Here is a 56,346-nt window from a genome sequence, read left to right on the forward strand (position 1 = left end):
GATGGCTTGGACGATGGCGTCGTCGTCGTCGAACACCCGGTTGGAGAGGAAGCGCTGTCGCAGGTGCTGCCAGACGTTCTCGGCGGGATTGAGCTCGGGCGAGCGTGGCGGTAGGGGCAGCAGGGTGAGGTTGCCGGGCGGTCTGAGCTTTTGGGTGGTGTGCCATCCGGCCTGGTCGAGGACGACCACGGCATGGGCGCCTGGGGCGACCTGCAGGGCGATCTCGTCGAGCTGGAGTTGCATGGCGGCGGTGTTGGCCTTCTCGCAGGCCCAGGCCGCGCCCACCCCACGCGCGGGGCAGATGGCCCCCAACAGATAGGCGCAACCGGTCCGCAGGTCGGCGATCTGGCGGGGCCGCGTTCCGGTCTTGCCCCAGACCCGCGTGCGGTGGGTCTTTTGACCGACCCGCATCTCGTCCTGGAACCAGACCTCGACAGGCGTGCCGGGCGTCAGGCCAGACTGAATGCCCGCCAGCGCCCCTGCGAAGTTTTTTTAAAATCCACCTGGGCCTGGACGTCCTGGCGATAATGCCGGGGCCGGGTGGTGATGTGCGAAAAGCCCAGCCGCTTGAGCAGCTTGCCAACCGTGCGCTCGTGCAGCTGCACCTCGAAGCGCTCGGCGATCATCGCCTGTAGGTCGCAACACCGCCAGCGCGCCACGCCCTTCAGTCCCGCCGCCGCGGGACCGGCCTCCACCAGGGCGGCCAAGGCCTGCTCCTGCTGCGCCGACAGACAGCGCCGCGCCCCTGGCGGCGGACGGTTGATCAGGCCCTCCGGACCCAGGGCGTTGAACCGCAGCGCCCAGTCCCGCAGCGTCTGCCGATCCATGCCGGCCAGCGCCGCCGCCTCGGTCCGGCTACGACCTTCATAGATTGCCGCCAGCGCCAGCAGTCGCCGCGCCTGATCGGCATTCTTGGCGCGGGCCGCCAGACGACGGGTCTGGGCGGCGTCATAATCGTCTCGAAGCTTGATCGCCGACATCCACAACCTCCTTCGCAATCAGGAGAGTGAATCACTGTTCGCCCAATCGGGGAATCCCCGCCTGAGTCAGACCTACGGGCGGTTGGTATCAGCCGTTGACGGCGTCTTTAAGTTGCTTTGCCGGCGTGAACGCCACCTTCTTGGAGGCGGCGATCTCGATGGCTGCGCCCGTCGAGGGGTTGCGGCCGGTGCGGGCCGGCTTGGCCTGGACCTTGAACTTGCCAAAGCCAGGGATCGAGATTTCCTCGCCCTTGACGGCGGCCTCGGTCAGCGCCTTGAAGACGCCGTCGATCAGGGCCTTGGCCTGAGTCTTGGTCAGTTTGGGTTCGGCGGCCACGGCGGCATCGATCAGGTCAGAAACGTTCATCAGCACTGTCCTTGTTGAGAATCGAGCCCGAACCCTGCTTCGGGCAGAGCAGATTGTCACGCTCCGCCGGTCGTTCGCACCTGATGGTTCGGAGTGGACCCCCGTATTTCTCCGGTATTGCGCGGTCACGGGTCCTGCGCCAGATTTGCGTCCGTCGCCGGTTGCGTGAGAACGGCCGGTGACAGGCCCGGCGGCGTGAGAAACGTCGGGCCACCCGTAGGGCCCGCGATCCGGCGGGGGCGGCCTCGCTTGAAGAGGGTCCGCTCGCCCGCTTGCGCGGTCGGCTTCCCCAATATCGAGAGCAGCCGGCGGTCACGCTCGGTCCCGCGGCTTTCGCCGCTCCCTCGGGCGCGACGCCTGGCGGGCAGGCTTTGGCCTGCCGCCGGCCGCTCGACGCCGCTTCCCGCCACGCGCATGCGCGGGCTCCTCGCAGTCTTCATCTTGCGAAGAGACGGCCGCCGGCGCGGCCTGGGGCATTTGTCTGGCCGCTCCGCGGGCTTGTCCTTTTGGCCGCTCCCGCGGCCGGTGGCTTAGGGCTCCGCCCCCAGCGCGCTACGGACCGGCTTCCGCCCAGCTTCGGTCGTCTCGACAATTTGGCGACAGCGGCAGTCGACGCCCTGCAGCCGGGTCCCCGCGAAGCCGGCCACTCCGCTTCACCCCCGGTCTCGCCGACGGGCGTCGGGGTCAGGCGCGCTTTTTGCGCCTGAACCCCGAGCCCCCAAAGGAGGCCATCATGTCCCTGCAAACCCAAACCCCGACGAACCCCGGCCGTGCGCCGGTGCAGTCCGGCGACGTGCATGAGATCGCCCTCAACAAGCTGAAAGCCTCGCCGCGCAATGCGCGGCGCGTCGGCCATACGGCCGACGATGTCGAGGCCCGCGCCGCGTCCATCCGCGTCAAGGGCCTACTCCAACCCCTGGTGGTTGAACCGGAGGTGAAGGAGGGCGGCCAGGAGAGCGGCTATTACCTCGTCACCATCGGCGAAGGCCGTCGTCAGGCCCTCAAGCTGCTGGCCAAGCGCAAGCTGATCGGCAAGGCCGAGCTTGTGCGATGCGTGGTGGATACGCGCAACGACCCCGCCGAGATTTCTCTCGATGAAAACGTTTCGCGCCGCGACATGCACCCCGCCGACCAGTTCGAGGCCTTCAAGGACCTTGCCGACCGCAAGGGCTACGGGGCCGAGGAAATCGGCGCGCGGTTCGGGGTCTCGCCGCAAATCGTGCGTCAGCGCTTGCGCCTAGGCTCGGTCGCCCCGGCGCTGCTGGACCTGTATCGCGAGGACGCCCTGACGCTGGAACAGATGATGGCCTTCGCCGTCAATCCCGACCCCGAGCGCCAGATGCAGGTATTCGCCCAGTTGCCGCAGAACAACCGCCAAGCCTATGCGATCCGCCGCGCCATGACCGACACCAAGGTCGCGGCCGATGACCGGCGCGTCCAGTTTGTCGGCCTTGACGCCTATGCCGAGGCGGGCGGTCCGGTGTTGCGCGATCTCTTCACTGAGGATCGCGGCGGCTGGATCGAGGATGTGGTGCTGCTCGACCAGCTTGTGCTCGAAAAGCTCGCCGCCATCGCCGTCAATGTCCGTGACACCGAGGGCTGGAAGTGGTCGGCCGCCTATCTCGACTTCCCCGGCGCTCATGGCTGCTCGCGGGTCTGGGAGCGGGTGATGCAGCGTTTAGCGCAGGACGTCGAGGCCATCAACGCCTTGCAGACCGAGGACGCGGCCCTGACCGAGCAATGGGCCGATGTCGAGCCGCCGCCGCCCGAGGTCGCCGCGCGATTCGAAGCGATCCAGGACGCCCTGGAGGCCTTTGGCGAAACCTACGGATACGACCCGGGCGAGAAGGCGCGGGCCGGGGTGTTCGTGGTCCTCAGCCAATATGGCGAGGCCCGCATCGATCGCGGGTTCGTGCGGCCCGAGGACGAACCCGCGCCTGAGCCCCAGGAAGTCGAAGGTGACGAGACGGGCGAGGCCGACGGAGAGGGTGACGATGACGCGGACGGGTACGGCGGCGGGCAGGGCGAGGACGGCGAGGGTGACGACGCCCATACTCAAGCCCCGGACGAGCCGGTCGGCGATGCGACCGCGCCGCTTTCGGCCCGGCTGGTCGCCGACCTGACCGCCCACCGCAGCGCCGCCTTGCGCGACGCCTTGGCGGGCGATCCCGACCTTGCTCTGGTCGCCCTGGTCCATGCCTTGGTCCTTCGGGTGTTTGGGGTCGGGGGCTTTGCCTCCTGCCTGGATATCCGGATGGGCTCCCATGTCTTGTCCAATGACGGCGATGGCATCGAGGACAGCCTCGCGGGGCAGGCCAACGCCGAGCGTCATGCGGCCTGGGCTCGGCAGATGCCGCAGGACGCCGAGGCGATGTGGGACTTCGTCTTCGGTCTTGACGGCGACAGCCGCGCCAGCCTGCTGGCCCACTGCGTGAGCCTGTCGCTCAACGCCGTGCGCGGCTTCGAGCGCCGTCCGCTGGCCCTGGCCCATGCCGAGACCCTGGCCACGGCCCTGGACCTCGACATGACGGCCTATTGGAAGCCGACCGCCGGGCGCTATCTCGACCGGGTGACCAAGGCCCATGTCCTGGCCGCCGTGACCGAGGGCGTGTCGGCCGAGGCGGCGGGGCGCATCGCTGGCCTACGCAAGCCAGAGATGGTGGCCGCCGCCGAGCCGATGCTCGTCCAGACCCCCTGGCTCCCCGCCTTGCTACGCACGGTGAAGCTGGGCTTGGCCTCGGACACCACGGGCGATGACGCCGAACAGGCCGCCGACCGGGCGGTGTCGGATACGGCGCAGGGCGAGAGCCCGTCGCCCGAAGCCGAAGCCGAACCCGACGCCGAGACGTCGGCGGTGGATGGGCAAGCGGATGAACCGGCTTCCCAGGTCGAGGCGCTTCAAGCCGAGCCTGAGGTGGTTGCGGCCGAATAGCTGAAGGCGGGGCGGCCCTGGGCCGCCCCGCGCGTTCTTTCGATGGAAGACCGGGGCGGCCGATCCTTCGGGATCGGCCGCCTTTGCGCATAGGGCGTAGCTATTTTCTGAGCGTCGCTATTTCCAGGCGCCGCGACGGGCGCGCTTGGCCTCGGCTTCGGCGTCCGCGTAGGCCCCCTTGCTGTAGCGGCGATATTGGGTGGCCAGGCCCGAGCGGATCAGGGCCGCGTTGATGTCGGGCGAGGCGTCCGACCAACAGCGGGCGACATGGCGGCCATAGCGGTCGTGATCGACCACCCGGCAACCAACCCGCCCCCGCGTCAAGCTGGCCAGCAGGTCGCGCGCTTCGTAGGCGAGCGGTTCGGCGGGGGTCTGGCCGCGCCGGATCTCGGGGGCGTCCACCCCAAAGAGCCGGATGCGATCGGCCCCGCAGCGCAGGGTGTCGCCGTCATGGACCTTGGGCGTGGTGCAGGCGATCACGGCGGCGGCGAGCAAGACAAGAGCGGTCATGGCGCCGGTATAGCTTGCCCGGAGCGTCTGGCCAGCGGCGAGCCGCGCCCGCCCCGCCGGATCGACGAGGCGGGCTGGCCCGATCCGTCCGCCTTGGGGCCGTCGCCGCGCGACCAGACCAGGCTGTGGGCGCCGTCGATGACGACCAAGGCGCCATTGGCGACGGCGGCGAACACCGCGCCATCCCGCTTGACCGGCAGGTAGCCGTTGTTTTCGCGGCGGGTCTTCCTCAGGTTGAGGCCAGCACCACCTTCCCAGCGAGCCCCTCGGAAAGCAGGGCATGACGTCGGCCTCGTCGGTGACCGAGCGGAACGGGACGGGTTAAGCCCGCCGCCAGGATGCGGATGGCGCCCAAGACCTCGCGTCAGATGGGACGGCGAACGCGCCGAGGAAGCCATGGAAGCCTCTCCAGGGATTTGGTTCGGGCGCTCCGACCGCGTCCTCTTCTGGCCTGATCTGACCGGGAGCCGGTCCGCTCCCGCAACCTCACGGCCGCCTTTCTTCCCCTGGGGACTCACTGCGTTCTCTTGGCCCCCATTCCTCGCGAGACAAGAAACTTGGCCATTTCGGTCCTTCGCCAAGGCTTCGGGAGCGCGCCCCAGAACTCTCAAGGGCTGGGGCAGGGCGGGCTCTGCGGGGCGGACGTCGGCCCCGGTCCAACGATCGCCATCGAGGCCGCGATCGGCGCGGCCCGAAACAAATCGGAGAGACCACCATGGCTACCATCGGCACCTTCACCGCCCATGCTGACGGCTCGTTCTCGGGCGCCATCCGCACCCTGACGATCGACCTCAAGACCGTCCAATTCCGCCCGGTCACCGACAAGGTCGGCGAAAAGAGCCCCGATTTCCGGGTGTTCGCCGGTAAGGCGGAACTGGGCGCGGCCTGGAAAAAGACCAGCCGCGAAAACAATGACTACCTGTCGGTCAAGCTGGACGACCCGTCGTTCGCCGCCGCCATCAACGCCGCCCTGGTCGTCATCGACGGCGCCCACAGCCTGGTCTGGTCGCGCAGCAACGGCCCCAAGGAGGACTGATCGGGCCAGCCCGCCCCGCCGATCCGGCGGGGCGGGCGCGGCCCGCCGCCTTGGCTCGAACGCGGTCGCCGGCTGAAGCTCGTCGCCCTAGGCGACGGCCTGGTCGGCCGGATTGGCGGGCGTAAAGGCGTCGCCGTCCGGAGCGGCGGCCGCTTCGAACAGAGCGTAGCGCAGGGGCGGGAAGGTCGCGTCGGCATCCACCTCGCCCGGCGTCTGCTGGGAGCCGGCCAAGTGCACCAAGAGCTCATTCATGCCGTGCGAGACCGCGTGGCCCCAAGCGGCGTGGCCGCAGTCGGCTTGGCGGCTGATGTCCTGGGCCAGCTCCAAACAGAAGATCGTCCGGCCGCCGTCGGGGTCGCGCCGGGCGAAGGCGAATAAGCCGGCGCCCCGCACGAAGCGGCCGTCATGGTGGTAGAGACTCATGAACCGGACGCCGTCGATCACCACGCTGTCATCGCTCATCGCGCCGCTCCCAGGGTCCAGTTCGTCAAACATGAACAAACATAGAACATGATCCGCGCCCGAGTCGAATCCGTTCCCGCCCGAGGCTAGGGCCGGCCGCCGTTTCTTTGCCAGAGAGTCTCTCTCGTCGATCCGGCGGCCGGGTGGATTGAGGCCGCTGGGGCGGCGGCCCACAACCGTTTGGCGCGATCCGGACAGACGCCCCCAACCGCCCGCCAGGCGTCGTTGTTCAAGGTCCGCGCAGGCCAGACCGTGCCTCGCCGCTCCCCCCGGCGGACCCGGTCGCGGCGGCCCGGCAGACGGTTTTCCCCCACCGTCCGCCGGGTCGCCGTTCCTGGCCCCTCCCACCGTCCGGCGGGCCGGAGCTTCCCATCATGTCGATCATTGGTCACTTCCGCCGCGAGGGCGACGGGTTCACCGGGCGCATCGCGGCCCTGGGCCTGGACGCCACCCTGCGGCTTACCCCCGCCCATCGGGTCTCGGCCAAGGGCCCCGATTTCATTGCCTTGGTCGGCGACGCCACCGAGGTCGGGGCCGCCTGGAAGGCGGGCGACACCAGCGGCGCGCTGCTCAACATCAAGCTGGACGATCCGACCTGGGCCGAACCGGTCAACGCCCGGCTTATGGCCGCCGAAGACGGGGTCTTCCCGTTGACCTGGATCCGCAGAAGCGATCCGCTCGAAAAGGCGGCCGCGCCACCGCCCTCGGACTAGGGCTTGTCGTCGTCGTCGGGCTCATCGTCGTCCGGCGGCTCGGGCGGCGCCTCTAAGCTCTCATTGATGGCCCGCTCGATATAATTTTCACTGCTGGCGTCCTGCCGCGCGTAGAGTTTGAGCACCTCGTCGCGAATGAACCGGAAGCCAGACACCAACAGCGCCGAGGGCACGCGCGACAAGCGCGGCCCGACCTCGGTAAAAAGATCACGGATCAGGATGTAGCAGGCGCTCGCCAGCTTGTTGTCCATCAACAGGACGGCCAGTTCGGGCCAACCGTAGTGGATGGCCAGCAGGATGCCGACCGCGTCCGAACGGGTGGCCTTGGCGAACAGCCGGACCTTGTTGAAATCGAATTCGCGGCGTCCGGCCTCGAAATCTTGATAGGTCCGCAAGGACACGCCCATCCCGGCCGCGGTCTCCGCGCCGGTCATGTTGCGCTCCTTGCGGACCATCTTGACGATCTTGGAGAGCAGTCTCGCCTGACGCGACAACGGCGTCTTTGGGGAGGCGGCCATACTACGCTCCAGACCGAAATCAACTAGAAGTACAGTAGGCCAGCGGCTTCGCCGTCCTGCAACCGATTTGCATGTGTATGCCATCCGTCGGCGGAAGATTCCCCATACCAGCGCTCAGCGCGCGGGTTTCCCGGGCCGGTTGCGCCACTGTTGCGTATGGACCGGCAACGATCACGCACAGGACGCGCAACGATTTGGGACCGACTGGTCCAATCGTTGCACATCGAATCAATGATCCACAGACATCTGCGACTTGAGGCGGGGCGCGGCGTGGGTTTGATCGACCCGCGTTGACCGACGAGCAGACAGTTAGTCTTCCGAAAATCGGAGACTGACGTGGGCCGAGACCGTGATCCGTTCGACCGCGCCTTGACGGCGCTTCGCGCCCGATTGGTGCGATCGGGACCTCTGCAAGGCGCGCCACTGCTGGTCACGACCCTGGCCGGCGAATTGGGCGTTAGCCCCACGCCCGTCCGAGAAGCCTTGGCTTGGCTGGCGGGCGAGGGCGTGATCGCCCGGCGTGCCGGAGGCTACGCCGCGCACCTGCACGATCGCCAAAGCCTGGCGCGCCTCTATGCGCTTGCCGGTCTCCTGGCCGACGCCGCCCTGGCTGAGGCGCCATTGGAGGGCGCCGCGCGCGCGCACCTCGTCGTCCCAGGGGGCGACGCGCTGGCCGAACTCTTCGCCGAGCCGGCGAGCATCCTGGACGCCGTGCTGGCGCGCATCCAGGCCCAACTGGAGCCCTTCCGCGCCGCCGAAGACTCCGTGCTGGGCGTCACGGATCGAACGGGCATCGCCAAGACGGTCACCGAGGTCACTTGGAGCGACGAGGGGCGGCGCGCCCTGCGCGCCCAAGTGCGCCGCTACTATCGCAGGCGGGCGCGCCACGCGGGCGACATCCTCGGTCGAGCACTGGGTCTGACGGCTTTATAATATAGATTTGAATATACAACCTTGGGGGAGCGTGATGGTCGGGCCGCAATCAGCGGCTTTTCTTGCCTTAGAGGAGGCCATCATGACCAAGACCAAGACCCGGCTGATCCGTTTCGGCTCGGCCAAGCGCCTGACGCGCTCCGGCACCGGGGTTCTGCTTCCGGAGACCAACCAGATTAAGCGGTACGACCCCGCCTGATCATCGAGCCGCGGGCCGGCCGCGCACGTCGCCGGCCCGTTTCGTCGGACGCCTAGGCCGCCCACACGCGGCTCGCTGACGTCCTTTCGCCGCTGGCGGCGCTCAACGTCGTCCGGCGGCCTCTTCCCACAATGGAGGGCGCCATGACGTCTCCCAAATATCGGCTGATCCGCCTGGGCTCGGCCAAGCATCTGACCCGCTCCGGGATCGGGGATCTGTTCCCCGAGCCCAACATGGTTCGCCGTTGGGACTGACAGCGGCGAGCGGTCGGCGGCTGAAACCGCCGGCCGCACCCGCGCTTGCTACCTCGCGGTTCATGATCACGGAGGGTGAAATGACTCTAGCTTGGCGTCCGGGCGTACACGCCGTGATGATCGAGGACGACCTGGTCCTTTTGGACGAAGACGCCGACGCCTATGTCTGTCTGCTCGATGGTGGCAAGGTCCTGTCCGTTCGGGAGGATGGGGCGCTGTGCTTTGAGCCCCCGCACGCGGTTGATGACCTAATCGCGGGCGGCCTGGTCGAGGATCGCCAAGTCGGCGCCGCGCAGACCCAGCCGGTATTTGCGCCGCGGACGCGGCTCGCCCGGCCTCGCCACGTCGAGGTCAGGCTCTCCGAAGTGCTCCTCTTTATGCTCCAGGCTTGGCATGTGGCCGGGGCGGTTCGGCGGTGGCCGATGGCGCGGTTGCTGACCACCTTGCGCGCCGAGCGGGCGGCCGAGCCGGGGCGGGGCCGCCGGTCGCTCGCCGAAGCCTGCGCGGTGATCGACGCGTTGCTCGCCTGGAGCCCCTTTGATGGAGAATGCCTGTTTCGCAGCGTCCTGAGGCGACGGTTTCTGATGGCGCTGGGCCATCGTCCCGACTTCGTGATCGGCGTCCGGACCTGGCCCTTCCGCGCGCACTGTTGGCTGCAGTCGGGCACGCACGCGTTGGACGACTGGCCTGAACGCCTGTGCGCCTATCGGCCTATCCTCACAGCCCCGGCCGGCGGTCCGCGGTGAGCTACCTGCTGATGACCTGGCCGCCCGGCCAACCCGCCGTCGAGGCTGACGCTCTTCACGCGGCCTTCAACGGCCAAGACGGGTGGAGCCTGGTCCTGGAGCGCTTCTGTCTACGGGTCTATGTGCGTGGGGCCGCCGCGCCGTCCGTGTCGCTCTTGCCCAAGGGGGGCGTCCTGATCGGTCAGATGTTCGACCGTGCCGCGACCGAGGCCGGCGCCGTCGCCCCCTATGACCTGCATCGTTTGGGCGACGAGGATGGCGTGGCCGTGGCGCGGCGCGTCATCGACGAGGCCTGGGGACGCTATGTCCTGGTGCTGCCGGTCAGGGAGCGCCGCCCGGTCGTCTTGAGAGAGCCGCTCGGGGCGCTGGACGCTCTGATCTGGGGCAGGGGCGATGCCTGGTGCGTGAGCGACGACGTGCCGCCAGGCCTCGCGCCGGATGACCTTGCCATCGACGAGGCGCGCCTGGCTGACCTGATCGCCGAACCCGACCTGGCCAGCGCAAACCTCCCGCTTACCGGCGTGACGGCCGTGATGCCGGGCACGGTGGTCGACGAGGCCGGTGAGGTGCGGCGACTCTGGGCGCCGGCGCGTTTCGCCAGGACGCCAAAGGTCGACGCCTGGACTGCGGCTGAGCGCATACCCCTGGTCTCGCGCGCTTGTATCGCGGCGCTGGCGTCCGGCCGGGGTCCCATACTTTGCGAGATTTCTGGCGGGCTGGATTCGGCGATCGTCGCCACCAGCCTCCGGGCGGAGGGCGTCAAACTGGGCGCGGCCATCAATTTTCATTGGCCGCAGGCCGAGGCCGACGAGCGCCCCTACGCCCGCGCCGTCGCCAAGACCGTCCGCGCGCGGCTGGAGGTCATCGCCAGCCATGTTGCTCCGGTCGCGCCAGACGCCTTCGACGAGGCGATCGTCGCCAGACCCAGCTTCAACGCGATCGATCCTGTCTATGATGGCGTACTGGCTCAGCGCCTCGCCCAAGGCCGCGAGACCGCCTTGTTCACGGGACAGGGCGGGGATGCGGTCTTCTACCAGATGCCGGCGCCGCAATTGTCCCTCGACCTCCTGGCCCGTGGTCCCCGGCGGCGGGGCCTCATGGCCCTGTCGCGCCGCACCAACCGATCAGTCTGGTCGCTTCTGAGGATGGGCGCACGGGCCCCCGTGCGTGCGACCTTTCCCTATGGCGCACGGCATGCCGTGCGACCGCCGAGGCATCCCTGGCTCCAGGATCTCCAAGGCGTTGGTGCGGCCAAGCGGATCCAGATCGAGGCGCTGGTCGCGAACCAAGCGGTGTTCGGCGCCAGCCGGCGCGGCGCGGTGGCGCAGCTCATCCACCCCCTGCTGAGCCAGCCGCTGGTCGAGCTTTGCCTTTCGGTTCCGGCGGCGGTGCTGGGTGGCGGCGAACAGGATCGCGCCTTCGTTCGCGCCGCCTTCCGCGCGCAGTTGCCCCAGCTTGTGCTGGATCGGCAGTCCAAAGGTGATTTGTCGGTCTTCTTCGCCAAGGGTGTGGCCAGGAGCTTGCCGGGCCTTCGGCCGCGCCTGCTGGAAGGTCGGCTGGCGGCGCGGGGCCTGATCGATGTCGCGGCGCTGTCGGAGATCATGCACCCAGAGGCGATGATCTGGCGCGACGGATCGGCTGAAATCCTTTGCCTGGCGGTGTTGGAATCCTGGGTTCGGGCGTGGGAGGCGCGCGGCGCCTAGGGCGCCGAGCCTCCAGGCGCCGATGGCGTCGCGGCGAAACTGTCGGCCAAGAACCCGAACGCCCGGGCATAGAGGTCGCGTAGGTTGCCCGCGCTGATCACGACATGGCCTTCGCCGTGATAGGTCAGCCAGAGAGCATCCTTGTTCTGGCGCGCCAGGGCCTGAAACATCATCGCGGCCTGACTTGGATCAGCGTCGATGTCGCCCTGGATCAACAGCAGCGGCGCCTTGATGCGCTGGGCCGACCAGAGCGGGCTGTTGCGTCGCCAGCGCTCGGGATCTCGCCAAGGCGGACCCAGCATGCGTCCTTGGCCAGTCTCGGCCCAGCCCGCCAGGGCGGCGACCGGCAAGCCCTGTTCGGCGATCAGGGAAACCTGCGGCGGCACCGCCGCCCAAAAGCTGGCCAAGTCCGACACCGGCGCCGAAGCGATCACCGCGGAGAACCGGTCGCTCTGGGTGGCGGCCAGCAAGGCGGCATAGCCACCAAAGCTCTGTCCCCACACGGCGACGCGCAGCGGGTCCACACCGCCGGACTCGGCGGCCTTGTCGACGATCTTCAGCATCGACGCCGCCAATTCGGCGCCTGGCTCGGTTTCCGGCGACATGGGCAGGCTGGGCGTGATGACGGCGTAGCCCTGTCCGACCATGGCTTGGACGCTCGCCGAGAACTGCGGATACTGCGGCTGGGTCATGGTCGGCGGCGTGGGATAGCTGGAGCCGGGGTAGGGCACGACAATCACCGGGAGCCTGGCGCTGGCTGCCGCGTGCGCGGGCCGAAACAGCCAACTGGTCAGGGCTTCGCCCTGGGGACCGAGATGGCGGATCGGCTGGGCCGTGGGCCGATCGACCTGCGCCAGCTGCGGATTGAGCGTCAGGAGCGGACGGTCACCGCGTATCGTCCGCAGCGCCACGGTCGATACCCCGCTCGGCGCGCGGTGTTCGACCACCGCCTGGCCACGGCCCGGGGCGTAGGTCAGCACGGTCTCGTCGGCTTTCAGCCGCAAGGTGGCGTGGCCTAGCCGCAAAGCCGTCGCCGACAACAGGGCGCAACACAAAGGTCCGCCGACCGTGGGCGTTAGAAGAGGTCGCACGCCGATCGAAGCTTCGGTCGGACGTTGCAGCCGGAATCCGCGCCCGGCGAGCGCCCGGGGCGTTCCGCCCAATCCGAGTCGGACAACGCCATCACCCGTGGTGAAGATCGCGCCGGAGGAGTCGCTCACCTCAAGACGAGCGCTGTCCGATACACCCAGGGGGCGGCCATCGAGCCTGCGCCAGGCCGGGGTGCTCTCCGTAGCGCCGCTAGCCCGTCCGCCAAACATCACCACCTGGCCAAAGGCATAGCCCGCCCGGACCATCACCTGCCCATCGCGCGCCGTCGTCAGCTTGGGCGCGACGCCGTCGGCCGACAAGTCGCGTGCCGCGCCTTGGTGGTCGATCTCGCGCAACGATCCCGTCGCCCAGTCCCCGCCGTCGGGCCGGGCGAACGCTAAAAGCCGCTGGCCGTCGGGCGACCAGACCAGGCTCGTGGGCAGTAGGTCCGCCTGGGGGAGCGGCTCGCGGACTGCGCCGTTGGCCAGGTCTACCAGCTTGAGGCGTCGCCGCCGCCACGGGGTCGAGGGGGTGACTGTGTCGGTCGACAGGACGGGGATGGCCTCGCCCTCGACCACGACCGCCGCCCTCCCGCCGCCGGGGGCGATCTCCAGATCGACGATCTCGCCCTCTACCAAGGCGCGCACCGCGCCGGTCGAGACCGTGACCGCCACCAGCCGCTCGCTCCTCAGGCGTGGATTGATCGCCGCGTAGCGGCCAGCGCCAAGCGCGGTGACGGCCGCATCGCCGCGGGCGGCGCTGGCCCAGAGCTCTGGCAAGCGGGCCTGGACCTGCCACCCGTAGCCCAGGCCCCGCGAGGCCGCGCCGGGCGCGCGCGCGATCGCGATCAACTCGTCGTCGCTGCGCCACTGCACCGATCGGCCCCAGGGCGCGGATTCGACCTCGAGCTCGAGCCACCGGACCTCTCCCGTCGCCAAGGCGACCACACCCATCTCCCGGGCGTGACCCTTAAGCCGAAAGACGGCCATCTTGGCGCCCGAGGGCGAGAACGGGCCGGCGACATAGCCGACCCCAGGCTCTGAAGGCAGCAGAGGCCGTAGCGGACCGGGCGTGTCCAGATTGATGAAAGCCAACTGACCCAGGGCTTCAAAGGTCGCCCAGTCCAGGTCGTAGCGCGGCGCCTGCGACCAAGGCGCGGTCGTGGCGACAACCAGCCAGCGTTGGCTGGAATCCACCACGGCCGGGCCAAGGGTGCGCAACTGCAGCAGGTCGTCGATCGTATAGGGTCTCGTGGCGGCCAGCGCGCCGGGGGCGCTGGCGAGCAGGCATGCGGAGGCGATCGCCGCGACGCGGCGCTTGAGCACTAGGGTCATCGGATCCTCCCGGCTACCAGGCCTTGGTGAGCTGCAGGCTCACGCGCCGACCGCCTGGATCCGCATTGGCTGGGTCGTAACCCAAACCCAGCGGGGAATTGTAGAACGGCGGGTCGCGATCAAGGAGGTTGGTGACGCTCAGGGCGGCGGTCAGGCCCTCAAGGCGGCTGTTCGCCGACGCCGTCCATCGGACCTGGGCGTCCACCGTCGACCAGGATGAAACGCGCTCACCCGTTTCGGTGCGAAGGTCGCCAACCTGGTTAACCGTACCCGTGGTCGCCAGTTGGCCGTGCGTCCAGGTCGCCGTGAGGCGCAGCCGCAGGTCGGCCGGCGAGCCGGTCTGACCGGCCAAATCGACCGGCCGCGCCACAGCTGTGGTCTGACGCTTGAAATCCGTCAGCCAGGTCAGGCTGGCGTCCAGATCGAGCGGATCGCCCCGCAGGCTCAGGCCGTAGCGCGCTGAGAGATCCACGCCGCGGACGGTCAGGGCGGCGGTATTGACGTACCGCGCGTCGGCGATCGCGCCATAGGCGGCGGCCGGGAAGAGGCCCTTGGCGCGCGAGGCCGGGTCGTCGATCAGCCCCTGGACCAAGGCGCGATCACTGGCGCTGCCCGCCGGATCGACGAACTGGCGGAAGGCGGCGAACTCGTCGGCCGTCAGCACGATGCCCAGATTATCGTTGGCCGGTTGTCCGATGCGGTCCTTAAACCGGGTTTCGAAGGTCGAGGCCGAGACCTTGAGGCCTGGCAGGGCCCTGGGCGTCCAGTCGAGCCCTGCCGTCCACGTCTTGGCGGTTTCGGGCTTGAGGTCTGGATTGCCGCCAAACAGCAGCAGGCTGAGCACGGTGTCGGCGCCGCGCGTCAGGAACACCGGCGTGATCAGGAAGCGGTCGTTCAGCTCGCCCAGCGACGGCGCACGAAACGCCCGGCCATAGGTGCCCCGGATCGTGAGATCGCCCATCGGCTTCCACACCAAGCCGAACTTGGGAACCGTGCTGGTTCCGACGTCGTCGTAGGACTCGATGCGGCCGGCGGCCGAAAGCTCCAGGCGCTCGATACCGGGCACCCGGTTGGCTTCGCCGACCAGGGGAACCCGCAGTTCGACGAATGCGGCGCTGACGGTGCGTTCACCCTTACGGGCAAACCCCGCGCGCGGCGCGGTCCCGCCGACGAAGCTCGTTCCGCGGGTGTCGAGCCGCTCGCGGCGAAACTGCACGCCGACAGCCGCCTGAAGCGGTCCGCCGGGCAGGGTGGCCAGGGGACCATCCGCCTGTAGGCTGAAGCTGTCGGTCTTACCCAGCGTGCGCCGGCTCTCATAGCCTGAGCCGATGAAGTCGAGCACGGCCCTGCTGTTGGCGCCCTGGCCGATGAAGGGGTTGAAATATCCATCCCGCGCGGCACTGAACGCGGTCGCCGGATCATCCGGCGTAGCGCCCAAAGCCTCGTCGAGGAGGGTTGGGTTGACCACGTTGTCGCCCCGGGTGTTCGCCAGGTCTCCGGCGTGGGCGACATAGGTCGTCAGGCGCCAATCACGCGGAAGCCGCGCCTCCAGGCCGGCGGATACGGCCAGACTGCGGACCGAACCTCGGCTGCGCACGCCGCCCAATTCGTCGAGAAAGGAATAGGCGACGATTTCGGAGGGGGCGTTGGTCGGCGAGGCGTACCAGGGATTGTCGGGCGTGACGAAGATGAGGCTGTCGGACGCTAGGCCGATTGCATGGAAGCGGCGGTCCGAATAGCGCAGGTCTGCGGAGACCGTGACATGCGCGCCAAGGTCCTGACCCGCGGCGAGGAACAAACTGTCGCGGCGCTGGGAGGGCAAGATGTCGTAGCCAGCTCGCCAGTTCTCCAGATTTTGCCCGGCGGTGAAGTCGCCGGCCCGAAGCACCGTTCCTGGCGCGCTGTTTGGAACCGCGTAGGTGGGGGCCAGGGCGCCGCTGGCGGGCTCGAAGGACACGATGGTCCCCGGCTTGGCGTAGTAGCGCCGCTGATCGGTTCCGCCCCAGGGGCGCAGGTCGGTCTGGCCGGCATACCAGCGCCGACGCCCGGCCAAGGCCTGGCGGTCCTGGTGCTCGTAGGAAATCAACGCGTGGCCGCCGGTCCAGCGGGCGCCAAAGGTCTGGGCGATAGACACCTGCCCAAGGTCGCCGCGGGTGGACCCGCCGACGTTCAGCCGCGTCTCGGCGCCTTCATAGTCCTTGCGCATGACGATGTTGACCACACCGCCGACGGCGTCCGAACCGTAGAGCGCCGAAGCCCCGTCGAGCAGGACCTCAACGCGTTCCACCGCGACCAGTGGCAAGCTGGAGACGTCGGCGAAATCGCCTTTGAGCCCCGCGCCGGCCATGCGCCGCCCGTCAACCAGCACCAGCGTCGAGTCCGCGCCCAGACCGCGCAGGTTGACTGCGGTCGAGCGCGCGGTGTTTACACCCGTGGTGTCGGCGCCCGTCGCGCCGGTGTCGTCCGACACGCTGCCGCCAAAGGCCTGGGGCAGGGCGGTTAGCGCATCGGCGAGGGTCGCATAGCCGGCTTGGTCGATGGCGGCGCGGTCGAAGGTAACGATCGGCGAGGCGCCCTGGCCGCCGCGGATATGGCTGCCGACCACGATTTCCGAAAGCATGTTGTCGTCGTCTTGCGGTCCCTCCGCGCCGAGAACGCTCGCCGGATGCGTCACGGCTTCGGCGCTGGCCCCGGGGCGTAGGGACCGCAGGACCAGCACGCCGGGTCGCACCTGATCGACAGCGATATGGCTGCCGACGAGCAGCCGTTCGGCGGCTTGACGCGCGGTGAATTGCCCCTGCAGCGCGGGCGCTCTTAGACCGGCGACCAAGTCCATCTCGAACAAAATCTTGACGCCGGCCTGGGTCGCGAGCGCCACGAGCGACTTCTGCATCGGGCCGGCGGGCAGGTTGAGCGTGACCGTCGGCTCGGCCGCCACCGCATTCGACGGCGCGGCGACCGCCGCCAAAACAACGACGCTGGCGCCGAACAACAGGTCCCCAAGAACAGGCTTCATGGCTCAATTTCCCCCGCCGACGACGGAGGCGCTCAAGATGATGCGCTGTGGCCCCGTCGAAGGCTCGGGGGTGAGACGACCGGGATGACGTCGCAGGACAGCGTCCTCATGAAATAATTATGACGTCAACTTGCATTGTCCACCACGGGTTGCAATTCCACATCGCCGTTTGGCTGGCGCACGGTCTTTAGGTGGTAGAGCGCCGACACGGCGACGATGAAATCGTCGTTGTCGCCCGCCGAGAACACGCCTCCGATCAGACGGCTGGCGGGAATGCTCGGGGCGAGGATGATCTTGTCACGTCGATACCGATTGAGTTCGGTGATAGCTTCGGACAGCGGGACCCCTTCGAAGGTCACGTTGCCGGTCGTCCAACTGGTGGCCGACGGCACGTCAACAGGTTCGGGGTGTGGCGTCATGGCGGATTTGGGTTCAAGCGCCAAGGCTTGGCCGGCCGTCAGACGCCAGGGCGTCTCGCGCACCGACTTGTCGGTGACCTCGACGCTGCCCTGGGCGAGAACCACGCGCATCGTCTGCCCAAGTCGGCGCACGTCAAAGCGCGTTCCGAGCGCGCGCACTTCGGCGTCGCCGGAGACCACGATGAAGGGGCGCTGCGCATTGTGAGCGACTTGGAACATGGCCTGGCCGCGCAAGAGTTCGATGCGGCGCTGCCCCGCTGAATATTGAACCCTGACGGCGCTGTCGGTGTTCAACTGGATCCGAGACCCGTCCTGAAGCGTCGCGCTGAACGTCTCGCCGATACGGGTCGAGTAGGTCGGCAGGCGCAGCACCGCCGCCGCGCCGATCGCGGCGACCACGCAGGCCGCCGCGAGGATGCCGATCGCGCGCGGCGATGTGCGCCAGCTCGCGAACCGTTGACGGCGCCGCGCCGCGCCGCGCGCCAACGCATCTGCCTTGGCTTGGCGCATGTCGGGATCGTCGTTCAGCGTGAGCATCGCGCGGTTGATGTCCTCCAGCCGCTCGTAGGCCACGCGATTTTCGGGTTTGGCTTTCCAAGCCGAGAACGCTTCAAGCTCCTCGGTTTCTATGAGCGGCTCGTTGAGCCGGGTGAACCAGTCGGCGGCCTCGCGGACAGGGCGAGGCGCTTTCTTCGGGTCCTTGATCATCGCGATCGCGCCTTAGTCCTGCATGGATGCGGCGACCAAGATGGCGGCTCGTCGCACCCGATCCTTCACAGTGCGCTTGGTGAGTCCGAGCTGCAACGCGATCTCCCCATGCGTCAGGCCGTCGAGGCGGCTCATGATCAAACAATCGCGCAACTCTGGCGGTAGGGCTAGCATGATCTGCTTGACCGCGAGCGCCATCTCCTGGGTCGCCGCCGTCGATTGCGTGGGGAAGGCGCCGCGATAAGTCGCGTAGTCGTTCTCCCGCTTTTCTCGGCGCCGCTGATCCGTTGCGAGGTTGTTGGCCACGTTGAGCAGGAACGCCTTGGGATGCTGGACCTTGCCCTGGGCCTCGTGCGCGGCCGTGCGCAAATAAGCCTCATGCGCCAAGTCGTCGGCCTGGTCGCCATAGCGCCGGCGCAGCACGTCGCGGAACCATGTGTCATAGCGCCGGCACAGCGACTCAACGGCGAGCGCGAGGTCCGAGCGCGGGGGCACGGGAGGGAAGAAGCCATCCATCGGACGATCCACCAGAGATTGCCCCACAGAGTCGTACACTAAATCCACCTTGAAAAGGTGTAATCGTAGTAAAATACACCCTTTCAGGGCGTGTCGCGGAATTGAGTGACACTGATCATCTGCCTCCGTTGCGTAGTTGGGCTTCAGGGGCGATGTCGACACTGGAAGAGCAGTTTGGTGCGATGGTCCGCTACCATCGAAAGCGCGTTGGCTTAAGCCAAGCGCAGCTAGCCGAGCTATCTGACCGGCAACCGAACGCCATCCAGCGCCTTGAGAATGGTGAGACCGCGCCGACCTTCGATACTGTCGTTCGCGTGGCTGAGGCATTGAAAGTCGAAATCTGGGAGCTTTTCTACAGCGGAGGCTTCGAGGTGAAGCCACATCAGGCCGACCCGCTGGCAGCAATCTTCAGACAGATCGTTGGGTTGAAGGACGGCGAGCTCCAAAAGATCCACGACCTGATCTCGGTCGCCCTGACACTGCGCAAATAGCGCTGCACCTTAGTCGGCAACCGTTTCACTACGGCGAGTGAATAGTCGCGTTGCTGGAGCGAATTTGTTGCGTCTGAGTGCCGGGACGGCTGCGCACTAGCGTAGTGTGAAGGCTAGTACGCGACGTTTTCAGTGCATAGATTCAGACCATCTGTCGCCATTGTGGCATGGCCGCTGCGCACGCCACCTCGGGCACGGATCGGACGCCGGGCGGCAACGACGGCGGTGGCTGGCGCGCGTTCCTACGACTTACGATCCCCAGCCTTTGCTGGGAGTTTCTGCGCAGGAACCCAGCATACCGGCTCCACTTCGACGATCTGAAGCACGGGGGCGCTCTGGAGACGCGGTGGGGCCTGAGCGCGCCCGCCGATCCCGATCTGTCCGCTGAGGCCGCGCGTGTCGTGTGGCGTGCTGACGCCGCGCCGGGCCTGGTCGTGCCTTTGGAGCGGCGATCGTTCGGGGCGGCCAGGGCGCTTCCGGCCGTGAATGGCGCGCCGGTCTATGGCGCGGACGGACGACATTTGCGGCTCGCGAGCGGCCTGCAGCTGCAGTTCCGCGGTGATGCTGCGCCCGACGGACCACTGATGATCGTGCTGTCGTACGACGAGGACTTCAATCTACGTGTCCGGGCCCTCGACGCCTTGCGGCGCGCAACCCAGACCAACGCGCCGCCGAGGTCGCGCTTCAACACCGAGCAACGAGCGCGCTTGGCCCGCAGCCTTTTCGCGCTCGATGGGTCTCTCCGAGCGCAAAGCTACCGCGACATCGCCGCTGGTCTATTCGGCGGCGAGAACCTCGACAGCGACGCTTTCAAGACATCTTCCCTGCGCGACGTCACCATCCGGCTGGTGCGCCGAGGCCGAAGCTTGATGGCGGGCGGCTATCTCAAGCTGCTGAGGGCCGGCTTCTAGGTGGCGAAATCAGCCCTGGGCCATCTTCGCCATCCCTCGACCCGCCGACTGAACGTCAGGCTTTCCCCCAACCGCCGTCCGATGTCCGGAGATTTTCCGGCGGCCTAGGGACCAGAGCATGTCGCCAAACGACCTGCCGACCTCCGAGCGCCTGTTGCTGGCACCCGAGGCGGCCAAGCATTTGCGCATATCCGAACGCACCCTGGCCAAGCACCGGTGCTACGGCACCGGCCCGGTCTATCGCAAGAACGGCGGGCGCATCGTCTACACCTTGGCCGACCTGGAGGCCTGGTCGCGTCGCGGCGAGCGGCGCTCGACCAGCGACGAAGCGGCGGTGACGACGCCGCCGGCCAAGGCGCACGCGGCCCTGGCTCCGGCCTATGCACGGCGGTTCGGCGATGTTTGAGCGACCGCCGCCGAGCCTCACCCGCGTCGAGCTCCTGTTCCTGAAGGAGCGCATCGAACGTTGGATCCGTTTCGGCCGATCCGTCGGCGAGCAGGTTCATGACCGCCGCCGCCGCACGGTTCTGTTCGCGCCGGGCGCCGTTTTCGCTTTCGTGCGGTGGCGGGCGGGAGACTACGGGACGCTTGATTCCCGCATCGCCATCCTGCGGGCGGTGGGGCAGGGACAGCCGTTCACGACCTACCCGGAAGTCTCGCCCGGTGTGGAGATCCTGCTCGACCTGGCCAGCTGGTCAAAGGTCCAAGCCGTGCTCGAAGCCATTGACGGCGTGGAGCGGAGCGGCGTGCGGCCAGAGTTAGCCGCGCCCGACTATTGGCGCCATGTCGGCGCACGGATTGGCGCGGGCCTGCCGCCGCGCGTCTATTCCCGCCGCCGTCATCGCGCATGGCTGCTGCGCCAGCTACTGTCATGAGCGCCCGATCAAAACTTGGTCTCGCCGTTTGGGCGGGCGCGGGATGTGTCCTGATGCTTCTGGCCAGTCGCGAAACCATCGCGCCTCGCCTGCTGTTCAACACGACGGCGAGCGCGCCGATCGGCTTCTACACTTTGCACCCTGGCGCGCCGCGCGTTGGCGAGTGGGTTGCTATCAGGCCGCCCGCGCGTCTGGCATTTTGGATGGCGCGGCGTCACTACCTTCCCGCCAACGTGCCGCTGCTCAAGCAAGTTGCGGCGCGTCACGGGCAGGAGGTCTGCGGGCGCTCCGACAGGTTGTGGATCGACGGTCAGATGGTCGCCCGCATGCGCCAAACAGACCGGTGGGGCAGGGGGCTACCTGCCTACTCGGGGTGCCATCGTCTGACCGCCACTGAGATCCTGATCGTTAATCGGAACGCCGCCGACAGTCTGGACAGCCGCTACTTTGGCCCGTTGCCGGTACACGGGATCATCGGTCGCGCACGCCCCCTCTGGACGTGGGACGCGCGGCCATGAAGCTACTTTCCAGCCTTTCCTTGTTCGGTCGGTTTGCCGGTCCTTTCCTCGTCCCGGTCGAGATTTTGTCAGCGGTCGTGCGCGGCTGGGGTCAAGGGGGGCCGCGAGGCCGGCGCGTCTCGCGCCTCGCCCTTGACGCCGGCAAGCACGGCCGCACGATCGATGCGACCGCGAAGAATGCAAGACCTTTGCGCGGAACGTGCGCGGTGGTTGCTCTGGGTGCGCTCCTGGGCGGGTTTGCGTTGGAGGCTCCGGCCTTTGCGCAATCCGCAGAGGGGTTCCCCAATGGTCTAGCGGAGGCCCGCAGTGAGATCGCCCAGTCTGTATCGGAGTCGGCGCTTCGATTTGGTCTTCCGGAGACCTGGATCTATGCGGTGATGCGCCAGGAAAGCGGCGGCAGACCTGACGCGAGATCGCCAAAAGGCGCGATGGGCTTGCTGCAGGTGATGCCGGCCACCTGGCGCGAAATGTCCCTTGAGCTCGGGCTTGGCGACGATCCCTTTGACGTGCGCGCCAATGTTCTGGCCGGGTCAGCTTATCTTCGGCGCATGTATGATCGGTTCGGAGCGCCAGGTTTGCTTGGAGCTTACAACGCAGGACCGCAGCGTTACGCGAACTATCTGGCTGGCACGCAACCCCTGCCACGCGAGACCCAGATCTACATTCAGCGTGTGGCTCCCTTGCTCGAGCAACCGCTGCCTTTGACACGTCCCATCGCCAACGTGGACCCGCGAGCCGCCGGTCTGTTTGTGGCTCCGAGCGCTAAGGGTGACTCGTCGATCAAGGGTCAGGCAGATCGCGCGGGCACGGGTGGGTTATGGCCATGAGGGCGTTTCGGGTCGCGATCAAAGTCGGACGGGCTGGCGGGAACGAGGCGAGTAAGTGCTCAGGTCTAGGGCAAGATAAAAGGACAGGGACCTTTTGGTCCCATGTCATTGATGGTGTTGAAGAATTTCCAGAACCCACGAGAGGGGGCAGGTTCCTCGTCGAGCCATTTTCCCTGTGCGATCAAGGGCTTGGCCGGGACCTTTCCGCCAGGGCGGACTTATGAGGCGCGAGAATGACTTTCGGCCACGTGTCGGCCGCCCCCGCGACCAAGCCGCCGGCGCGGGCGCCAAGGCCCGCGGATTTGTCGGGGAGGTTCTGACCGCGGCCCGTCGATCGGGACTTGGTGCGCTCGACATGGGTGCCAGGGGACGGTCGGGACGGTTTGGACGCGGGGCCTCGACATCACGAGGGCGCCTGGCGTCCCGGGGGGTCGTCATCAAGGCGCGTATCATTCAGCACAAGGGGTCTCGCTATCGGGCAGCCCCGATGAAGATGCACCTCAGCTATCTTCGCCGGCAGGGCGCAACGCGCGATGGCGAACGGGCGGAAATGTTCGATCGCGACGGCGTGGCGGATCACGAGGCCTTCGTCCGGCGCTGCGACGACGATCGCCACCATTTCCGCTTCATCATCTCACCCGACGACGCGGCGCAACTCCCAGACCTGCGCACCACCACGCAGGGCATCATGGAGCGGGCCGAGCAGGCGCTGGGCACGCGGCTAGACTGGATCGCGGTCGATCACTGGAACACCGACAATCCCCACGTCCATGTCCTTGTTCGTGGCGTTGCCGATGATGGCCGCGACTTGGTCATCAACCCCCACTTCATCAAGCACGGCTTCCGGGAAATTGCGGAGGCCTTGGTGTCGCTTGAGCTTGGGCCCAGAACCGAGGCGGAGATCAAGGCAAGCCTCGATCGAGAGATGACCGCCGACCGCTGGACACAACTGGATCGCCGACTAGGAGAACTGACAGACGAGCGCGGTGGCGTTGATCTGCGCCCCGGTGGAGCAGGCGTGGGGCGTGTCGACCCGCGCCTGGTCGGGCGCGCTCAATATCTGGAGCGCCTGGGTTTAGCGCGCGCCGAGGAGCCTGGCCGCTGGGGTTTGGTCGAAGATCTGGAACCACAGCTTCGCGGCTTGGCCGAACGCGGCGACATCATCAAGACGCTTCACGCGACGCTAAGCGGGAAGGACCGCGATCTGAACGCTGTCGTCATTCAGGGGCGTGAACTCGCCTCGCCGATCTTTGGAAAGCTGGCGGATCGAGGCCTGCACGATGAGTTTACCGGCCAAGCCTACGTGGTCGTCGACGCGATCGACGGACGAAGCCACCATATCCGGTTCGGCGACCTATCGCACACCGGCGACACCCCGATCGGCGGCCTTGTCGAGGTGCGCTCGCGAGTCCTGGACGACGGCGCCAGTCGGCTTGAACTTCTGCACCGCTCCGACCTGGATCTAGCCGCCCAGGTTAAAGCGTCAGGGGCGACTTGGCTCGATCGACAGATGGTCTCTGGCGAGCCTCATGCGCTCGCTCAAGCCGGGTTTGGCCAGGAGGTGCGAACGGCGCTCGACGAGCGGCGGACTCACTTGGAGCGCATCGGTCTGGCGAGCCGATCAGCCAGCGCGTGGAGGCCCGTCGGCAATCTGATCGCCACGCTTCGGGGAAGAGAACTGGAACGGGTCGCCGCGAACCTGCGAGCGGAGACGGGGGCCGCCTACATCGAGACTGGCAAGGGCGACATGGTCGCGGGGCTCTATAGCCGGCGGCTGGATTTGGTTTCGGGCCGTTTCGCCATGATCGAGGACCGCCTTGGGTTCCAGCTGGTGCCGTGGACCCGATCGCTTGATGCCCATCTTGGCCAAGAGGTGAGGGGGACGGTTACGCCCAGCGGCGGGATGGATTGGTCGCTGGGGAAAAAGCGCGGGCTTGGACTTTGAAGGTGCGAGCAAATGAACGGTCAGAAAATACTCTGGGGCCAGATCCTGCTGATCGGCGCCTTGGCGCTCGCGGGCGTCTGGGGCGCCACGCAATGGACGGCGTGGCAGTTGGCCTATCAGCCCGGTTTGGGACCACCTTGGCTGCGGCTGGGCGCCTTGCCGATCTATCCGCCGCCAGCCTTCTTCGTGTGGTGGTTCATCTACGACGCCTACGCGCCCTCGGTGTTTCTGCGGGGAGGGTTCATCGCCGCCTCTGGCGCGCTGCTTGGCGTCGCGGTCGCCATTGCGATGTCGGTCTGGCGCGCTCGCGAAGCCAAGAAAGTGACGACATACGGCTCGGCGCGCTGGGCTGAACTCGCCGATATCAAGTCGGCTGGGCTGCTCGGCGACAACGGCGTGATGTTGGGCCGGCACGGCGACCATTACCTTCGCCACGATGGTCCAGAACACATTCTGTGCTTTGCTCCTACACGCAGCGGCAAGGGCGTGGGCTTGGTCGTGCCGAGTTTGTTGGTGTGGCCCGGTTCCACCGTCGTTCACGACATCAAGGGCGAGAATTGGCAACTCACGGCGGGCGCGCGGGCGAAGTTCGGGCACGTCCTGCGGTTCGATCCCACCGACGCCAGCAGCAACGCCTATAATCCGCTTTTGGAAGTGCGACGCGGCCCGACCGAAGTGAGGGACGTGCAAAATATCGCCGACATTCTGGTGGACCCAGAAGGCGCCCTCGAGCGCCGAAGCCATTGGGAAAAAACCTCTCACAGCCTTTTGGTCGGCGTCATCCTGCACGTGCTCTATGCAGAAGCCGACAAGACGCTGGCTGGCGTGGCCAACTTCCTGGCCGATCCCTCACGCCCAATCGAGACAACGCTACGCGCGATGATGACGACGCGCCATCTTGGCGAAAGAGTCCACCCCGTGGTGGCCAGCTCGGCGCGCGAACTCCTCAACAAGAGCGACAACGAGCGCAGCGGGGTGCTTTCCACGGCCATGAGCTTCTTGGGCTTGTACCGAGATCCTGTCGTCGCGGCGGTGACGTCCCGCTGTGATTGGCGCATCGGCGACCTCGTCGAGTCCGATAAACCAGTCAGCCTTTACCTCGTGGTGCCGCCCTCGGATATTAGCCGAACCAAGCCTTTGATCCGCCTCGTGCTCAATCAGATTGGCCGACGACTTACCGAAGGCCTCGAGGCTGCGCGGACCCGCCGGCCGCTGCTACTGATGCTTGACGAGTTCCCGGCCCTGGGGCGGCTGGATTTCTTTGAGGCGTCGCTGGCCTTCATGGCCGGATACCGCATCAAGGCCTTCCTGATAGCCCAAAGTTTGAACCAGATTGAGCGGGCATACGGGCCCAATCACTCGTTCCTCGACAACTGCCACGTGCGGGTGGCGTTCGCGACAAACGACGAACGAACCGCGCGCCGGATTAGCGACACGTTGGGCACCGCAACGGAGATGAGAGCGATGGCCAACTATGCAGGCCATCGCCTGTCGCCGTGGCTCGGCCACCTGATGGTCTCCCGCCAGGAGACGGCGCGACAATTGCTGACGCCGGGTGAAGTGATGCAGCTTCCGGCGCATGAAGCGGTCGTGTTGGTGGCTGGGTCTCCGCCAATCCGGGCCACCAAGATCCGCTATTATGCAGACGCACGTTTGGCGGATCGTGTGTGTGTGTTTGATGCCAAGGCCGGCGTGCCGCGGTCACCCATCGCCGAAGACTGGACAGCAGCCACTGAGGAAAAAGGCGTGCCGCCGGTTATTTCGCGCTCGGCCGAATTGGATGAAGGCGGTCTCAAACGGGAGCCCGAACTCGACGTCGTTGAGGCGGCGCCGGCGACGCTTGATGATGAACTCGAGATTGTCGGCGACGGTGAAGGCGATGAGGCGCAGCAGGGTAGGGAGCTGCAGCGTCGATTCATAGGCACGGCGCGCCAGGCGGCCATGGACCGCGATGACGGCATACCGCTCGGTGGCGACGCATGAAGATCCCCACGAAGGTCTTCCTGACCAGCGACACCATAAGAGTGCTGGATGAAAGAGCCCGGCGTACACACCGGCAGAAATCGGAGATCGTGCGGGCAGCGCTGGAAGCTTACCTCTCGCCCGATGGCGCGGAAGCTGGAGAAGCGGCGCTCTTTCGACGTCTTGATCGAATGTCGCGGCAATTGGATCGGCTGGAGCGGGACGTGACCATCGCCAACGAGGCAATCGGTCTGTTCGTGAAAACCTGGTTGAAGGTTACGCCAGCCATGTCTTCGATCGAGGATAGGGCCGCGAGCGCAAAGGGGCAGGAGCGTTATGCGGCGTTTATCGACCTGCTATCGCGCCGGATTGCCGAGGGGCGACTATTGCGAGGCGAGGTGTTGTCCGACGTGGGGGCAGAGCGGATGTGACCCCGCGCCGAAGTTGGGAAGGTTCGCTTCCTGGCGGTGACCGTTTTTCGCTAAGGCGCAGACCTGACTCTTAGCCGCCCTTGGGAAGGTCTGCTCGCCGGCGTCCCGGTCGGCGTCCGCCCCAACCGACGGACCTTTCTGGCGGTTCGCGTGGCCTATGAGGGAGCGGTTCGTTCCCGCCTGCTGGACCTATCGCTCGACGCCACAGGGTCTAACAACTTCGAATCTGGGTCTGATCCGCCCCCCGGCATGCGCAGCGCCATGAAAGCCACCACGTTCCGAGCGTCTTGACGGAGTTGCATCAAGCGTTGACGACAAAGCTCTTCGACCTTTTCTCGTCCGGAACCACTAGCCGACGGGGCCAAGTCCAGAAGGTCCGCGATCTGTCGGATCGACAGGCCCCCTTGTCGGCCCGAGGCGATGTACGCGAGCCTCTCAAGATTGAAGCAGTCGAAGCTGCGTCTGCCTTGCTTGTCCCTGCCTGATTCCAGCAGACCTTTCTCTTCGTAGAACCTGATGGCGCGAGCCGTCAGGCCGAGCCGCTTGGATGCTTCGCCAATCGGAAGGCTCGTTCTGGCCAGAGGAAAGGAAACAATCGACACGTTCAGGCACCCTCTTGCAGCGGCAACCAAGTGAGAAACTTGACAAATAATCTGACAAGATTATCGTCGGTGCAAGGCCTGTCGATCAGCGATGGAGCTGCAGAACAGATTTAGCTGGCCGCGCCGGCAGAACGATGCGGCAGAGCCGCCCATTTTTATCGACGTCTCGGATAGCCAATGCGCCGAACCCTTTACGAGAAGATCTGGGATGCGCATGTCGTGCGTGACGACGACGGCGAGGCTATCGTCTATATTGACCTCCATCTGCTGGGCGAGGTGACTACGCCACAGGCCTTCGCGGGCCTCCGCGCGGCGGGCCGTGAGGTGCGCCGTCCCGACCGCACCCCCGCGGTCGCCGACCACAACATCCCGACCGAGGGGCAGGCGCTGGGCGTCGACGCGGTGGCGGACGAAGAGGCGCGCCTGCAGCTCCAGACCCTGGCGCGCAACGTCAAGGACAACGGCATCCCGTTCTTCCCGATGGGCGATATCCGCAACGGCATCGTCCATGTGGTGGGCCCCGAGCAGGGCCGCACCCAGCCGGGCATGACCATCGTCTGCGGCGACAGCCACACCTCGACCCACGGCGCGTTCGGGGCCCTGGCCCATGGCATCGGCACATCCGAGGTCGAGCACGTCCTGGCCACCCAGACCCTGCGCCAGAAGAAGTCGCGCAACATGCTGGTCCGGGTGGACGGTCAGCTGGGCCCCGGCGTCACGGCCAAGGACGTGGCCCTGGCCGTGATCGGCGAGATCGGCACTGCGGGCGGCACCGGCTACGTCATCGAGTATGCCGGCGATGTGGTTCGCGCGCTTTCCATCGAGGGCCGCATGACCCTGTGCAATCTGACCATTGAGGGCGGCGCCAAGGCCGGGCTGATCGCGCCGGACGAGGCGACCTACGCCTATATCCAGGGCAAGCCCGCCGCCCCCAAGGGCGCGGCCTGGGAGATGGCCCTGGCCCACTGGAAGAGCTTCTTCACCGATCCCGACGCCGTCTATGATCGCACAGTGGTGATCGACGCATCGCGCCTGGTCCCGATGGTCACCTGGGGCACCTCGCCGGAGGACGTCATTCCGGTGACCGGCAACGTCCCTGATCCGGAAAGTTTCGCCACCCCTGACAAGCGCGCCGCCGCCCGTCGGGCCCTGGACTATATGGGCATGACCGCTGGCCAACCGATCAGCGAAGTCCGCATTGACCGCGTGTTTATCGGGTCCTGCACCAACAGCCGGATCGAGGATCTGCGCGCCGCCGCCAAGATCGCGGCAATAGCGATCGAGCGGGGCTGGCGTGTCGCGCCGCATGTCCGAGCTATGGTCGTACCGGGTTCTGGTCTGGTCAAAGCTGAGGCCGAGGCCGAAGGGCTGGACGCCCTCTTCAAGGCCGCGGGCTTCGATTGGCGCGAGCCGGGCTGCTCGATGTGTCTTGGCATGAACCCCGATCAACTGGCGCCCGGCGAGCGGTGCGCCTCGACCAGCAACCGCAACTTCGAGGGCCGTCAGGGACGCGGCGGCCGCACGCACCTGCTTTCCCCCATCATGGCGGCAGCGGCGGCGATCGAGGGGCGGATGGTCGATGTCCGGCGCTGGCTCTGATCGTCGACCGCCTCGGTGCGACGTCAAGGGTCTTGACAAAACACGTCCGCAGCAGGCAATCACGTCAAATAAATTGATACAACATCTCCTCCTGATTTGGAGACGATTTCGGGAAGTCTCGGATGCGGATCACTCAAGCGCTGGTGCGGGCCGTCACCGTAGCGCCTAATCGCACCGCGACGATCGACGGGATGCGCGTTCGCACATGGCGCGACGTATTCGAGTCCGTCGGACGCACCGCCGGCGGATTGGCCAATCGCGGTGTGTCCCCGGGTGATCGAGTCGCGGTTCTGGCGAATAATTGTGACGCCTTCTTCGACGCCTATTTCGCCGTTCCATGGGCGGGCGCCGTCTTGACTCCCCTGAACACTCGTCTGGCCCCACCCGAATTGGCGTTCCAACTCAAGGACGCGGGGGCTCGTCTCTTGCTGTTCGGCCGCGAGTTCGAAGACGTCGCCCTGCGGCTGCGCGCCGAGGGCGCGGTTGAAGACCTCGTCGCACTCGATGACGGCGGCTCCTCACAGATCGAGCGTCTAGCCGATCTGCGCGCGGATCGGCCCATGCCCGAGGTCGAGGCTGGCGACGCGACTCTCGCAGGGATCTTCTACACGGGCGGAACGACCGGGCTGCCCAAGGGGGTCATGCTCAGTCACGGCAACCTGCACACCATCGCGTCCAACCTTCTGATGTCGATCCCCTATGACGAAACCTGCGTGAACCTTCACGCCACGCCGATGTTTCATTTGGCGGACATCGGCATCCTGATGGCGACCATGGCGGGAGGCGCCCACGTCTTCGAGCGAAGTCTGCAAGCCGACGTCCTCTTGGAGGCGATCGCCCGTCACCGCGTGACCCACTGCTTTACGGTGCCGGCGGTGCTCGATCGGCTGGCGCGCGCCGAACGATCGATCGAACTGGACCTGTCCTCCCTGCGGGTGCTTGGCTATGGCGGCTCCTCTCTGCCGGCGGCAAGCTTCACCGTCGCGCGACAGCGGTTTCCTGACGTCGATTTCGTTCAAGGCTTTGGCCAGACCGAGATGGCGGCCGCGACCTTTCTGTCGCCGCGTGACCATCGCGTAGACGCCGATCTCAGCCGGCTGCGGTCGGCCGGCCAAGTGTGTTTGGGCTACGAGATCAGGATCGTCGACGAGAATGATCAGGGGGTTCCGCGCGGCGTGGTGGGTGAAATCGTCGGCCGCGGCGGTAACGTCATGATGGGCTACTGGCATCGGCCCGATGAGACCCTCCAGGCTCTGCGCGGCGGCTGGCTGCACACGGGCGACACGGGCTACATGGACGATGAAGGCTACATCTATATTGTCGACCGTCTGAAGGACATGATCGTATCCGGCGCGGAGAACGTCTATTCGATCGAGGTCGAGAACGCGATTTCCTGGCATCCGTCGATCGAAGAAAGCGCCGTGATCGGCGTGCCGGATCCGGTGTGGGGGGAGCGCGTCCACGCCATCATCGTACCCAAGAGGGGGGCTTCGCCGCCCGATCTCGTCAGCTTGGTCGCCTTCTGCCGCGAACACATCGCCGGCTACAAATGCCCCAAAAGCCTGGAAGTGCGCAGTGAGCCTCTTCCGCGCAGCGCGGTCGGCAAGATTCTCAAGACGTCGCTGCGAACGGCGCGCTGACCTTCCGAGGCTTCTTGGCGGCTGGGCGGCGTTGAAGCCGACAAACCACGGGTTCGCCCCAGTCGGCCAGGAAGGCTTCCCGAAGCGCCTTGATCTTCTTGGGTCCGACCCGCAGCGTCAGTATGTCCGTCAGCTGGTCGACGATAGTCTTGGCGTCCTGGCGCATCGCTTCGCCCATGGGCGTGAGCTTGACGATCTTGATGCGCCCATCGATCGGATCGTCGGCCATCTCGAAGACGCCCCGATCGACCAGGGTCTTGATCGTGACGTGAACCGCCTGCCGCGTGAGGCGAAGGCTGCGGGCGATATCGCTAGGCCGGACGATGTCCATCTGCACATGCATCATGACGATGGATTCGGGCCGGGTTAGAGGCGGCCAGCCGTTCTCGCGCAAGCTCAGTTGCAGGCTCTCGTCGAACCATTCGAACCCCTGAAGCAGTGGCACGATAAGGTATCTGGTCGCGTCCACGCCGCCGATCTCCCTGTTGGCTATGCTTGTTATGGCCAGAACGTGGTCGGCGCGCCAGCCCCGCGTGAACTCCCGGGCCCATTGCGGCTAGAGCGAGCGGGCGATCAGCACCTTCATGATTTCTGAGGTTCCGCCATGAATCGTGTCGATCCGCGCGTCCCGATAGATCTGGGCGATTGGATACTCGTTCATATAGCCGTAGCCGCCGAAGATCTGCAGGCATCGGCTGATCGCGGCGACCTCGATTTCGGTCACGAAGAGCTTGGCCATCGACGCCGTGGTCGCGTCCAATGCGCCTGCCAGCAACCGCGTTGCGCAGGCGTCGATGAAGAAGCGGCATGCGGTGGCCTGGGTCTTGATCTCGGCCAGTACGAATTGAGTGTTCTGAAAGTCGAGCAGCGCCTGGCCGAACGCGTTGCGATCTCGCGCATAGTCGATGGTCAGGGCCAGTGCGCGCTCCAGAAGCGCCAGCCCCATGGCCGCGATGCCCAGGCGCTCCTGCGGGAGCATGGTCATTAGTTGCGAAAATCCTCGGCCCGCTGTTCCGCCAAGAAGGTTGCCGGCCGGCGCCCGCGCGTCATCGAAGAACAGTTCCGAGGTGTCCTGAGCGGCGCGGCCCATCTTGTCGAGGTTGCGGCCCCGCGAGAAGCCAGCGGCGGAGCCTTCCACGGCGATGAGCGACAGGCCCTTGGACCCCGCGTCGCGATCGGTGCGGCAGGCCACCAGGATGAGATCGGCGGTCTGACCGTTGGAGATGAACGTCTTCTGGCCGTTGATCCGCCAATGATCACCGTCGCGCTCCGCGTGCGTGCGCATACCCTGCAGGTCGGACCCGGCTGCCGGCTCGGTCATCGCGATGGCCAGCACGATCTCGCCGCTGACAATGCCGGGGAGCCAGCGCCGCTTTTGGTCTTCGGTTCCAAAAGCGACGATGTAGGGGGCCACGATCATATTGTGCAGCGGCACGCCCCAGCCCTCCAGGCCGCGCTTGCCAAATTCCTCGATGATGATCCGTTCGTGCCGGAAGTCGCCGCCCCAGCCGCCGTAGGCCTCAGGGATCGTCACGCCGAGCAGCCCATAGTTTCCAGCCAAGCGCCACATTTCCCGCTCGACGACCTTGTCTTGGTTCCAGCGGGCTATGCGAGTGGGCGGCGCGTGCTTGTCCAGGAAGCGGGCCAAGCTGTCGCGAAAGGCGACGAGGTCGTCCTCGGTGATGGAGGCGTTGAGGGCGGGGGACATGCGAGGACTCCAGCAAAGGCGAAATGTTGGCATCGCATCGCTGCCAAATGACGTCAAATCATTTGACATGTAATCGGCTTGGGGTATGTCGAGGGAAAGGGTGGGAGGCCCAGGATGTCGTGCATACCGAACTTGCCACCCGCCTAACCGGTCTGGCTCCCGCCTTGGCGTCTGGGGGGCAGGGGATCGCAAATTTGAAACGCCTGACCGGCGGCGCCAGCCTGCAGACCTGGGCGTTTGACGTCATCGGGCTGAACGCAACTCGGCCGCTCATCCTGCGTCGTCGCCAGGCTGTCGCTGAAACTGTCTTCGAGACCTCGCTACCGCTGCGGATCGAAGCGCAGCTCTTGCGGGGGGCCGATGCGGCGGGCGTGCCCGTGGCGAAGGTCGTGCGCGATTGCCCTGTCGAGGATGGCCTGGGCGAGGCCTTGGTTCTCGAACGCATCGAAGGTGAAACCCTGGGACGGCGCATCGTCGCCAGCTCGAATTTTTCGGCCGCGCGCGAGGTGCTCGGTCGCCAGTGCGGGGAGGCGCTGGCGCGCGTCCACGCCATGCCAATGAATACTCTGCCGACGCTCGAACGTCTCGACGCGGCAGCGACCCTGGCCCGATATGAGGCTATTCATCGGCGCAGCGGCGCCGTGCGGCCGGCCATCGAGGCGGCGCTGCGTCACCTGGCCACCTCCTTGCCCGCACCCGTCACGCCGCGCCTGATCCACGGCGATTTTCGTAATGGCAACCTGATCGTCGTTGGTCAGGCGGGCTTGCGCGCAGTCTTGGACTGGGAGTTGACGCATCTGGGCGATCCGGCCGAGGATTTCGGCTGGCTCTGCGTCAACAGCTGGCGGTTTGGTGGAACGGACAAGCCGGTCGGTGGCTTCGCCACGCTCGAGGCGCTTGTCGCCGGCTACAGCGCCGCAGGTGGCGAACCTCCCGCTCAGGACCGTATCCGCTTCTGGATGATGATGGGGTCCCTGCGCTGGTCGGTGATCGCGGACATGATGTATCGGGCCTTCGCTGCCGGCGAGGACCGATCCCTGGAGCGCGCCGTCATTGGTCGACGGGTCAGCGAGTGCGAGGTGGATCTCCTGGCCTTGATGGAGACGGCCGGATGATCGCCAATCCCACCGCTGCGGAACTGTTGGCCGCCGTCGCCGACTGGTTGGGCGAGCCAGATGACGGGAACGACTTCGCACGGCGGGTGGCGCTGAACGCCGTCAACATTGTGCGCCGCGAACTGGACTGGGGCGCAGCCATGGCGTCAGCGGCGCAGGTGCGTCTATCGACACTGCTCGATCGCCAAGGCTCGGTCGATAACCTTACGGCCGCCTTGGCGGCCGCCATCCGCGACGGCGCGGTCGCCCATGACGATCCCGCCTTGATGGCGCATCTCAAGCAGACCGCCCTTGATCAACTGGCCATCGATCAGCCGCGCTATCGCCACGCGCTCACGATCAGGGTGCCCGAGACACGATCATGATCGAACTTGTTGAAGTCTCGCCACGTGACGGTCTGCAGAACGAGCGGGTCATCCTCTCCACCGCCGACAAGGTTTCGCTGATCGGCCGCGCTGTATCGGCCGGGGCCAGGCGGATCGAGGTCGCCAGTTTCGTCAATCCCAGGCGCGTGCCACAGATGGCCGACGCGGAGGCCGTCGTCGCCGGCCTCCGTAAATCGTCCGAGGTGATTCATATCGGCCTCATCCTCAACGTGCGGGGCGCGGAGCGGGCCTTGGCGACGGCGATCGATGAAATCGGCGTTGTCTGCGCGGCCAGCGACGCCTTTGGCCGCGCCAACCAGGCCCAGTCCAGTGATGACACGGTAGAGATGGCCCGGGACGTCGTAACGCTGGCCAGGAGCCAAGGGCGCCGGGCTCAAGTGACGATCGCCGTCGCTTTTGGTTGCCCGTTCGAGGGCGCGGTCGATCCGGCCCGGATCGTGGCCATGGCGCGTCGCCTCGCGGAAGCCGGGCCCTTGGAGATCGCCTTGGCCGACACGATCGGCGTGGCTCGACCCGAAGAGGTCACGCGTTTGGTCCGCGAGGTCGCCGCCGCGATACGGCCGCTGCCGGTGAGGGCGCACTTCCATGACACCCGCGGCATGGGCGTGGCCAATGTCCTGGCTGCGGTCGCCGCCGGGGCGGTCACCATCGACGCCTCTATCGGCGGGGTCGGCGGTTGTCCCTTCGCGCCGGGCGCGGCCGGTAACGTCGCCAGCGAAGACGTGACCTACGCCTTGGGCGAAACGATCGCGATCGATGGCGCGGCCCTTGTCGACGCTGCGCTTTGGTTGAACGGCAAGCTCGAACGCTCGACCACCAGCGCCTTGATGCGATCCGGGTGGAAGCGGCCTGGAAATCCGAACTTGAAGGAGACCGCATGACTCCCTCCCAAACCCACGCCGGACGCATAGCCTTGGTGACGGGCGCGTCCTCGGGTCTCGGCGCCGAGTTCGCCCGGATTCTGGCGGCGGGTGGCGCCAAGGTTGTCGCCGCCGCGCGCCGCGCCGATCGCCTAGCCGCCTTGGTTGCCGAGATCGAGGCCGCCGGCGGGGAGGCGTTCGCCGTGAGCCTGGATGTCGCCGACGAAGCCTCGGTGATCGCCGCCTATGACGCCGCCGAACAACGCTTTGGTCTGGTCGACACGATCGTCGCCAATGCGGGGGTCAATGCCGAAGGTCCGGCGGTGGATCTGTCGATCGAGGCGTTCGACGCGGTTCAGACGGTCAATTCGCGAGGCGTGTTTCTCACCGTGCGAGAGGGCGGCAAGCGGCTGCTCGCCGCGGGCGGCGCGGCTTCGCGCGGCCGCATTGTCGTCCTGGCCTCGATGGGGGGCGTGAAGGTCATTCCCGGCCTAGTCGCCTATTGTGCGTCGAAGGCGGCGGCGGTGATGCTCGGACGTGGCTTTGCATATGAGTGGGCGCGATCTGGCATTTGCGTCAACGTGATCTGTCCCGGCTACATCCTCACCGAGATCAACGAGAACAATTTCGCCGGCGAGTCTGGCGAGCGTTTCGCCGCCAAGCTGCGCCGGAAAAGGCTGATGCCGATCCAAGCTTTGTCGCCGACCCTGGCGCATCTCACCTCCGACGAGGCCGCGCACGTCACTGGCAGCGTCATCCAAATTGACGATGGTCAAATGATCTGAAGCGCTGCGTCGATTGGCGCTAGACATCGTTCATTATGTCAAATAATTTGACATAATGAACGAGCCGAGGACGGGCTCGGCCGCGATGTAATGCGTCGCCGACGGGGAGCATGATCTTGCGAGAGGCCTATATTTTCGATGCGGTGCGCACGCCGCGCGGGCGAGGCAACGCCAAGGGGGCGTTGCATGAGGTGACTGCGATCGCCCTCGCGACCCAGGTCCTCCAGGCGCTTCGAGACCGCAATGGTCTCGACACGCGACTGATCGATGACGTCGTGCTGGGCTGTGTCGCGCCGCTCGGCGAGCAAGGCGCCGATATCGCGCGGGTAGCGGTGCTCAACGCCGGTTACGACGACGCCGTGGCCGGCGCCCAGGTCCATCGCTTCTGCGCCTCTGGTCTGGAAGCCTGTAATATCGCTGCGGCCAAGGTGGTTTTCGGCGAGGCCGACGTCGCGATTGGCGGCGGCGTCGAAAGCATGAGCCGCGTGGCCATGGGCAGCGATGGCGGCGCCTGGTCGGTCGATCCTTACGTGGCCAACAACACCTATTTCGCGCCCCAGGGCGTCGGCGCCGATGCTCTGGCGACCTTGGCCGGCTTCAGCCGTGAGGATGTCGACGCCTTCGCCGTCGAGAGCCAGGCGCGCGCCAAGATTGCCTGGGACGAAGGTCGGTTCGCCAAGTCCATCGTGCCGGTCACCCATGCGGGGATCACGGTCCTGGCCCGCGACGAACACATGCGACCTGAAACGACCCTGCAGTCACTGGGCGCCTTGAAGCCTTCGTTCGGCAAGGTCGGGGCGCTGGGCTTCGACAACATTCTGCGCCAGCGTTATCCGGAGATCGAGGCGATCGATCACGTCCATCACGCAGGCAACAGTTCCGGCATCGTCGACGGCGCGGCCGGGGTGCTGATCGCCACCCGACAAGCCGGTGAAGCCATGGGCCTGCGTCCTCGCGCCCGCATTCGCGCCGCCGCCTCGATTGGCTCGGAGCCCTCGATCATGCTGACGGGTCCCGTGGCGGTCACGCAAAAGGCCTTGCGACGAGCCGGGATGAGCGTCGGGGACATCGATCTCTTCGAACTCAACGAGGCCTTCGCCAGTGTCGTGCTCTATTTTCAGCAGCAGTTGGGGATCAATTCCGCCAAGCTCAATGTCAACGGCGGGGCCATCGCCATGGGGCATCCGCTGGGCGCGACAGGCGCCATGATCCTGGGAACCATGGTCGACGAGCTCGAGCGCAGCGACAAGCAGACGGCCTTGGTCACGCTGTGCGTCGGCGCGGGCATGGGCACGGCCACCATCATCGAACGCGTCTGATCCAGCGACCGTCGCGCCTTTTCGCGCAGTGGCTTCAATCGCGCGGATCCGACTTCTCTCAAGGACTTTCCCATGGAAAATTTCAAGGTCGAGGTGGACCCCGACGGCATCGCCGTCTTCCTGTTCGACGTTCCCGGCCGCACGATGAACACCTTCACGGGCAGCGCCGTCGCGGATCTCGACGCACTGGTCGCTCGCATACGCGATGACCCGGCCATCAAGGGCGCGGTCCTGGCGTCCGGCAAGGCCAACGGGTTCTGCGCCGGCGCCGATCTGGGCGAGATGGGCGACACCGCGGGGCGGCCGGTCTCGGGAGCGGCCAGGGAGGCGGTCCTGATCGACAGTTCCAGAATGAGCCGCGCCCTTCGCGCCCTCGAGACTGTTGGTAAGCCCGTCGCGGCGGCCCTGGAAGGTGTCGCGCTTGGCGGCGGCTTTGAGTTCGCCCAGGCCGCGCACCGACGCTTCGCCGCGCGCGGCCTGGCCAGGGTAGGGCTGCCGGAGGTCACGATCGGCCTTCTGCCGGGCGCGGGGGGAACCCAACGCACGCCGAGACTGGCTGGCGTTCCAGCGGCCCTGAAGCTGATGTTGTCGGGTGCGCCGATCGACGCCGAAACGGCTCTGGCTCAGGGTCTGGTCGACGCCGTTGTCGAACCAGGACAAACTGTTGAGGCCGCCAAGCGATGGATACTGGACGGCGGCGAGGGCGTGCAGCCCTGGGATCGTCCCGGTTTCGCGATGCCGGACGGCCCCTATACGCCCAAGGGCGGCGAGACCTTCATGATCGCGGCGGCCGACCTGCAGGCGCGCCACTACGGAAACTACCCCGCTCGCCAGAACATCGTGCGGTGCGTCTATGAGGGCTTTGGACTGCCGATGGACGCCGCGCTCCGCGTGGAGGCGCGTCTGTTCCTGGCCACCCAGCGCACGCCACAGGCGCGGGCGATGATCCGATCGAACTTCCTCTCCAAGCAGGCCTTGGCCAAGGGCTCGGCCCGGCCACAGGAGGTCGCGCCCTTCAAGGTGAACAAGGCTGCGGTTCTTGGCGCGGGGATGATGGGCGCGGGTGTGGCCTACGCCCAGGCGCGGGCCGGCATCGAGACAGTGCTGATCGACGTCACCCAGGAAGCCGCCGACCGTGGGAGATCCTATTCGCAAAAGCTCGTCGACGCCGCCGTCGCGCGAGGCGAGATGAGCGCGGCGGCCGCCTCCAGTTTCATGGCGCGCATCGTGGCGACCCCGGACTATTCCGCGATCGCCGGTTGCGACCTAGTGGTCGAGGCGGTGTTCGAGGACACCGGCCTGAAGGCCGACGTTACAAGACGGGCTGAAGCCATGCTTGAGCCCGGCACCGTGATGGCCTCCAACACCTCGACTCTTCCCATCGGCGTTCTGGCTCAGGCCAGTCAGCGGCCCGAGAGCTTCATCGGCATCCACTTCTTCTCGCCGGTCGACCGCATGGAACTGGTGGAGATCATCGTCGGCGTCCAGACCTCGCGTGAAACCCTTGCCAAGGCGATGGACTATTGTCGGGCGCTGAAGAAGGTCCCGATCGTCGTCAACGATAGCCGAGGATTTTACACCTCGCGGGTCTTCGAGAGCTATTCCTTCGAAGGTCTGGAGATGCTGCTGGAAGGGATCGCTCCGGCCATCATCGACAATGTTGGCCGCATGACCGGAATGCCGCGTGGGCCGCTGGAGCTGCTCGACGACGTCGCCATCGATCTGGTCGATCGCATCGCCGGCCAGCGGCGTCGCGATCTTGGCGTCAACGGTCCTCTGGCGGGTCCTGAACTGGTCTTGCACCAAATGGTGTCGGCAGGGCGCCTGGGGCGCAAGAACGGTGTGGGCTTCTACGATTATCCCGAAGGCGGATCCAAGCGCCTCTGGTCTGGCCTGGCGGCGCTCTATCCGGTCAAGGTCGCCACATCGTCGCCCGAGTTGGTCGAGAGCCTCAAGCGCAGGCTGCTCTATCGTCAGGCCGTCGAGGCCGCGCGCTGCATGGACGAAAAGGTTGTTACCGCGGCGCGCGATGCAGATGTCGGCGCGATCCTGGGGTGGGGTTTCGCGCCCTGGACTGGCGGTCCGATGAGCCTGATCGACACCGCCGGCGTCGATGTCTTCACCGCCGATTGCGACGCGTTGGCGCTGGCGCATGGGGCTCGGTTCGCGCCGCCTCCGCTTCTGCGCCGGATGGCCCAGTCGCGCCAAGATTTCTATCCGTCCTCGCCTGAAGCCTAAGCGTGCATTCGAATTAGAGAACCGACAAATGGGCAACGTGATACGTAAAATTTATTGACAAATAATATGTTCCAGTTGAGCTTTGATTGCAGCGGCTTCTGCCTTCCTAGGCTGGAGTGAGCGATCCTTGGTGTGCGTCAGTAGAGCAGATCTGGGCGGCCCTGGCCGTCCTGGTGAGATGGGGATCAGACAAGGTATTTGACGAATATAACGCCAATCGGGGCGAGACGACGTCGCACCCGACAATGACAAATGGTCGAAAAATTCGACCACACACGAGGGAGGGAACCATGAATCGATTTCTATTCGCTTGCCTGATGAGCAGCGCCGCCCTGGCGCCTCTGGCTGCGCAGGCGCAGGCCCGGTCGACGACCGTCTCCGAGGTCCAGGAGGTGGTGGTCACCGCCCAAAAGCGCGAGACCAAGCTTGAGAACACCGCCATGACCATCAATGTGGTCACCGGCGCACAACTCGAAAAGCAAGGCGTCAAGGAGATCAAGGATCTCAAGGCCTCCGTGCCAGGCCTGACCCTCGATGAATCTCCCGGCGGCCTCAGCGCCGTCAGCCTGCGCGGGGTAGGGACCTCCGCCAGCAATCAGTTGTTCGAGCAATCGGTCGGCCTATTCATCGATGGCGTCTACCATCCTCGCGCGCGGCAGTTCCGCGACGGCTTGTTTGACATCGAGCGCCTGGAAGTGATCAAGGGCAGTCAGGGCGTGTTGTTTGGCAAGAACACCAGCGTCGGAGCCATTAGCGTCATTTCCCGCGCTCCCGGCGCGCAATCTGGCGGCTATCTGAAGGGCGAATACGAGACCGAATACGGAAGCCGCACGCTCGAAGGCGCTGTCGATCTGCCCGCCAGCGACACCTTCAAGATTCGCCTGTCGGGTCTCTATGACGACCAGCACGGCTATGTCCGCAACGTTAGCAAGAACCGCGATGAGGGCGGAAATCGTCGGTACGTCGCGCGCACCGTGATGAGCTGGGATATATCACCCCAAGTCAACGTCCTGCTCAAGCTGCAGTACAGCGACCTGAAGACCATCGGAAATACCTTTCAGCTCGTGATGCCCGGTCCAGCGGCGCCGATCATCGCGGCCGGCATTCTCGACGGCGGTCGCGTGCCCTATCAGAAGTATGAGGCCTCACCGGGTACGCCGGATACGATCGAAACGCAGAAAGCCTATGATCCGGCGCTCATCGTCACCTACGATCTGCCCAACGGCTTCAGCCTGACTTCGACCACCGGCCTGACCGGCTACAAGTTCCAGAACGGCTTCGACTCCGATTCCACGCCGGCTCCGTTGCTGCTCAGCCAGTTCAACGAGACGTTCAGGCAAGTCTCACAAGAGCTGCGACTAGCCTCCCCCACGGGCGGGACACTTGACTATATCGTCGGTGTTTTCGCGATGTCGTCCAAGGACAACTACGACTACAAAAGCTACTATAGCGGCTTCCCTGTCGCTGGCGGCCTCTATGGCTTGGTCTCGCAGAAGCTCGACCAGACCGAGAAGGACTACGCCGTCTTCGGCCAGGCGACTTGGCATATCTCCGACCGCGTCAAGCTGGACCTCGGGGGGCGGTTGAACACCGATAAGAAGAAGGGGGCTTATCGCAAGGCGTATTTGGACAACCTGGGTCGCCCGGGCAACATCCTGGCGACCTTGGTGCCGGGCAGCACGCTGAGCGGCGTGATCGACGACAGCACCGTCGATGCTTCGGCGACGTTGAGCTACGCCATGACGCCACGTTCGACCTTCTATGCATCGGTGGGCAAGGGCAACAAGGGTGGGTCGTTCTTGAACACCGCCGCGACCGCGGCGCTGTATCCCTCGCCGTTCATCCTGCCCAAGGAAGTCGCCACCACCTACGAGGTCGGAATCAAGGGCCGCTTCCTGGAGGGTCGGGCCTATGCCAGCCTCGCGGCCTATCACCTGGACATCACTAACTTCCAGGACAGCTTCTACAACCCGACCGTGCGCGCCTTCCAGGTGCGCTCCGTAGACGCCAAGACCACCGGTTTGGAGGGGGAGGGAACCTTTCAAGCGACCCGTTGGCTGAACCTCTATGGCAACTTCGCCTGGAACCCGACCGCCAAGCTGGCCAATGGCGAACGCATGCAGCGCGCGCCCAAGCTGACCAGCACGGCTGGCGTTCGCATAACGCATGATCTCACGCCCGACGTGGATTTCAGCGCCAATGCCGAGCTGTTGCATTCCGACAGCGTTTTGCACCAACCGGTCTCGGCGGCGGGGGATAACACCAGCGGCATCTATGATCTGGTCAATCTGCGCGCCCAATTCACCTACAAGCCGGCTCAGCTGGACGTCTACATCAACGCCTCCAATGTCACTAAGCAGCGCTACCGCGCCTTCGTGTTCGGCAGTCCGCTCGGTCTGGGTCAGATGGGTGCCTTTAATACGCCGCGCATGATCACCCTAGGCGTCCGCAAGGGCTTCTAACAACTTCGCCGACGAGGTCGCGACCTCGTCGGCGGTGTCTTCCTCCTAGCCTCCGACTGGAGAACCATGGTCGATATTCTGCATATCAGCGCCAGCCCCAAGGGTGAGCGCTCGACCTCCGAACGCATGGCCACGGCCTTCCTTGAGGCCTATGCCCAGACCCATCCGGATGACGTGATCCGTCGCCTTAATGTCTTTGAGGCCGAACTCCCGGATTTCGGCAAGCTTCACGCCGAGGCCAAGTTCGCGCCCTACTTCCAGGAAGACCTCACGCCGGAGCACCTGGCGGCCTGGGCGCCTGTGCTTGAGTTGATCGCAGCCTTCGACAAGGCCGACAAGATCGTCATTTCCTGCCCGATGTGGAACTACAGTGTGCCGTGGCGCCTGAAGCTCTATCTCGATTGCCTGGTCCAACCGGGACGAACCTTCGGCTACGACCCGGCCAAGATGCTGCATATCGGCTTGCTGCGAAACCGGCCCGTCCAATTGTTGCTGACGCGGTCTTCGACCATGCCGGGCGATCCGAACGACTTCCAACTGCCGTATCTGAAGTTCATCATGACCTCGATCGGCTTGGCAGACGTCCGCGCGCTCAGCGCTTGGCAGACCACGAAATATACCCCTGAGGAGCGGGCCGCCTATGTCGCCCGCTTCGAGGGAGAAGCGCGCGAGGCCGCCTCCACCTTCTAGCTACTCGTTCCTCCTCGGATACTGGCCCGGCCTCGCGGCCGGGCCATTTTTTATGCGAAATCGCGCGCCTCGAGCCAGCGCGTGATCGTCTCGACCGCCTTGGGCAGAACATCCGGCCGTTCGGCGTAGTAGTGGTCAGCCCCTTCGATCTGGGTGATCGACTTGTCTTTCGACGCCACGGCGTCGAAAAGGCGCTGGGCGTGGCTGGGCGTGCAGGCCAAGTCGGCGGTGTTGTTGACCACCAGCACGGGGCACGAGATGCGCGCCGCATTGCCCAGGCCGTCTGCGCGGGTGTCGTCATAGCTCCATTGCGACAGCCATGACCTGAGCGTCGTAAAGCGCGCCAAGCCAACGGGTCCGTCATTGGCGATGCGCGGCTCTCCCAGATAGCAGGTTCCCGGACGCCGATCGGACGGATCCTGAGTCGGGTCGGTCCATCGAACGTCGCACATCGTTCCATTGACGACGAAGGCGCGCTCGGCGTGCTCGTCGCCGGCGGCGCGCAGGGCGTCCAGGGTGGCCTTCACGCGGGCGGTAATGCGGCGGTTGCGGGCGATCTGACCTTCTCGGAAACGTTTGACGAAGGCTGCGCTGTAGGGCGGCTGTTCGGGGCAGGCTGGGTCATAGATGTTGAGCGACACGTCGCGCTCGAACGGACGGTCCTCGTCGAGGATCGAAGGGTCCATCCACTCGGTCAGGGTGACCGCGCGGCTGACATGGGCCGCGATCAGCATGATGGCGTCGGCCGGCTCCAGCTTGGCGTCGACCAGATCGGCCGCGTCGCCAGCCGGCGTCTGCGTAATCGTCGGATGCTCGGCTTGGTCTTGATAGAACAGGGATAGGGATCCGCCGCCGGACCATCCGCCCAGGATCACCTTTTCGTAGCCGAAGCGGGTCTTCAGGTCCTTGATGCAGGCGCCCAGGTCCAGAGCGCACTTCTCCATCGTCAGGGCGGTGTCGTTGCCGCGAAAGCGGGTGTTGCAATAGATGACATGTCGGCCGGCAGCGGCCAGGGCGGTGACCATCTGCAGGAACGCGCCGCCGCCGATCGGGTGCGTGAAGACGATCACGGACTTGCTTTCGACCTCGATAGGTCGAACCCGCATACATTCGACGAACACCCGACCGACCGGCCCGCCGTAGGTTTCCTTGCGAAAGCTCTGATCTTGATACGTCAGCCCGTAGGGCTCTCGAATGAACTTCATTTGCGCGCGTCCTTTCCCTTTTCATCGCTCTGACATGGCGATAAACTTGACAAATTGATTGACAAAATTAGCGCCTGGCGCGATCGATTGTCGACTGAAAAAAGCAAGTCGAAGCACGCGTTAGAAACGCAGGAAATCAGGCATGACCCAGCTTACCGGCGTCCATCACATCGCGGTCATGGCCACGGATGTGAAGAAGCACATCGCCTTCTTCTCCGAGGTTCTGGGCTGTCCGCTTGTGGCTCTGTTCGACATGCATGGCGTGGACGGCGGCCTGCACGCCTTTTTGCGCCTCAACGATCACAGCTACTTTTCGATCGTTCAGTTGCCGGGCGTCGCCGCCGCGCCGATCGAGATTGGCAAGACCCACGCCGGCAGCGGCGCTGGCGTGTCGGCTGCGGGCACGCTTCAGCACCTGGCCTTCAATGTCGATACGCCCGAGGCAATGCTTGCGATGCGTGACCGCATCCGCGATCAGGGCGTCAACGTGATCGGTCCGATCGATCACGGCTTTTGTCAGTCGATCTATTTCGCCGGGCCCGATCACATGACCCTCGAAATCGCCACGGGCCAAAACGCGGTCGATCCGCGGCAGTGGATCGATCCGAAGACAATGGCCGCTGCCGCCATCAGCGCCGAGGAGGCGGAGATCTTCAAGAACCCTGTCGCCTATGTCGGACCCAGTCCCGTACCGCAGCCGCCCTATGATCCCGGCAGGCCGCACCAGACCTTCCCCGAGGCGGTCTACAGGAAGATGCTGGAGCTGCCCGACGAGGTGATCAGCGCCCGATCATCCCACGCCGAACCGCCGGTGAAGGTGCAGGCTTGAGCGAGCCGGCCGCATCGACGGCGGGCGCGCTGAGCGATCTCAGGGTCGTCGAGATGGGGCAGCTGATCGCTGGGCCCTTCTGCGGGCAACTTCTGGGCGACATGGGTGCCGAGGTCATCAAGATCGAGCCACCTGGCGCGGGCGATCCGATGCGGGTGTGGGGGCAAGGGGCGCCGGTCTGGTGGGACGTCATCGCGCGCAACAAGCGCTCGGTTTCGCTGGATCTGCGTCAAGTCGAGGGCCAGGGCCTGGCCCGCCGCCTGATCGCGCAGGCCGACGTCCTGATCGAGAATTTCAAGCCGGGCACCCTGGAGGGGTGGGGCTTGGCGCCCGACGATCTTCGCCGTGACAATCCTGGGCTGATCGTGGTCCGCATGTCGGGTTATGGTCAGACCGGACCCTACGCCGCGCGCGCCGGCTTTGGCGGCGTCGCCGAAGCGATGGGAGGCTGGCGACGGATCGTCGGCGATCCAGACCGGCCGCCTTCACGGATGGGTGTTTCGATCGGCGATAGCCTGACAGCGACCTATGGCTGCATCGGCGTTCTTTCGGCCCTGCATCATCGTCATCGAACCGGTCAGGGTCAGGTCATCGACGCGGCGTTGTACGAGAGCGTGCTGCAGGTCATGGAAGGCATGGTGGCCGAATATGCGGTGGCGGGCGTCACGCGGCAGCGCTCGGGCGCCGTGCTGCCCGGCATCGCGCCGTCCAACGTCTACCCGTGTCTTGACGGTGAATACATGATCGCGGCCAACCAGGATGCGGTGTTCCGCCGGTTGTGCGTCGCCATGGGGCGTCCGGACCTGGCTGACGATCCGCGCTACATCGACCATGTCTCGCGCGGCGCGCATCAGGCGCAGCTCGATGACCTGATCGCCGCGTGGACGATCAAGCTGACCATCCAGGAGGTGGAGGCCGCGATGCTGACGGCGTCGGTGCCGGCCGGGCGGCTGTTTGCGCCGGCCGACATGCTGGAGGATCCGCATTTCGCGTCGCGCGAGGCGATCATCTCGATGGACCACCCCCGCTGGAAGAACTTCAAGATGCAGGGTGTCTTCCCGAAGCTCTCGGCGACCCCCGGAGCCGTGCGGAGCATCGCCCCCCAGGTCGTCGGCGAACATAATGCCGAAATCCTCGGTGGCCGCCTTGGTCTGTCGTCGCAAGACTTGGAGAGACTGCGCGACGCGCGCGTGATCTGAGCGTTCCGGACGGGGGCGGGTCGCTATGTGGCAGCGTAGGCGCCGTTCGCGTAGAGCAGGGGCGGGCCGTCGTTGAGGTCGATGTCCTCCACGTCGCCGATGAAGATCGTGTGCGTTCCCACGTCGATCGCTTGACGTATTCGGCTGGTCACGCTGAACAGGCTGTCGTCCAGACGCGGACCGGGCCACAGATCGCGGCTCCAGGTTCCGGTGCGGAAGCGCGCCTCCAGCTCACCGCCGCTGCAGGCCTGCGCCACCTGCGTATGGGCTCCGGTCAGCACATTGACGCGAAAGCCGCCGGCCTCGACGACCGCCGCATGAAGGCGGGCTGACCTGTTGACGCAGACCAAGACGGCCGGGGGATCGAGCGAGACACTGGTAAAGGCGGTTGCCGTCATAGCCACCGCGTCCTGGCCCTGGCCCGCGGTCAAAACGGCCACGGTCGAGGCGACGCGCCGAAAGCCCTCACGCATCAGGTTGGAAAGATTGGTTCGAGGATTGTCCATGCTGTCCTCAGGTCAAGATCGAGTTGGGCGGCAGGCCGATCAGCGCCCGGCCGTGCAATTCGAAGGCTGTGTCGACGTCGAAGGCGACGTGACTGGCGACGACATTGATGTCCCGCACGGCCCGCTGGAACGGATGGTCGAGCATATGCACGCCCGAGCCCGCGCCCTCCGCCAGGTGCAGGGCCGCGTCGCGGCACTGTTTGACCGCGAAGGCGATCTGGGCCCGAACGGCGATCCGCATCGGGGTTTGGGCCGGTTCCTCGACCGATCCAAGGGCGACGTTGCGTCGGCCGGCGTCGCGGATAAGCAGTTCTGCGGCGTTGACCATCAACTCGGCCGTCGCAAGCCTTATCTGGGCGGTGGGCCGGTGAGCCTGGCTGGATTCATTGCCCATGCGCACATGGGCGCCCAACCGCTCGCGGAAGGCGGCTACCGTGGCGCGAGCCGCGCCCAAGGCCGGAATGGCGGCCGTCATCGCCAGGAACGGCAGCATCGGCGCGCTATAGACGGGATTGTCGTATCCGCGCGAGCCTGGGCCGCGACCGCTGCGAATTGGGGCTGTGGGCACCGTCCGCGCCGTCGGCACGAAGATGTTCTTGGCCTGAATGTCGTTGCTGCCCGTTCCGGCCATGCCATCCACATGCCAGGTGTCGATAACCGTGGCGTCGGTCGCGGGAAACAGGACCATCATCGCCTTGGGCGGACCATCCGGACTGGCCACCAGGGCGCTGGCGATGATCCAGTCGGCATGCATGACGCCGGTGCCCCACTTCCAGTTGCCGCTGACCATGAAGCCGCCATCCGTCGGCGTGGCGATTCCGGGCGGCGCGGTGACGGCCGGCGCGATGATGTAGGGAAAATCGCCGCCCCACAGCGCCGCCTGAGTCTCTTCGGGAAAATGGGCCAGCAGCCAGTTGTGTTCCGCGCAGAACGTCGCCACCCAGGCCGTCGAGGCGCAGGCCTCGGCGAGGGGGAGGCTGGCGTCGATAAAACTGTCCGTGTCGGTTTCCAATCCGCCAAAGCGCTTGGGCACGAACTGGTAGAAGAAGCCGCTGGCGCGCAGGGCGCTCCACACCCTGTCGACAGGCCGGCGCAGACGCTCGGCCTCGGCGGCGCAGCCGGCCACCAGCGGCGCCAGCGCGATTGTGCGGCGGGTGAGTTCCGCCGCCGTCAGCATCGATAGCGCTTCGACACTCAGATAGTCGTCGCCCGCCGGCGGGCTGCGTTGGGCAAGCGTATGGGTGGCGTCATCGGCCATGAACGTTTCTCCCTGTCACGACGCCGCCTTTGGCGATCGTTCAATAATTTGACGATCTCAGGGTGCCGACGCTCGGCGTATTATGTCAAGTAAATTTACAAATATTGCTGGATCCAGGCCGGCTTGCAGGATGCTCCTCAGGCTGTCTAGATTGGGCATGACCTCACGCCTGCTGATGCTCAACCTCCTGAAGGCCGTCTATTGGTTTGATGAAGCTTTGCAGGAAGGGCTGAAAGCCAAGGGTTGGGATGGCCTGACGCGCGCCCAGTCTCTGGTGGTGATGAACGTTGCGACGGGCGTCACGCGGGCCACCGACATCGCCCGCAATCTCGGCGTCTCGCGTCAAGCGATGAGCCAAACCTTGGCCGAGATGGAGGCGCGCGGAGTGCTGCGCACCTATGAGGACGCCGGTGATCGGCGCGTTCGCCGGGTCAATTTCAGCGCTGAATCGTCGGGCATACGCGATGACGCGGTGCGTATCCTGGCCGACCTCGAAACCCGGCTCGCCCGCAGGATCGGCGCTGATCAAGTGTCGGCCCTGCATATGGCTCTGGCGGCCGACTGGGGGCCGCACGGCGACGAGGCGTCAGACCAAGAGCAGGCTTGAACGAGGCCAAGTTGGCGCGACGCTTTCACGTCAGCCAAGCAAAGGCCGGGCGCGGTTGGGCCCAGGTGCTATCAACTGCGCGGCGGCGAGACGTCGAACCCGGTCGCCGTCTCGCGCGAGGCTAAGGTTGGGCGCTGATCGCTTCACCGCCCCCTAGAGGCCTGCCTGGGTGAACGCGGCCTTTCGCGGACCCATGTACCCAAACAGGAAGGCGGCTACCTTGCGCATCTGAATCTCTTCGGCGCCTTCGGTTATCCGGTAGCGACGGTGGTGGCGATAGATATGCTCGAAGGGCTTGTGCCGAGAATAGCCGATGCCGCCATGCACCTGCATCGCCCGATCCGCTGCCTCGCAGACCAAGCGATTAGCCCAGTAGTTGCACATCGACACCTTGTCGGAGAGATCCTTCTCGATGCGCTTATGGTCCATGCCGTCCATCTGCCAGGCCGTCTTGCGAATCAGCAGGCGCAGCATCTCGGCCTGGGTGGCCAGCTCGACCAGAGGAAACTGGATAGCCTGGTTGTCCGACAGCGGCTTGCCGAACGGCTTGCGCGCACGGGCGTATTTAACGCTCTCCTCGATGCAGAACACGGCCGCGCCGAGGCTCGATGCGGCTTGGCGGATACGGTTCTGGTGCACGAACGACTGGCCAAGGCCCAGCCCCTTGTCGATCTCGCCCCAGTAGGCGTCCCGCGGCAGCCAGACGTCGGTAAGTGAAATTCTCGGATGGTCGGTGGGCATGTTGAAGGTCCAAAGCCATTCTTCGATCTTCACCTGCGACGCGGGCACGATGAAGCAGGTAATGCCGCTCGCGTCGCCATCCTTGCCGCTGGTGCGGGCGAAGATCATGACGTCGGTCGCCACGTGCATGCCCGTGGTCCACATCTTCTCGCCGTTGAGCAGCCAACCTGGTTCGCCGTTCCTTTCGTGCGGGACGGCCGTGGTTTCCATGAACGTGGCGTCCGACCCATGGTTCGGCTCGGTCAGACCGAAGGCCGTCTTCATCCGGCCAGTCAGCAGCGCCTCGCCATCCCGCGCGTACTGGGCAGGGGTGGCGAACTCCTTGAACATCAGGACAAACGGATTATTGCCGACAATCGAGTGCTCGTTTTGCAGATCGTTGAACAGGCCCAGGCCCTTACTGGCGAGATGCTCGCGGATCACCGCCATCCACAGCTGCGAGCCCGCCTTGCCGCCCATCTCCAGGGGCCAGGCGAAGCGATAGTGGCCGGCGGCGTCGGCGATGGCCTTAGCCTCGTCGAGCAGCGCTTCCCATTCGTGCCGCGGTAGCCCGTCGCGATCGAAGTCGGTGCGAGCCCACTCCCGGCGGTGATCGAAGAACCGCTCGTTATCGTCCTTGGCCTGCAGGGGCTTGATCTCTGCTTCGATGAACGCGTCGAGCTCGGCAAGATAAGCCGTCAGCTCCGGCGGTAGATCAAACTGCATACTCTCGGCTCCCAGTTCATAACGTCATTATATTTGACAAATGTACCTCCGATGTCCAGCCGTGATGCGGACTGCGAGGCGTGCTCGATGCGCAATGCATGTTGGAGACTTGCATGGGCAGCTGACTATCAATGACAAATATATTGACAAAAATGGCGCCGGGCTCGACGTTCGCGATCATAAGACGCTGGTCGCTAAAGCGGCGTGGCCGATTGGAAGGGGGGAAGCAGGCGCGAGCAAGTCGCGCCATCCGGCCCGCGCCAGAAGTTTGGTCGGATCACGTCGGCGTCGAACCGCCGCGTCAGCGGCCGATTACTTACCATAGTGCAATACAGACCAGGTTCCAGCCGTCTGTCCCCGAAAGCTAAAATGACGGATACCACGGGCGCATCGCGCAAAGCCGCTGTCGGCTATTATCCCTATTACGTCGTCGGCGTGCTGATGCTGATGTATGTTCTGTCGTTCACCGATCGTGCCATACTGGGGTTGATGGTCGATCCGATCCGGCGGGAATTGGATCTGACAGACACGCATATCTCGATCTTGTCGGGATTTGCCTTCGCCTTATTCTATTCGGTGATGGGGCTGCCGTTCGCCAAGTGGGCCGATACGCGCAACCGCAAAATCCTGATTCTCTTTGGGGCGGTGTTCTGGAGTCTGGCGACGGTAGCGTGCGGCCTAGCCAGCGGCTTCTGGGGACTACTTGTCGCCCGCTTCGCGGTGGGCATCGGGGAAGCGACGCTCTCGCCCGCAGCCTACTCGATGATTGCGGACTATTTTCCGCCGCGAAAGCTGGGATTCGCGATGAGCCTTTATTCGTCAGGCATCACGATCGGCGGCGGCTTGGCCATGGTGATCGGCGGTTCACTCGTCGGCTGGGCTCAGGCGCAAGCGGTCGCCGTGCCGGGGCTGGGGGACCTTTCGGGGTGGCGCCTGGCGCTGATGATGATTGGAGCTTTTGGCCTCGCCGTGCCGCTTTTGCTGGCGGTCACAGTGCGTGAGCCGTCTCGGCGGCCGACAGCCCAAGACGCCGACGCATCGCCTGATCTGATCGATGTTTTTCGTTTCATCGCCGCCAACGGCCGGGTCTTCTTCGGCATATACGGCGGCTACACCATCGCGACGATCATGGCCTTGGCGCAGATCATCTGGGCGCCCAGCTTCTTCATTCGTGTCCATCACATGGACGTGCGCGCGTTTGGACTGTTGTATGGCGTGATCATGGGCGTCGGCGGCACCTTGGGCCTGATGGCCGGCGGGCTGCTGTCCGACGCCATCGCAAAGCGAGGGCGCCGAGACGCGCCGATGATCGTGATCCTGATGGCGGTCCTTCTGCAGTTTCCTTTTTTTGTATCCGCTTTCCTAGTCCCCGACAGGTCTCTGGCCTTGATCCTCTTTGGTGGCGCGGTCCTTTCCTTGTCTTTGGCCGGAGGCCTCCAAGGCGCGACACTGCAACTCGTCAGCCCTGAGCGAATGCGTGGTCGAATTTCCGCGATCTACATCATCCTGACCAGCATAACCGGCGGCGGCCTGGTCCCGGTGTTTATCGCCGCGCTCAGTGAGCACGTGTTCACCGGGGAAAATGCGCTTGGCAAGGCCCTGGCGGCGACCGCGGTCCTCACCTTGCCCGTCGCGGCGCTCATCCTAGCCTTTTCGCTGCGGCAAATGCGTGAAGCCGTAGTGAAGCTACGTGAGTGAATTGGCCAACCCGCATGTCCAGGCCTGCCGTCGCTGCGGCTGCCTTGCAGGCCCCGGTCGAGCTGCCGTGTGGTGATCGGCTGGCCTGGACTACGGCCGGGAAACAACCATCCCATGGGCGTGTGCGCCTCGCGCCGCGGCGGCGGTTGGGGGTGCAGGGCGGTCTCTGGATGCTGTTGGTGCTGGGAATTCCGATCGCCGGGACGCTGCTGTCTGGATTGGTAGATCCTGGCCCGTCGACGATCGCCGCGATCGATGCTGAACGCCGCGTCAAAGACGCTCTGCAGGCGGACCGTGACAAGATCGTCGCCAAGGCCTTCTCCGCCCGAGCAGACCTGCGTGGGGCCAAGGACAAGATCGCCACGCTGGATCACGCGACCCGGCTGACCTTTCTGACACCTGAGACTGAGCGCCGATTGGCGCCGTTGCGCGTGGGCGCCCAAGCGCACCTTGAGCGGCAGGATCAAGTGTCGGACATGGCCGCCTACGCCTCGCCGCCGCTCGGTCTCGACGCCGCCCTAGCCACCCTAGCCGGGACCGATCCGGATCGGCATCGGCGTTTCGAAAGCCACGCGCGCGGCTATCAGCTTCAACTGCGCGATCGGTTCTATCCGCTGGTCCAGCACCAAATAATCTCGCCTTCTCCCCTCGCGGAGCCTGCGCGACGTGGCCGGCTGAACCATGATCCGACCGTGTCTCTGCCAAGGTTCCAAATGCGCGAGGTCCCTGCTGCCGAGCGTATCGGTGCGGTCCTACCGACCACGGCTTGGTTTTTGGTCTTGGGAGCGGCGCTGGCCACCCTGGGCGTGCGGTTCGCCGGGTCTTGGCCGAGGGATCTGTAGGATGCGGGTGTTCTCTCCACTCGCGGCGATCGGCGCGCTGGCTCTGGCGGATCCGGCGCTGGCTCAGCGGTCGGCCGACAACGCGGTGACCGCCGCCGAAGACGCCTTCGGCTCGTCTATCGGCAACGAGTCGATCGGGCTGTACACCCCTTCGCAGGTGCGCGGCTTTTCGCCGGTCAGCGCCGGCAATGTCCGCATCGAGGGTGTCTATCTCGATCGCCAAGGGACCTTGTCCCTGCGCCTGGTGGCGGGCTCGACGATCCGTGTGGGCCTGTCGGCGCAGGGATATCTGTTCCCGGCGCCAACCGGCATCGTCGACTATCGCCTGCGCGGGGTAGGCCTAAAGCCTGTCGTCAGCGTCCTGGCCGGGTCCATGGCCTATGGCCCCCCCACCCTCGAGATCGACGCCCAACTGCCGCTGGTTGGCGATCGGCTGGGCGTGGCGGTAGGGGCGTCCTGGGCGCATGAGGAGTACTACGACGGGTCCGATGCTCGCTATACGCGCCTGGCCATCATCCCGCGCTGGAAGCCGACCGGCAGACTCGAGATCGTGCCCTTCTGGTCGGCCACCTTCGGCATAACGAACAGGTGGCCCCCACCATCGTCACCGCTGGTCCGTTCGCGCCGCCCAAAGTCCCGCGACGGCGCTATTTCGGACAGGATTGGGCGGCCAAGGATAGCCGAAGCCTCAACATGGGCGTGCTGGCCAAGGCGCGACTGGGATCGGCCTACACCCTGACGGGCGGCGTCTTCCGCTCAAGCTTTCGCAACGAGCAGAACTTCGCCGAGCTCTTCGTGGGCACCACGGCCGACGGCCTCACCCGCGAACAGGTCATCGCCGACCCTGGCCAGAACTACGCATCGACCAGCGGCGAGTTGCAGATCAGCCGCATCTTCGCCGAAGGGCCTCAGCTGCACGCCCTGCACGCCACGGTCCGCGCTCGGCAGGTTGAGAGCCGCTATGGCGGCGCGGCTCCCGCTCTGAACCTTGGCCCACGATGGCTGGACGAGTGGGTCCCGATCTCCAGGCCAGACCGTTTCGCGCTCTCGGAGCAGACACACGACCAGGTTCGGCAGGTCACGGTGGGCGCCGCCTACGAAGGGCGTTGGCGGGACGTGGGTGAAGTCAGCTTGGGCATTCAGCGCAAGACGATCGACCTTCCCGGCGCCTTGGCCACAGCCTGGGATGCGGAACGCCCCTGGCTGGCGAACGGCGCGGCTGCGGTCCATCTCAGCAAGGCGCTGGCGCTCCATGCCGGCCGCACGCGAGGCCTGGAAGAAAGCGGCTTGGCGCCCGCCAGCGCCGCCAATCGCAATGCGGCGCTGCCGGCGATCCGCACGACGCAGTCCGACGCCGGCGTGCGCTGGACGGTCTCGCCACGCCTGAAGCTGGTCGCCGGCGTCTTCGACATCCGCAAGCCTTACTTCAATACCGACGAGGCCAATGTCTACACGGTGCTCGGCGATGTGCGCCACCGCGGCGTTGAACTCAGCCTTTCGGGTGCGCCCACCGATGCGATCAGCTTGGTGGCGGGCGCGGTGTTGATCAAGCCTCGCGTGACCGGCGCGGCCGTCGAACTGGGCCGGGTCGGCGAGCGTCCTCTGGGTCAGCCCACGGCTGTCGTCCGAGGTAACCTCGAATACAGGCCGCCCGCCTGGCGCGGCTTTTCGGTCGACCTCGCCGCAGCCTACCCCGGTCGCCGGCCAAGTTCCCGTGACAATCTCGCCTGGCTTCCCGCCTATGGCGTTCTGGACATCGGGGCCCGCTATCGCTTTCGGATCGGTGATGCGCCGGCCACCTTGCGGCTACAGGTGGCCAATGTGACCAACAGCTATGCCTGGAGCGTCAGCGGCAGCAACAGCTACGGATTGATGGACCGGCGACGAGCGCTTGCCTTCCTTGTCGTAGACTTCTGACACCCTCCGGGCCTTACCCGCAAGTGTGAGCCAAGGTCTGCTTTGCGGATGGGAGCCAACTTCCGCTTGTGGCGCATCAGTGCCAAACCGGCGCGTCGGTATCTGCGCAGATGAGTTCATGGCTAGTCGTCCGCAGCAAACCGATAGTCGGTCCGCCAGACGAACCGCTGGCCGGGACGAAGAACCGTGGACGGGAAGTGCGGATTGTTGGGACTGTCAGGAAAGTGCTGCGGCTCAAGGCACAGGCCGCTGGCCGGGCCGTAGTCGGCCCCATCTCTACCGCGCACCTTCAACCAATGAGCCGAATAGAATTGTAGCCCTGGCTGATCGGTCCACACTTCGAGGCTGCGGCCGCTGGCCGAGCTTCTAAGGCGAGCCGCTTTTCGCAAAACGCCGTCGACGGTTGGGTCGAGGATGAAATTGTGGTCGTAGCCGCCTGGGAAGGCTGCGATGTCGCGACCGACCCCCTTTGCCGTGCGAAAGTCTAGCGGCGTAGCCGCGACGGGAGCGATCGCCCCGGTCGGCAGCCCCGTCTGGTCCTTGACCGTGTATGTCGAGGCGGCGATCTCAAGGTCGTGATCGAGGGCAGCGGCGCCGCGACCGCCGCCCGACAGGTTGAAGTAGCTGTGGTTGGTCAGGTTGATGAACGTTGGCGCGTCTGTAGTGGCCCGCGCCTCGAGGGTCAGTCGGTTGTCGTGCGTAAGCCGGTAGACCGCGACAACACTCACCATGCCCGGAAAGCCCTGGTCGCCGTCGGGGCTGAGCAGCCCTAACTCCAGCGCCGGCCCTCGCTCATCCTCGAAGGCCCGCGAACGCCACACGACCTTGTCCCAGCCAGTGATCCCGCCATGGATGCTGTGTATGCCATCGGCGTTGAGCGCCAGCCTGTGCTCGTGGCCATCAAGCGTGAAACGACCATGGCCGATGCGATTAGCGAATCGCCCCATGATCGCCCCGAACCGTGGAGAGTCCGCGACATAGCGATCCAGACTGTCGAAGCCGAGCACGATATCGTCCAGTCGCCCGGCGCGGTCGGGTGTCAGCAGGCGGACGACGATGCCGCCATAGTCGGCGATCTCGGCGCTCAGGCCGTGACGATTGGTCAGGGTGAACAGCGTCACCGCCTGACCGTCCGGCAGCCGGCCCCATGGCCGCTCGGTGACGGCCGGCCTTGCTGTGGCGCCGACGCCACCCGCTAAAAGCGCCGTCCCAACCGCTGCCTGTCGCCTGGTGACATCCATGCCGACCTACCGGTGCGCCAACTGCTCGGCGGCCAGCGCCAGAAACATGTAATTGGTTTCGCCGCCGCCCATCACATATTCGGTCTGCTGCCAAAAATGCGGCCAGATTTTCAGCTCTGGCAGATCGGGCCGGATGAGAGCCGTGCCCGAGATCACGCCTCCCGGGATGTAGGACCAGTCGGCGCGGTTGTTTCCATAGGCCACCGTCGCTGAGTTGGCGCCGACCCCTGAAGCGAAAGACTGAGTGTTTTCACCAGGGTGGACGCCGAGCACAAAGTTCAGAGCGTTGAGTTGGAACTCGGCAGAGGTCAGCTCTGGCCAGGCCTTATGGAAGAACCACTGCTGGACGCCGAATTCCTGGATTGTCCAACCCGCGCCCCATATGTCGGGCTTGTAGGGTACGCCATAGGGGGAGCTCTTGGCGTCCTCACGCAGCTTGGCCTGATAGGTCGCGACGGCCGTGGCGACGTCGGTCCGGAAAGCGGCGTCCGGAATCCTGTTGATTACCTGGCCGACGGCCCAGCCCGAATGGGCGACGTCGGCGATGATCTGCGGCTTGAGGGCAGCCAATTCATCGACCAGCGCGGGGTCGTCGCTGGCCAAGATCAGTTCGCTCAGCGCGAACAGCCTTTGGCGCGGCCCCTTGGCCCGGTCCTTGGCCTTGCGATAGAGGTCGCGAGCCGCGGCCAGCGACTCGGCGGCCAGGGCGATGTTATAGGATCGCATCGCGACCGAGGCGGCGGCGAGACCGCCAGCGACCTCGAGCTCGCGGTCGGGATTGTCCTCGGTGAACACCAAACGGTCGTCGTCGACGCCGTAATTGTGCCCGCGGATTAGCCCGCGCTCGACCTTCGGATCATAGGGCAGGTTGTCGGTCTGAACCGAGATGTCACCCAGCAGGGTGTACTGCTCCAGATGCGGTTCGATGATGCCGCGATAGACCCGTCCCATGCCGCGATAGCCGCCCAAGACGCTTAGCAAGCCGTGCTCGATCTGCTGCTGGGCGTCTTTCTTGCCGTCGGGAACGCGAATCTGGACGGTCTTGGTCTTCTGGTCGATGGTCGTGGCGTCGTAGTTGAGGCCGAACTCGGTGATCATCTTCGATAGCAGCCAGACGGTACCCATCTGGCTCTCGACCCGCAGGTCGTAGTCTCCGGCGTCGTGCCAGCCGCCGGCGTCCAGGCCTGGCACGCGCTCACCTGGCAGGTACTTGGTCAAGGTCGAGGGACCCTGCAGATAGCCGTCGAAGTGGTTGTGGTTGATGGGCGCCATCCGGGCGTCGTCGAGATGGTCCAGGCCATGCCAGACACGATAGTTCTCGCGCACGAGCATGTGACACATTTGGTTGGGCAGGAAGACCTCCAGGGTCGGCTGCCAGACGTGGCGGTCATAGACGTCCGCGCTGATTTTAAACGGGTGGGTCAGCTGGTCGCGATAACCCAGCAAGTACATGCCCGGCTGAGTGACTTCCGAGAAGTCGAAGGTGGAATAAGCGTAGCGCAGGAACGGGCCGAAGGCCTTGGGCGCCTGACGTTTAACGAGCTCACGACCGGAGTCGGTCAGGCGATAGAGGACGACGGGATCGTTTTGGGTGTCGAGCGGATCGCGCTCGATCACCGCGCGCTTGGTCTGGCTGGGCGCATAGCCCACCTGGCTGACCTGGATCACCGGCGCCGAGCGCCAACCCTTCACGACGTTCGGGGTGACCACCCATTCGATGGCGTGGTTCGTGGCGCCAGCCGGCACGAGGCCCCGGACGATGTACCAGCCGTTGTTCTGGTTTCCACGCCCGTCCAGCA

The 56,346-nt window shown here is 65.7% G+C and carries 51 protein-coding genes (1 of these 51 only partly in view); 31 read left to right on the plus strand and 20 right to left on the minus strand.

Features of this window, described 5'->3' with window-relative positions; genetic code table 11:
• From ACP7AG_RS13025 to ACP7AG_RS13035, 3 genes are all read right to left on the minus strand, one after another.
• Positions 1 to 474 (minus strand): IS630 family transposase (locus tag ACP7AG_RS13025; protein ID WP_426031389.1); only part of this gene is annotated, 474 nt, incomplete at its 3' end.
• Positions 450 to 980: a winged helix-turn-helix domain-containing protein gene (locus tag ACP7AG_RS13030; protein ID WP_426031266.1), complete on the minus strand. Its 531-nt coding sequence runs from the start codon at positions 978 to 980 to the stop codon at positions 450 to 452. The genes ACP7AG_RS13025 and ACP7AG_RS13030, both read right to left, overlap by 25 nt.
• Positions 981 to 1,068: 88 nt before the next feature.
• A complete protein-coding gene (locus ACP7AG_RS13035; protein ID WP_099578495.1) occupies positions 1,069 to 1,347 on the minus strand; it encodes an HU family DNA-binding protein in 279 nt (92 codons plus the stop codon).
• A gap of 733 nt (positions 1,348 to 2,080) precedes the next feature.
• On the opposite strand from ACP7AG_RS13035, the gene ACP7AG_RS13040 reads away from it, so the two are divergent.
• Complete coding sequence (locus ACP7AG_RS13040; protein WP_426031268.1) at positions 2,081 to 4,279, plus strand: ParB/RepB/Spo0J family partition protein; 2,199 nt, start codon at positions 2,081 to 2,083, stop codon at positions 4,277 to 4,279.
• Between the two features lie 117 nt (positions 4,280 to 4,396).
• Here ACP7AG_RS13040 and ACP7AG_RS13045 read toward each other — a convergent pair whose 3' ends face one another.
• Positions 4,397 to 4,789 (minus strand): thermonuclease family protein, encoded by a 393-nt coding sequence (locus ACP7AG_RS13045; protein WP_426031270.1) that lies wholly within the window; start codon positions 4,787 to 4,789, stop codon positions 4,397 to 4,399.
• The gene (locus ACP7AG_RS13050; protein ID WP_426031272.1) at positions 4,786 to 4,965 is read right to left on the minus strand and encodes a hypothetical protein; all 180 of its coding nucleotides are present in this window, start codon (positions 4,963 to 4,965) and stop codon (positions 4,786 to 4,788) included. The genes ACP7AG_RS13045 and ACP7AG_RS13050 overlap by 4 nt, the downstream gene beginning before the upstream one ends.
• Before the next feature lie 539 nt (positions 4,966 to 5,504).
• On the opposite strand from ACP7AG_RS13050, the gene ACP7AG_RS13055 reads away from it, so the two are divergent.
• On the plus strand, positions 5,505 to 5,825 hold the full coding sequence (locus ACP7AG_RS13055; protein WP_426031274.1) for a DUF736 domain-containing protein: 321 nt from the start codon (positions 5,505 to 5,507) through the stop codon (positions 5,823 to 5,825).
• An 87-nt stretch (positions 5,826 to 5,912) separates the two neighbouring features.
• On the opposite strand, the gene ACP7AG_RS13060 is transcribed toward ACP7AG_RS13055, so the two are convergent.
• Complete coding sequence (locus ACP7AG_RS13060) at positions 5,913 to 6,287, minus strand: hypothetical protein (protein WP_426031276.1); 375 nt, start codon at positions 6,285 to 6,287, stop codon at positions 5,913 to 5,915.
• Positions 6,288 to 6,661: 374 nt separating this feature from the next.
• Between ACP7AG_RS13060 and ACP7AG_RS13065 the strand changes: the two genes are divergently transcribed.
• A complete protein-coding gene (locus tag ACP7AG_RS13065; RefSeq protein WP_426031278.1) occupies positions 6,662 to 7,000 on the plus strand; it encodes a DUF736 domain-containing protein in 339 nt (112 codons plus the stop codon).
• On the opposite strand, the gene ACP7AG_RS13070 is transcribed toward ACP7AG_RS13065, so the two are convergent.
• Entirely contained in the window at positions 6,997 to 7,518 is a 522-nt protein-coding gene (locus ACP7AG_RS13070) for a helix-turn-helix domain-containing protein (RefSeq protein WP_426031280.1), read from the minus strand. The two genes, ACP7AG_RS13065 and ACP7AG_RS13070, sit on opposite strands and share 4 nt — an antisense overlap.
• 336 nt (positions 7,519 to 7,854) lie before the next feature.
• Here ACP7AG_RS13070 and ACP7AG_RS13075 point away from each other — a divergent pair, with 336 nt between their 5' ends.
• From ACP7AG_RS13075 to ACP7AG_RS13085, 3 genes are all read left to right on the plus strand, one after another.
• The gene (locus ACP7AG_RS13075) at positions 7,855 to 8,451 is read left to right on the plus strand and encodes a GntR family transcriptional regulator (RefSeq protein ID WP_426031282.1); all 597 of its coding nucleotides are present in this window, start codon (positions 7,855 to 7,857) and stop codon (positions 8,449 to 8,451) included.
• Positions 8,452 to 9,020: 569 nt separating this feature from the next.
• Positions 9,021 to 9,650: a lasso peptide biosynthesis B2 protein gene (locus ACP7AG_RS13080; protein ID WP_426031284.1), complete on the plus strand. Its 630-nt coding sequence runs from the start codon at positions 9,021 to 9,023 to the stop codon at positions 9,648 to 9,650.
• Positions 9,647 to 11,353: an asparagine synthase-related protein gene (locus ACP7AG_RS13085; RefSeq protein ID WP_426031286.1), complete on the plus strand. Its 1,707-nt coding sequence runs from the start codon at positions 9,647 to 9,649 to the stop codon at positions 11,351 to 11,353. The genes ACP7AG_RS13080 and ACP7AG_RS13085 overlap by 4 nt, the downstream gene beginning before the upstream one ends.
• On the opposite strand, the gene ACP7AG_RS13090 is transcribed toward ACP7AG_RS13085, so the two are convergent.
• The 4 genes from ACP7AG_RS13090 to ACP7AG_RS13105 form a co-directional block, all read right to left on the minus strand.
• On the minus strand, positions 11,350 to 13,776 hold the full coding sequence (locus ACP7AG_RS13090) for a prolyl oligopeptidase family serine peptidase (RefSeq protein ID WP_426031288.1): 2,427 nt from the start codon (positions 13,774 to 13,776) through the stop codon (positions 11,350 to 11,352). The genes ACP7AG_RS13085 and ACP7AG_RS13090 overlap by 4 nt on opposite strands.
• A gap of 13 nt (positions 13,777 to 13,789) precedes the next feature.
• Positions 13,790 to 16,792, minus strand: a complete 3,003-nt coding sequence (locus ACP7AG_RS13095; protein WP_426031290.1) for a TonB-dependent receptor — start codon at positions 16,790 to 16,792, stop codon at positions 13,790 to 13,792.
• A gap of 125 nt (positions 16,793 to 16,917) precedes the next feature.
• Positions 16,918 to 17,919: a FecR family protein gene (locus ACP7AG_RS13100; RefSeq protein WP_426031292.1), complete on the minus strand. Its 1,002-nt coding sequence runs from the start codon at positions 17,917 to 17,919 to the stop codon at positions 16,918 to 16,920.
• Between the two features lie 12 nt (positions 17,920 to 17,931).
• Positions 17,932 to 18,435, minus strand: coding sequence for an RNA polymerase sigma factor (locus tag ACP7AG_RS13105; protein ID WP_426031294.1), 504 nt, complete (start codon positions 18,433 to 18,435; stop codon positions 17,932 to 17,934).
• A gap of 152 nt (positions 18,436 to 18,587) precedes the next feature.
• Between ACP7AG_RS13105 and ACP7AG_RS13110 the strand changes: the two genes are divergently transcribed.
• The 9 genes from ACP7AG_RS13110 (at position 18,588) to ACP7AG_RS13150 (ending at position 26,395) form a co-directional block, all read left to right on the plus strand.
• On the plus strand, positions 18,588 to 18,926 hold the full coding sequence (locus ACP7AG_RS13110) for a helix-turn-helix domain-containing protein (RefSeq protein WP_426031296.1): 339 nt from the start codon (positions 18,588 to 18,590) through the stop codon (positions 18,924 to 18,926).
• A gap of 167 nt (positions 18,927 to 19,093) precedes the next feature.
• Entirely contained in the window at positions 19,094 to 19,837 is a 744-nt protein-coding gene (locus ACP7AG_RS13115) for a DUF2285 domain-containing protein (protein WP_426031297.1), read from the plus strand.
• A 118-nt stretch (positions 19,838 to 19,955) separates the two neighbouring features.
• Positions 19,956 to 20,243: a helix-turn-helix transcriptional regulator gene (locus ACP7AG_RS13120; RefSeq protein ID WP_426031299.1), complete on the plus strand. Its 288-nt coding sequence runs from the start codon at positions 19,956 to 19,958 to the stop codon at positions 20,241 to 20,243.
• Positions 20,218 to 20,712, plus strand: a complete 495-nt coding sequence (locus tag ACP7AG_RS13125) for a DUF2840 domain-containing protein (RefSeq protein ID WP_426031301.1) — start codon at positions 20,218 to 20,220, stop codon at positions 20,710 to 20,712. Before ACP7AG_RS13120 ends, ACP7AG_RS13125 begins: the two co-directional genes overlap by 26 nt.
• A gap of 53 nt (positions 20,713 to 20,765) precedes the next feature.
• Positions 20,766 to 21,230: a S26 family signal peptidase gene (locus ACP7AG_RS13130; RefSeq protein WP_426031303.1), complete on the plus strand. Its 465-nt coding sequence runs from the start codon at positions 20,766 to 20,768 to the stop codon at positions 21,228 to 21,230.
• Positions 21,227 to 22,057 (plus strand): lytic transglycosylase domain-containing protein, encoded by an 831-nt coding sequence (locus ACP7AG_RS13135; RefSeq protein ID WP_426031305.1) that lies wholly within the window; start codon positions 21,227 to 21,229, stop codon positions 22,055 to 22,057. The genes ACP7AG_RS13130 and ACP7AG_RS13135 overlap by 4 nt, the downstream gene beginning before the upstream one ends.
• Positions 22,058 to 22,544: 487 nt before the next feature.
• A complete protein-coding gene (locus ACP7AG_RS13140; protein WP_426031307.1) occupies positions 22,545 to 24,002 on the plus strand; it encodes a DUF3363 domain-containing protein in 1,458 nt (485 codons plus the stop codon).
• A 12-nt stretch (positions 24,003 to 24,014) separates the two neighbouring features.
• Positions 24,015 to 25,985: a conjugal transfer protein TraG gene (locus tag ACP7AG_RS13145; protein ID WP_426031309.1), complete on the plus strand. Its 1,971-nt coding sequence runs from the start codon at positions 24,015 to 24,017 to the stop codon at positions 25,983 to 25,985.
• Positions 25,982 to 26,395 (plus strand): ribbon-helix-helix protein, CopG family, encoded by a 414-nt coding sequence (locus ACP7AG_RS13150; RefSeq protein ID WP_426031311.1) that lies wholly within the window; start codon positions 25,982 to 25,984, stop codon positions 26,393 to 26,395. The genes ACP7AG_RS13145 and ACP7AG_RS13150 overlap by 4 nt, the downstream gene beginning before the upstream one ends.
• A gap of 155 nt (positions 26,396 to 26,550) precedes the next feature.
• Here the strand turns inward: ACP7AG_RS13150 and ACP7AG_RS13155 are convergent, their stop codons facing one another.
• The gene (locus ACP7AG_RS13155; protein ID WP_426031313.1) at positions 26,551 to 26,997 is read right to left on the minus strand and encodes a MerR family transcriptional regulator; all 447 of its coding nucleotides are present in this window, start codon (positions 26,995 to 26,997) and stop codon (positions 26,551 to 26,553) included.
• Positions 26,998 to 27,174: 177 nt separating this feature from the next.
• Here ACP7AG_RS13155 and leuC point away from each other — a divergent pair, with 177 nt between their 5' ends.
• A complete protein-coding gene (gene leuC, locus ACP7AG_RS13160) occupies positions 27,175 to 28,596 on the plus strand; it encodes a 3-isopropylmalate dehydratase large subunit (protein WP_426031315.1) in 1,422 nt (473 codons plus the stop codon).
• 122 nt (positions 28,597 to 28,718) lie between these two features.
• On the plus strand, positions 28,719 to 30,236 hold the full coding sequence (locus tag ACP7AG_RS13165; protein ID WP_426031317.1) for an acyl-CoA synthetase: 1,518 nt from the start codon (positions 28,719 to 28,721) through the stop codon (positions 30,234 to 30,236).
• Here ACP7AG_RS13165 and ACP7AG_RS13170 read toward each other — a convergent pair.
• Both ACP7AG_RS13170 and ACP7AG_RS13175 read right to left on the minus strand, forming a co-directional pair.
• Positions 30,208 to 30,705: a MarR family winged helix-turn-helix transcriptional regulator gene (locus ACP7AG_RS13170; protein WP_426031319.1), complete on the minus strand. Its 498-nt coding sequence runs from the start codon at positions 30,703 to 30,705 to the stop codon at positions 30,208 to 30,210. The two genes, ACP7AG_RS13165 and ACP7AG_RS13170, sit on opposite strands and share 29 nt — an antisense overlap.
• Before the next feature lie 87 nt (positions 30,706 to 30,792).
• Positions 30,793 to 31,944 (minus strand): acyl-CoA dehydrogenase family protein, encoded by a 1,152-nt coding sequence (locus tag ACP7AG_RS13175; RefSeq protein WP_426031321.1) that lies wholly within the window; start codon positions 31,942 to 31,944, stop codon positions 30,793 to 30,795.
• A gap of 194 nt (positions 31,945 to 32,138) precedes the next feature.
• Between ACP7AG_RS13175 and ACP7AG_RS13180 the strand changes: the two genes are divergently transcribed.
• The 8 genes from ACP7AG_RS13180 to ACP7AG_RS13215 all read left to right on the plus strand — a co-directional run bounded on the left by ACP7AG_RS13180 (position 32,139) and on the right by ACP7AG_RS13215 (position 41,799).
• Positions 32,139 to 33,059, plus strand: a complete 921-nt coding sequence (locus ACP7AG_RS13180) for a phosphotransferase family protein (protein ID WP_426031323.1) — start codon at positions 32,139 to 32,141, stop codon at positions 33,057 to 33,059.
• On the plus strand, positions 33,056 to 33,424 hold the full coding sequence (locus tag ACP7AG_RS13185) for a DUF6285 domain-containing protein (RefSeq protein WP_426031325.1): 369 nt from the start codon (positions 33,056 to 33,058) through the stop codon (positions 33,422 to 33,424). The genes ACP7AG_RS13180 and ACP7AG_RS13185 overlap by 4 nt, the downstream gene beginning before the upstream one ends.
• A complete protein-coding gene (locus tag ACP7AG_RS13190) occupies positions 33,421 to 34,326 on the plus strand; it encodes a hydroxymethylglutaryl-CoA lyase (protein WP_426031327.1) in 906 nt (301 codons plus the stop codon). The genes ACP7AG_RS13185 and ACP7AG_RS13190 overlap by 4 nt, the downstream gene beginning before the upstream one ends.
• Entirely contained in the window at positions 34,323 to 35,090 is a 768-nt protein-coding gene (locus ACP7AG_RS13195) for an SDR family NAD(P)-dependent oxidoreductase (RefSeq protein ID WP_426031329.1), read from the plus strand. The genes ACP7AG_RS13190 and ACP7AG_RS13195 overlap by 4 nt, the downstream gene beginning before the upstream one ends.
• A 116-nt stretch (positions 35,091 to 35,206) precedes the next feature.
• Entirely contained in the window at positions 35,207 to 36,409 is a 1,203-nt protein-coding gene (locus tag ACP7AG_RS13200; protein WP_426031331.1) for an acetyl-CoA C-acetyltransferase, read from the plus strand.
• A 72-nt stretch (positions 36,410 to 36,481) separates the two neighbouring features.
• Positions 36,482 to 38,647 carry a 3-hydroxyacyl-CoA dehydrogenase NAD-binding domain-containing protein gene (locus ACP7AG_RS13205; RefSeq protein ID WP_426031333.1) on the plus strand — a complete coding sequence of 722 codons (2,166 nt, stop codon included), beginning with the start codon at positions 36,482 to 36,484 and terminating at the stop codon, positions 38,645 to 38,647.
• Between the two features lie 290 nt (positions 38,648 to 38,937).
• Complete coding sequence (locus tag ACP7AG_RS13210; RefSeq protein ID WP_426031335.1) at positions 38,938 to 41,109, plus strand: TonB-dependent receptor; 2,172 nt, start codon at positions 38,938 to 38,940, stop codon at positions 41,107 to 41,109.
• Between the two features lie 66 nt (positions 41,110 to 41,175).
• Positions 41,176 to 41,799 carry an FMN-dependent NADH-azoreductase gene (locus tag ACP7AG_RS13215; RefSeq protein WP_426031337.1) on the plus strand — a complete coding sequence of 208 codons (624 nt, stop codon included), beginning with the start codon at positions 41,176 to 41,178 and terminating at the stop codon, positions 41,797 to 41,799.
• 50 nt (positions 41,800 to 41,849) lie between these two features.
• Here ACP7AG_RS13215 and ACP7AG_RS13220 read toward each other — a convergent pair whose 3' ends face one another.
• The gene (locus ACP7AG_RS13220) at positions 41,850 to 43,004 is read right to left on the minus strand and encodes an alpha/beta hydrolase family protein (RefSeq protein ID WP_426031339.1); all 1,155 of its coding nucleotides are present in this window, start codon (positions 43,002 to 43,004) and stop codon (positions 41,850 to 41,852) included.
• Positions 43,005 to 43,146: 142 nt separating this feature from the next.
• Between ACP7AG_RS13220 and ACP7AG_RS13225 the strand changes: the two genes are divergently transcribed.
• Entirely contained in the window at positions 43,147 to 43,833 is a 687-nt protein-coding gene (locus ACP7AG_RS13225) for a VOC family protein (protein WP_426031341.1), read from the plus strand.
• Positions 43,830 to 45,032 carry a CaiB/BaiF CoA transferase family protein gene (locus tag ACP7AG_RS13230; RefSeq protein ID WP_426031343.1) on the plus strand — a complete coding sequence of 401 codons (1,203 nt, stop codon included), beginning with the start codon at positions 43,830 to 43,832 and terminating at the stop codon, positions 45,030 to 45,032. The genes ACP7AG_RS13225 and ACP7AG_RS13230 overlap by 4 nt, the downstream gene beginning before the upstream one ends.
• Positions 45,033 to 45,055: 23 nt before the next feature.
• Here ACP7AG_RS13230 and ACP7AG_RS13235 read toward each other — a convergent pair whose 3' ends face one another.
• Both ACP7AG_RS13235 and ACP7AG_RS13240 read right to left on the minus strand, forming a co-directional pair.
• Complete coding sequence (locus tag ACP7AG_RS13235; protein WP_426031345.1) at positions 45,056 to 45,538, minus strand: flavin reductase family protein; 483 nt, start codon at positions 45,536 to 45,538, stop codon at positions 45,056 to 45,058.
• Between the two features lie 7 nt (positions 45,539 to 45,545).
• On the minus strand, positions 45,546 to 46,796 hold the full coding sequence (locus ACP7AG_RS13240) for a hypothetical protein (protein ID WP_426031347.1): 1,251 nt from the start codon (positions 46,794 to 46,796) through the stop codon (positions 45,546 to 45,548).
• A gap of 157 nt (positions 46,797 to 46,953) precedes the next feature.
• Here ACP7AG_RS13240 and ACP7AG_RS13245 point away from each other — a divergent pair, with 157 nt between their 5' ends.
• Positions 46,954 to 47,403: a MarR family winged helix-turn-helix transcriptional regulator gene (locus ACP7AG_RS13245; RefSeq protein ID WP_426031349.1), complete on the plus strand. Its 450-nt coding sequence runs from the start codon at positions 46,954 to 46,956 to the stop codon at positions 47,401 to 47,403.
• 153 nt (positions 47,404 to 47,556) lie between these two features.
• On the opposite strand, the gene ACP7AG_RS13250 is transcribed toward ACP7AG_RS13245, so the two are convergent.
• Positions 47,557 to 48,849: an acyl-CoA dehydrogenase family protein gene (locus ACP7AG_RS13250; RefSeq protein WP_426031351.1), complete on the minus strand. Its 1,293-nt coding sequence runs from the start codon at positions 48,847 to 48,849 to the stop codon at positions 47,557 to 47,559.
• Positions 48,850 to 49,218: 369 nt separating this feature from the next.
• Between ACP7AG_RS13250 and ACP7AG_RS13255 the strand changes: the two genes are divergently transcribed.
• From ACP7AG_RS13255 to ACP7AG_RS13265, 3 genes are all read left to right on the plus strand, one after another.
• Positions 49,219 to 50,547 (plus strand): spinster family MFS transporter, encoded by a 1,329-nt coding sequence (locus ACP7AG_RS13255; RefSeq protein WP_426031353.1) that lies wholly within the window; start codon positions 49,219 to 49,221, stop codon positions 50,545 to 50,547.
• A 152-nt stretch (positions 50,548 to 50,699) separates the two neighbouring features.
• A complete protein-coding gene (locus ACP7AG_RS13260) occupies positions 50,700 to 51,389 on the plus strand; it encodes a DUF3526 domain-containing protein (RefSeq protein WP_426031355.1) in 690 nt (229 codons plus the stop codon).
• A 588-nt stretch (positions 51,390 to 51,977) separates the two neighbouring features.
• Positions 51,978 to 53,306 (plus strand): TonB-dependent receptor domain-containing protein, encoded by a 1,329-nt coding sequence (locus ACP7AG_RS13265; protein ID WP_426031357.1) that lies wholly within the window; start codon positions 51,978 to 51,980, stop codon positions 53,304 to 53,306.
• Positions 53,307 to 53,428: 122 nt separating this feature from the next.
• Here the strand turns inward: ACP7AG_RS13265 and ACP7AG_RS13270 are convergent, their stop codons facing one another.
• Positions 53,429 to 54,547: an aldose epimerase family protein gene (locus tag ACP7AG_RS13270; protein ID WP_426031359.1), complete on the minus strand. Its 1,119-nt coding sequence runs from the start codon at positions 54,545 to 54,547 to the stop codon at positions 53,429 to 53,431.
• Between the two features lie 6 nt (positions 54,548 to 54,553).
• On the minus strand, positions 54,554 to 56,346 hold the 3' portion of the coding sequence (locus ACP7AG_RS13275) for a glycoside hydrolase family 9 protein (RefSeq protein ID WP_426031361.1). Its footprint extends 712 nt past the window's final position; only the last 1,793 of its 2,505 coding nucleotides appear in the window; its start codon lies off the right edge, out of view — the gene reads right to left on this strand; the stop codon is at positions 54,554 to 54,556.

The sequence above is a fragment of the Caulobacter sp. DWP3-1-3b2 genome (assembly GCF_049896325.1).
GTDB lineage: Bacteria > Pseudomonadota > Alphaproteobacteria > Caulobacterales > Caulobacteraceae > Caulobacter.

Excerpts from the sequence above, each read along its gene's own strand:
- ACP7AG_RS13030 (WP_426031266.1), bottom strand. The coding sequence starts at position 980 with ATGTCGGCGATCAAGCTTCGAGACGATTATGACGCCGCCCAGACCCGT.
- ACP7AG_RS13035 (WP_099578495.1), bottom strand. The coding sequence starts at position 1,347 with ATGAACGTTTCTGACCTGATCGATGCCGCCGTGGCCGCCGAACCCAAA.
- ACP7AG_RS13040 (WP_426031268.1), top strand. The coding sequence starts at position 2,081 with ATGTCCCTGCAAACCCAAACCCCGACGAACCCCGGCCGTGCGCCGGTG.
- ACP7AG_RS13045 (WP_426031270.1), bottom strand. The coding sequence starts at position 4,789 with ATGACCGCTCTTGTCTTGCTCGCCGCCGCCGTGATCGCCTGCACCACG.
- ACP7AG_RS13055 (WP_426031274.1), top strand. The coding sequence starts at position 5,505 with ATGGCTACCATCGGCACCTTCACCGCCCATGCTGACGGCTCGTTCTCG.
- ACP7AG_RS13060 (WP_426031276.1), bottom strand. The coding sequence starts at position 6,287 with ATGAGCGATGACAGCGTGGTGATCGACGGCGTCCGGTTCATGAGTCTC.
- ACP7AG_RS13065 (WP_426031278.1), top strand. The coding sequence starts at position 6,662 with ATGTCGATCATTGGTCACTTCCGCCGCGAGGGCGACGGGTTCACCGGG.
- ACP7AG_RS13070 (WP_426031280.1), bottom strand. The coding sequence starts at position 7,518 with ATGGCCGCCTCCCCAAAGACGCCGTTGTCGCGTCAGGCGAGACTGCTC.
- ACP7AG_RS13080 (WP_426031284.1), top strand. The coding sequence starts at position 9,021 with ATGATCGAGGACGACCTGGTCCTTTTGGACGAAGACGCCGACGCCTAT.
- ACP7AG_RS13090 (WP_426031288.1), bottom strand. The coding sequence starts at position 13,776 with ATGACCCTAGTGCTCAAGCGCCGCGTCGCGGCGATCGCCTCCGCATGC.
- ACP7AG_RS13095 (WP_426031290.1), bottom strand. The coding sequence starts at position 16,792 with ATGAAGCCTGTTCTTGGGGACCTGTTGTTCGGCGCCAGCGTCGTTGTT.
- ACP7AG_RS13100 (WP_426031292.1), bottom strand. The coding sequence starts at position 17,919 with ATGATCAAGGACCCGAAGAAAGCGCCTCGCCCTGTCCGCGAGGCCGCC.
- ACP7AG_RS13105 (WP_426031294.1), bottom strand. The coding sequence starts at position 18,435 with ATGGATGGCTTCTTCCCTCCCGTGCCCCCGCGCTCGGACCTCGCGCTC.
- ACP7AG_RS13110 (WP_426031296.1), top strand. The coding sequence starts at position 18,588 with ATGTCGACACTGGAAGAGCAGTTTGGTGCGATGGTCCGCTACCATCGA.
- ACP7AG_RS13115 (WP_426031297.1), top strand. The coding sequence starts at position 19,094 with ATGGCCGCTGCGCACGCCACCTCGGGCACGGATCGGACGCCGGGCGGC.
- ACP7AG_RS13120 (WP_426031299.1), top strand. The coding sequence starts at position 19,956 with ATGTCGCCAAACGACCTGCCGACCTCCGAGCGCCTGTTGCTGGCACCC.
- ACP7AG_RS13125 (WP_426031301.1), top strand. The coding sequence starts at position 20,218 with ATGCACGGCGGTTCGGCGATGTTTGAGCGACCGCCGCCGAGCCTCACC.
- ACP7AG_RS13130 (WP_426031303.1), top strand. The coding sequence starts at position 20,766 with ATGCTTCTGGCCAGTCGCGAAACCATCGCGCCTCGCCTGCTGTTCAAC.
- ACP7AG_RS13135 (WP_426031305.1), top strand. The coding sequence starts at position 21,227 with ATGAAGCTACTTTCCAGCCTTTCCTTGTTCGGTCGGTTTGCCGGTCCT.
- ACP7AG_RS13140 (WP_426031307.1), top strand. The coding sequence starts at position 22,545 with ATGAAGATGCACCTCAGCTATCTTCGCCGGCAGGGCGCAACGCGCGAT.
- ACP7AG_RS13145 (WP_426031309.1), top strand. The coding sequence starts at position 24,015 with ATGAACGGTCAGAAAATACTCTGGGGCCAGATCCTGCTGATCGGCGCC.
- ACP7AG_RS13150 (WP_426031311.1), top strand. The coding sequence starts at position 25,982 with ATGAAGATCCCCACGAAGGTCTTCCTGACCAGCGACACCATAAGAGTG.
- leuC (WP_426031315.1), top strand. The coding sequence starts at position 27,175 with ATGCGCCGAACCCTTTACGAGAAGATCTGGGATGCGCATGTCGTGCGT.
- ACP7AG_RS13165 (WP_426031317.1), top strand. The coding sequence starts at position 28,719 with ATGCGGATCACTCAAGCGCTGGTGCGGGCCGTCACCGTAGCGCCTAAT.
- ACP7AG_RS13175 (WP_426031321.1), bottom strand. The coding sequence starts at position 31,944 with ATGTCCCCCGCCCTCAACGCCTCCATCACCGAGGACGACCTCGTCGCC.
- ACP7AG_RS13185 (WP_426031325.1), top strand. The coding sequence starts at position 33,056 with ATGATCGCCAATCCCACCGCTGCGGAACTGTTGGCCGCCGTCGCCGAC.
- ACP7AG_RS13190 (WP_426031327.1), top strand. The coding sequence starts at position 33,421 with ATGATCGAACTTGTTGAAGTCTCGCCACGTGACGGTCTGCAGAACGAG.
- ACP7AG_RS13195 (WP_426031329.1), top strand. The coding sequence starts at position 34,323 with ATGACTCCCTCCCAAACCCACGCCGGACGCATAGCCTTGGTGACGGGC.
- ACP7AG_RS13205 (WP_426031333.1), top strand. The coding sequence starts at position 36,482 with ATGGAAAATTTCAAGGTCGAGGTGGACCCCGACGGCATCGCCGTCTTC.
- ACP7AG_RS13210 (WP_426031335.1), top strand. The coding sequence starts at position 38,938 with ATGAATCGATTTCTATTCGCTTGCCTGATGAGCAGCGCCGCCCTGGCG.
- ACP7AG_RS13215 (WP_426031337.1), top strand. The coding sequence starts at position 41,176 with ATGGTCGATATTCTGCATATCAGCGCCAGCCCCAAGGGTGAGCGCTCG.
- ACP7AG_RS13220 (WP_426031339.1), bottom strand. The coding sequence starts at position 43,004 with ATGAAGTTCATTCGAGAGCCCTACGGGCTGACGTATCAAGATCAGAGC.
- ACP7AG_RS13225 (WP_426031341.1), top strand. The coding sequence starts at position 43,147 with ATGACCCAGCTTACCGGCGTCCATCACATCGCGGTCATGGCCACGGAT.
- ACP7AG_RS13235 (WP_426031345.1), bottom strand. The coding sequence starts at position 45,538 with ATGGACAATCCTCGAACCAATCTTTCCAACCTGATGCGTGAGGGCTTT.
- ACP7AG_RS13240 (WP_426031347.1), bottom strand. The coding sequence starts at position 46,796 with ATGGCCGATGACGCCACCCATACGCTTGCCCAACGCAGCCCGCCGGCG.
- ACP7AG_RS13245 (WP_426031349.1), top strand. The coding sequence starts at position 46,954 with ATGACCTCACGCCTGCTGATGCTCAACCTCCTGAAGGCCGTCTATTGG.
- ACP7AG_RS13250 (WP_426031351.1), bottom strand. The coding sequence starts at position 48,849 with ATGCAGTTTGATCTACCGCCGGAGCTGACGGCTTATCTTGCCGAGCTC.
- ACP7AG_RS13255 (WP_426031353.1), top strand. The coding sequence starts at position 49,219 with ATGACGGATACCACGGGCGCATCGCGCAAAGCCGCTGTCGGCTATTAT.
- ACP7AG_RS13270 (WP_426031359.1), bottom strand. The coding sequence starts at position 54,547 with ATGGATGTCACCAGGCGACAGGCAGCGGTTGGGACGGCGCTTTTAGCG.